Raw genomic sequence first — 56,736 nt, forward strand, 5'->3', positions numbered from 1 at the left:
CGGTGGCGGGCTGCTCAGATGGCGCAGCTGCACGAGATCCCTGTGATTGTGCGCGAATTCGATGATACCGAGGTACTGGAAGTTGCGATCATCGAAAACATCCAGCGCGCTGATCTGAACGCAGTGGAAGAGGCCGCCGGATACAGGCAGTTGATGGATCGCTTTGGCCACACGCAGGAAAAGCTTGCTGAGGCTTTGGGGAAAAGCCGCAGCCATATTGCGAACCTGTTGCGGCTTTTGTCTCTGCCAATTGACGTGCAAACTCTTGTAATTGAAGGGAAATTATCGGCTGGTCATGCGCGGGCGCTGATTACGGCGGAAAATCCCTCGGAATTGGCAAAACTGATCGTCAAGGATGGTCTGTCTGTGCGCGCTACCGAGGCGCTGGTCAAGAAACAGCAGCAGGGCGACACTGCACGACCTGCTCCCAGATCCAGGAATCTGGATGCCGGAAAAGATGCTGATACACGCGCGCTGGAAAAAGACCTGTCTGCGATTCTGGCAATGAAAGTATCAATCAACCACAAGGCGGGAACGGAATCCGGTCAGGTTGTTCTGACATATGAAAACCTGGATCAGCTTGACGATCTTTGTGCAAAGCTCAGCCGTTAGGGCGCGTCCAGATAAATATCAGGACGCTGCCTAGAACAATGACCTGAAGGATCAGCACGAAGGGCGGAACGGATAAGAGCAAAGACACTCCTAAAACGGCGGCGACCGATAAGGTTGCTGCCTTTTTTGCGGCCGGGCGTATTGCGCCCGAACTCTGCCAATCCAGTATCATTGGCCCGAAAATCCGGTGCGACAGAAGCCAGTTGTGCAACCGTGAAGAGGATCGCGCAAAGAAAAACGCTGCCAGCAACAAAAACGGAACCGTTGGAAGAAGAGGCAGAACAACCCCAATCGCGGCCATCGCAACGCAAAGCAATCCCAGCCCCGCCCAAAGATACTGCATATCTAGCCCATCAATTCCCGGATTACAGCATTCAGCACGGCGCGCCCCGCTGGTGTTGCTCTGAGTCTGTTGTTATCACGTTCAATCATATTAATGCCGACCAGATGGTCCACGGTTTCGTCTGGAAGTGGACGACCCGACAGGGCCTCCCACCTATCTACATCTAGTCCTTCTGAAATCCTCATGCCCATCATAAGGTATTCGCTCGCCTGATCTTCAAGCGAAAGGACATAGCGTTTCTTTTCTCCGCAACCCTTCGTGGCGGCGTCAAGCCAACGCTGCGGGTTCAGATAGGTCTCGGTTGCGTGTTTTTGACCATCCACAGTAATCCGCCCATGAGCACCGGGACCAATGCCGACATAATCCCCGTAACGCCAATAGACCAGATTGTGCTGCGACTCTGCGCCGGGGCGGGCGTGGTTGGACACCTCATAGGCGGGCAGGCCGTGTTTCTCGCAAATCTCTTGTGTTGCAAGGTACATGTCGGCCGCACTGTCATCCTCGGGCAAGCCGCGCAGTTTTCCGACAGCATAACGATCGCCAAAAGCGGTGCCATCTTCGATTGTCAGTTGATACAGCGACAGGTGATCCACGGCCATGGACAAAGCGTCGTTCAACTCGGCTCGCCAGGCATCCAGCGTTTGGTGCTGTCTGGCATAGATCAGGTCAAAGCTGACCCGTTCAAAACAATCACGGGCGATGTCAAAGGCAGCGCGGGCCTCGGCCACAGTGTGAATCCGCCCCAAGCGGCGCAGGTCTTCGTCGTTGAGCGCCTGCACGCCCATCGAGATCCGGTTGACGCCTGCGTCACGATAGGCCGCGAACCGTCCGGCCTCGACCGAACCGGGATTGGCCTCGAGAGTGATTTCCATGTCATTGGTGGGCCGCCACAGGGCGCGGGCGGTTTCAATCACGGCAGCAACGGTTTCCGGGTCCATCAGCGACGGGGTTCCACCACCGAAAAAGATCGTGTTCAGCACCCGATCCGGGGTTTCGACGGCCGAGCGCCGCAATTCGCTCAGATAGGCGTCAAGCCATTGTTTTTGATCAATGTTTCTGGAAACATGGCTGTTGAAGTCGCAATAGGGGCATTTGGCCTCGCAAAAGGGCCAATGCACGTACAGGCCAAAGCCCCCGCTGCGCCAATCATCCGCCAAAGCAGCCTTTCACGAACTTCTCAACCGCGCGACCGCGATGGCTGATCTTGTTCTTTTCCCAGCGATCCATCTCGGCAAAGGTAATGTCGTATCCTTCGGGAACAAACATCGGATCGTAACCGAATCCACCTGCGCCGCGGATGGGCCAGACCAGATGACCGGGGGCAACGCCCTCAAACACCTCATCATGCCCATCAGGCCAGGCCAGCACCAGCGTGCTGCGGAATTGCGCTGTGCGGGGATGGGGGGCGTTCTTTGCCTCTAGCTCAGTATGGGCGCGGGTCATCGCCATCAGGAAGTCGCGCCCATTGGCGGTTTCGGCCCAATCCGCGGTATAAACACCCGGCGCGCCGTCCAGCGCGTCGATGGTGATTCCGGAATCGTCTGACAGGGCAGGCAGTCCGGTGGCCTTTGCGGCGGCGTGGGCCTTGATCCGGGCGTTGCCGACAAAGGTGTCCTCGGTCTCTTCCGGTTCGGGCAGGTCCATGTCCGCCGCACCCACAACCGTCACGCCAAAAGGTTCGAGGAGATGCGCCATCTCCTCAAGCTTGCCTTTGTTGTGGGTCGCGACCAGCAGCCTGTCGCTGTCAAACTTACGGGTCATGCGGTGGCGGCTTTCTGGGCTGCGGCCAGCTCGGCAACACCTTTTTCCGCAAGATCCATCAGCTGATCCATCTGGGCACGGCTGAATACAGAACCTTCGGCGCTCATCTGGACCTCGATCAGTTTGCCTGACCCGGTCATGATAAAGTTGCCGTCGACACCGGCCTCGCTGTCTTCGGGATAGTCGAGATCCAGAACAGGCTGGCCCGCATAGATACCGCAGGACACGGCGGCGACCGGATCAACCAGCGGATCTGAAATCACGTCACCTGCCTTCATCAGTTTGTTGACGGCCAATCGCAGAGCAACCCAGCCGCCGGTGATTGAGGCACAGCGGGTGCCGCCATCGGCCTGGATCACATCGCAATCAACGGTGATCTGACGTTCGCCAAGTGCAACCCGGTCGACGCCGGCCCGCAGGGCGCGACCGATCAGGCGCTGAATTTCCACCGTACGGCCACCTTGCTTGCCCGAGGCCGCTTCACGCCGCATCCGGGTGTTGGTGGCGCGGGGCAGCATACCGTATTCGGCGGTGACCCAGCCAAGCCCCGAACCCTTAATGAAAGGGGGTACCCGATCTTCGATCGTGGCGGTGCACAGCACATGGGTATCGCCCATCTTGATCAGGCAGGAACCTTCGGCATGTTTGGTGAACCCCGTTTCGATTGAAACGGTGCGCATTTCACTTAAGTCTCTTCCAGAGGGTCGCATGGGAAATCCTTTGTTTGCTGGGTTGGGGATACCGCCCCGCAGCGTTACGATGCAACCCCGATTGACCTTTCATTTGCCTGCTATTTAATGATGAACCAGCAGGGGAAAACGCATGAGTGAAGCGAGCAAAATTCTGGACGAGATGAACGACCGGTCGCGCGAGGTGTTCCGGCTGATCGTTGAAAGTTATCTGGAAAGCGGAGAGCCGGTCGGAAGCCGAACCCTGACGCGCAGCCTGTCGGAAAAGGTCAGTGCCGCAACCGTGCGCAATGTGATGCAGGACCTGGAGTTTCTGGGTCTTCTGGACAGCCCGCATATCAGCGCGGGTCGGGTACCGACGCAGCAAGGACTGCGTATGTTCGTGGACGGTTTACTTGAGGTTGGCGATCTGGGCGTCGACGACAAGCAAAAACTGGAAGAAACATTAGGCTCTAACGCGGGCGATGTTGGCGGAATGCTGGATCGGGTCGGGTCAGCTTTGTCACACCTGACGCAAGGTGCGTCGCTGGTCCTGACACCAAAGCATGAAGCAGAAATCAAGCATATCGAGTTTGTTTCCTTGGGGCATGACAAGGCTTTGGTGGTTCTGGTCTTTTCGGACGGCCATGTCGAAAATCGTCTGTTCACACCACCACCCGGCCAGACGCCCAGTTCGATGCGCGAGGCCGCGAATTTTCTGAATGCGCTGATCGAGGGGCGCACGCTTAGCGAAGTACGCCGTCAGATGCAGAAACAGATTCAGGCGCGCAAGCAGGAAATCGATGTATTGGCGCGCGAGCTGGTCGAAAGCGGGCTGGCCGCTTGGGACGGAGACGGAGCCGACTCGGCCCGTCTGATCGTGCGGGGACGGGCGAATCTGTTGAACGAACCCGGCCAGGCCGGAGAGCTGGAGCGTATTCGCAGCCTGTTTGATGATCTGGAACGCAAGCGCGACATCGCGGATTTCCTTGAATTGACGGAAAGCGGCGAGGGTGTGCGCATTTTTATTGGGTCTGAGAACAAACTTTTCTCACTTTCGGGTTCCTCTTTGGTGGTGTCTCCATATATGAACGCTGATCGAAAGATAATCGGTGCGGTCGGGGTCATCGGGCCCACGCGTCTGAATTATGGACGGATCGTGCCGATCGTGGATTATACGGCGCAACTGGTCGGCAAGCTGATATCCGACCGGAGCTAGAGGGTAAGAGATGGCAGAGCCCAAGAACGAAGATTTTCTGGACGATATCATGGCGGCAGAAGCGGAAGAGCTGGCCGAGGAGTTTGCTGAGATCAGTGACGAGGCGTTGGAGCTGGACGAGCTGCGCGCTGAGCGGGATGAGTATAAAGACAAATTCATGCGCGCGCTTGCCGATGCCGAGAACGCACGCAAACGTGGCGACAAGGCGCGCCGCGATGCCGAGCAGTATGGCGGTTCCAAGCTGGCCCGTGATATGCTGCCCGTTTACGACAACATGAAGCGCGCACTTGAGGCCGCGACTGACGAGCAGAAAGAGGTCGCCGCCGGGCTGCTGGAGGGCGTCGAACTGACCATGCGTGCCCTGAAGGATGTGTTCCAGAAACACGGGATCGAAGTGATTGCGCCCCAGGTTGGCGACCGGTTTGATCCGAATGTGCACGAAGCAATGTTCGAGGCCCCGGTGCCGGGCACGCGGGCAGGGGACATCATTCAGGTGTCTGCCGAGGGTTTCATGCTGCACGACCGCCTGTTGCGTCCGGCTCAAGTCGGGGTCTCTTCAACGCCAGCAAGCTGATTGGCTTTTCAAAGCCAAGCCTTCGGCGAGAGTATTTTTGAAAAGATGAAGGGCGGTCAGGATCTGGCCGCCTCTTTCAGTTTGTAGATCAGATCCAGCGCTTCGCGCGGGGTCAGTTCGTCGGGCAGGACACCCTCCAATATCTTGGTCACTGGCGAAGTTTTCGGTGCGGGCGGGGGTGGCGGCGCGGCTGCTGAGAACAGCGGCAGGTCGTCAATCAGCGCCTTTTGCTTACCGCCTTCGCGTTCGGTTTTTTCAAGCTGGTCCAGAACCACCCGGGCGCGTTCGACGACAGAAGCGGGTAAACCGGCCAGCTGCGCAACCTGCACCCCATAAGACCGATCAGCCGCGCCCTTGTGAACCTCGTGCAGGAAGATGACTTCGCCATCCCACTCTTTGACCGCTACGGTGGCGTTATCGACACCTTCGAGTTTGCCGGCCAAAGCCGTAAGCTCATGATAATGAGTGGCAAACAATGCGCGACATTTGTTGGCCGCGTGCAGGTGTTCCAATGTGGCCCAGGCGATGGACAGGCCGTCATAGGTGGCGGTGCCACGACCGATTTCGTCCAGGATGACCAGAGCGCGGTCATCGGCCTGATTCAGAATGGAGGCGGTTTCGACCATCTCGACCATGAAGGTCGACCGCCCCCGCGCCAGATCGTCCGAGGCTCCGACGCGGCTGAACAGCTGACTGACGACGCCAATATGCGCCTCTTCGGCCGGAACGTAGCTGCCCATTTGGGCAAGCAGTGCGATCAGGGCGTTCTGGCGCAGAAAGGTCGACTTACCGGCCATGTTCGGACCCGTCAGTAACCATATCGCTGCGCCGTTTTCGACGGTCAGATCGCAATCATTGGAAATGAATGCATCGCCGCTTTGCCGCCGGAGGGCGTGTTCCACAACCGGGTGTCGACCGCCCTGCACATTGAATGCGCGAGAGGCATCAACCCTTGGACGGCACCAGTTTTCACCCCGCGCAAGATCAGCCAAGGCGGTCGTCACGTCCAGTTCGGCAAGCCCGCGGGCGGCTTGATTCAATCGGGAAGCGAGGTCCAAGATAGCGCCAGAAAGCCTTTGATAGAGCCGCTTTTCAATCTCCAGCGCCAGATTTCCGGCGTTCAGGATACGCGTTTCGATCTCGGACAGTTCGACGGTTGTAAACCGCACCTGATTGGCTGTCGTCTGGCGATGGATATAGGTTTCGCTAAAGGGTGTGTTCAGCATCTTTTCGGCATGGGTGGCCGTGGTTTCGATGAAGTAGCCCAGCACGTTGTTGTGCTTGATTTTCAGCGAGGTGATGCCGGTGTGTTCGACGTAATTTCGTTGAAACCCGGCGATGACGGACCGGCCTTCGTCGCGCAAGGTGCGGGCCTCGTCCAGTTCAGCGTCAAAACCTGGCGCGATAAAGCCTCCGTCGCGGGTCAGAAGCGGGGGCTCGGCCACCAACGCCTCGTCCAGCAAGGTCAGCAAGTCATCGAAACCAACAAGGTTCTGAAGCGCGGTTGCCAGCAACACCGGTAAATCCTGACCGGTGCAGATTTCGGCAATCGTGGCCGCCTGGGTCAGGCCATTGCGAATGGCTGTCAGGTCACGAGGCCCGCCGCGTTCCAATGACAAACGCGACAGGGCGCGGTCCAGATCCGGGGTTTTGCGCAAGGCTTCGCGCAGATCAGACGCGATCAGGCTGTCACCAGCGGCGAAACTGACTGCGTCAAGCCGGGCATGGATCACATCCAGATTTCGAGAAGGGCTTGAAAGCCGCTGTTCCAGCAATCGCGCGCCACCGGGGGTAACGGTCCGGTCAACGACAGAAAGAAGCGATCCTGCGCGTCCGCCGGACAGCGAGCGGGTCAGTTCCAGATTGCGGCGCGTTGCAGCGTCGATCTGAACGACCCGATCCTCAGATTCTTTCAGCGGCGTTTGCAGCAGGGGCAGTTTGCCCTTTTGCGTAATCTCCAGATAGTCGATCAGCGCGCCCATCGCGGACACTTCGGCGCGGCCGAAATTGCCGAACGCGTCCAAGGCACCCACGTGAAACAGCCCGCAGATGCGCTTTTCCGCCGCCGTGCTGTCGAAACTGGCGCGCCCGACCGGCGTCAGTGAAATCCCCAGATCAAGCAGCGTTTCGTTCAGCTTTTCCTGCGTTCCATCGGCCACGATCAGTTCGGAGGGCGCAAGCCGGGCAAGCTCGGGGCTGAGCCGGACCGAGGTCAGGGGCATCACGTGAAACGCGCCCGTTGATATATCCGCCCAGGCAAGCGCGGCCTCGTCCCGGACCTCGGCATAGGCAGCCAGAAAGTTGTGTCGGCGCGCCTCAAGCAACGTATCCTCGGTCAGTGTTCCGGGCGTGACGAGTCGCACGACATCACGTTTTACGACCGATTTAGAGCCTCTTTTCTTTGCTTCAGCCGGGCTTTCCAACTGTTCGCAGACCGCAACGCGAAAACCCTTGCGGATCAGGGTCAGAAGGTATCCTTCGGCCGAATGCACCGGCACGCCGCACATCGGGATGTCTTCGTCATTGTGCTTGCCGCGCTTGGTCAGGGCGATGTCCAACGCCTCGGCAGCGTTGACGGCATCCTCGAAGAACATCTCATAGAAATCACCCATGCGATAAAACAGCAGGGCATCCGGGTGGGCCTCTTTGATTTCGAGGTATTGCGCCATCATTGGCGTGACTGTGGACAAAAGCGGCCCCCTTTTGGCGTATTCCGGGCGCGACCTTACAAATCCCGCATCTTCTGTAAAAGCCGAAAACTCATTCTCGTTGAGGCGGGCGTTCTCCTGCGCTATGAGGCGTCAGCCCTGAAGTCATGGAAACGACATTTAAGATGCCCAAAGCGAAGATCACCAAAGAAGAGGCATTGGCCTTTCACCTGGACCCCACCCCCGGCAAGTGGGAGGTGCAGGCCACCGTCCCCATGACAACGCAGCGAGATCTGTCGCTAGCCTACAGCCCGGGTGTGGCCGTTCCCTGCGAGGCTATCGCGGAAAACCCGGAAACGGCCTATGATTATACCAACAAGGGCAACCTGGTGGCCGTAATCTCGAACGGGACGGCGGTGTTGGGCCTTGGTAACCTCGGCGCGCTGGGCTCGAAACCGGTGATGGAAGGCAAATCGGTCCTGTTCAAACGGTTCGCCGATGTGAACTCGATCGATATCGAGCTGGACACCGAAGACCCGGATGAATTCTGCCGTGCAGTGCGTCTGATGGGGCCAACCTTTGGCGGCATCAATCTGGAAGACATCAAGGCGCCCGAGTGTTTCATCATCGAACAGCGACTGAAGGAAGAGATGGACATCCCCGTCTTTCACGATGACCAGCACGGCACGGCCGTGATCTGTGCGGCGGGCCTGCTGAACGCGCTGCATATCTCGGGCAAGAAGATCGAGGACGTGAAAATCGTTCTGAATGGCGCAGGTGCCGCGGGGATTGCCTGTATCGAACTGCTCAAGGCAATGGGCGCGCGGCATGAAAACTGCATTGTCTGCGATACCAAGGGCGTGATCTATCAGGGCCGGACAGAGGGCATGAACCAGTGGAAATCGGCCCACGCGATCACGACCGACTTGCGCACATTGGAAGACGCGATGAAGGGGGCGGATGTGTTCCTGGGTGTTTCGGTGAAAGGCGCGGTCACGCAGGATATGGTTGCCAGCATGGCCGACAATCCTGTCATCTTTGCGATGGCCAACCCCGACCCCGAGATTACTCCGGAAGAAGCGCACGAGGTTCGCGTGGATGCGATCGTTGCCACCGGGCGCAGCGACTATCCAAACCAGGTGAATAACGTTCTGGGCTTCCCCTACCTGTTCCGCGGTGCGTTGGACATTCACGCCCGCGCCATTAATGATGAGATGAAGATCGCCTGTGCCCACGCACTTGCCAATCTGGCGCGCGAGGATGTGCCGGATGAGGTCGCAATGGCCTATGGCAAGTCGCTGACCTTTGGGCGTGATTATATCATCCCCACCCCGTTCGACCCGCGTTTGATCCACCGTATCCCACCGGCTGTTGCCAGGGCGGGGATGGACACCGGTGCCGCGCGCCGTCCGATCATCGACATGGACGCGTATGAGCTGAGTCTGAAATCCCGGATGGACCCGACCGCCAGCATTCTGCGCGGTCTGAACGCCCGAGCGCGTCAGGCGCAAAGCCGCATGATTTTCGCCGAGGGCGACGATCCCCGGGTATTGCGCGCAGCGGTCATGTATCAGCGGTCTGGTTTCGGCAAGGCACTTGTGGTGGGTCGGCCGGACGATGTGAAGACCAAACTGGAAGCAACGGGCCTGGGCGACGCTGTGCGTGAAATCGAGGTCGTGAATGCGGCCAATACCACGCATCTCGAAACCTATTCGAACTTCCTGTATCAGCGCCTGCAGCGTAAGGGGTTTGACCGTAAAGATATTCACCGTCTGGCCGCACGGGACAGGCACGTGTTTTCCTCGCTGATGCTGGCCCATGGGCATGGTGATGGTCTTGTCACTGGCGCAACCCGCAAGTCCGCGCATGTGCTTGACCGGATCAACCATGTGTTTGATGCCGATGCCGCCAACGGTGCCGCCGGTGTGACAGCTTTGCTGCATAAAGGCCGGATTGTTCTGATTGGCGACACGTTGGTACATGAATGGCCCGACGAAAACGATCTGGCGAATATTGCCGAGCGTTCGGCCGCAGTTGCCCGGCATATGGGGCTGGAGCCGCGCGTGGCTTTTGTCAGCTTCTCGACCTTTGGCTATCCGGTGTCAGAACGTGCTGAAAAGATGCACCGTGCCCCGGCTGTTCTGGATCGGCGCGGCGTCGACTTTGAATACGAGGGTGAAATGACGGTGGACGTCGCCCTGAACATCGAACAGCAAGCGGCCTATCCGTTCTCGCGCCTGACCGGTCCGGCGAATATCCTGATCGTTCCGGCCCGGCATTCGGCATCAATCTCGACCAAGCTGATGCAGGAAATGGGTGGTGCGACCGTGATTGGCCCGATCCTGTCAGGCATCGACAAGCCGATCCAGATCTGTTCGACCGTCTCGACCGCGAACGATATACTGAACATGGCCATTCTGGCCTCTTGCGACATCGGATAAATCATGACGATCTGGAATCTCGGCTCGATCAACGCGGATATGGTCTATGACCTGCCGCATCTGCCTGCGCCGGGGGAAACTCTGGCTGCCCGTAGGCTGGATCGGTTCCTGGGCGGCAAGGGGGCCAACATGTCGGTGGCCGCGGCGCGTGCGGGATCACGCGTCAGCCATATAGGTGCCGTGGGGCCCGATGGGCGCTGGGCCAAGGATCGACTGACAGAATATGGTGTGGATACACGCCATATCTCTGAGGTGGATGTTCCCACAGGCCACGCCATCATTGCGGTGGATGCCGAGGGTGAGAACCTGATTATCCTGTATCCCGGGGCCAATCACGCATTGGAACCCGCCCATCTGGGGCAGGCGCTGGCCTCGGCAAACACCGGTGATCTGCTGATCTTGCAGAATGAAACCAATGCCCAGGTCGAAGCGGCGCAGCTGGGGCGCAAGCTTGGCTTGACCGTCTGTTATGCCGCAGCCCCGTTTCAGGCTCAGGCCGTTCAGGGCGTTCTGCCTTATCTGGATTTCCTGATCCTGAATGAGGTGGAGGCTGAACAGCTGCGCCAGGAAACCGGTCTGAGCATCGCCGATCTGCCCGTTCGGCATGTCATTGTTACCCTCGGCTCTAAAGGCGCAAGGTATTTGCAGCAGGGCAACGATCCGGTCGAGTTTCCCGCGCATAAGGTGCGGGCGGTGGATACCACAGGGGCAGGCGACACCTTCACCGGCTACGTGCTGGCAGGCATGGATCGCGGAATGCCAATGGAACAGGCCATATTGCAGGCAAACCGCGCCGCAGCCCTGATGGTCATGCGGCACGGAACGGCGGATGTCATTCCCGATCTGAAAGAAGTACGTGACGCATCCTTTGACTAGGAGCCTGCAAATGGCGCATCCCCACCCCAAAGCTGCTTGACGCGCGCGTCACGACCACAGGCTTTGCGATACGCCTTGTAGGCGTTGTGCTGGCGCTTTGGTCCAAAACGGGTAAGGACCAGTTTGTTGCCTTTGTAATAATCCTGATGATACGCCTCGGCGGGGTAAAAGGGTCCTGCGCTTAGAACCGGGGTGACAATGGTCTGCCCCAGCGCTTGCTGCGCGTCTGCTTTGGCTTGTTCTGCCAACACCTTTTCGCCTTTGTTAGAGACGAATATTGCAGTTCGATAGCTGTCGCCCCGGTCGCAGAACTGGCCACCTGCGTCTGTCGGGTCAACCGAGCGGAAAAACATGTTCAGAAGTGACGCGCGAGAGACGCGCGCCGGATCGAACGTGATCTGAACCGCCTCGTAGTGGCCGGTTCCCCCTTTTGAAACCTGATCATATGTCGGATCCGCGGATGTGCCACCGGTGTACCCTGACACCGCCCCGATTACGCCGGGCACGGATTCAAAATCGGATTCCACGCACCAGAAACACCCGCCAGCCACCGTCAGCGTTTCGGTTCCCGCAGCCGGGGCGGGCAGTGCGCGCAACAGTGCAGCCAATGCAATCAGTGTAAACAGAAGGGTTGGTCTGACGGTTTCAAAATAAGCAGTCCGCATCATGTCAGGTCTCCTTTTTAAGGTGAGATTGACGCGGGTTCGACCCCCTTGCAATTGCCTGTCATGCAATGTCACGCGCTGGTGAGACGAGTTTATCGTCTGCGATCACGCGTAAACGGCCCACTTGAAAGGCGGGCGAAACCACCGTTCATTTGCGACGGATCCTGCGCGACTGGTATCTCGAAGCGGAACCGCAGCACACCGCGGGTGAGACCGCCAGTCTGGCTGGACTTGGACCAAAGGCCAGCATTGCGCCGAAATCAGCCCAGCAATTGCCCCAGCTTCATCGCAACACTCATATTGCCCGAGATCTTGAGCTTGCCCAAAGCAACGCCGGTCATCGGGTTCAGCTTTCCGGTCAACAGCTTGGTCAGGTTCTCCTGCGAGATGCGGATTGTGCAATCCGTGTCCCGGTCCTGCGTCGATGCCTGATTGTCCGCCAGAACAATCACACCGTCCGCGCCACAATCGAACTTCAGTGAACCGTCAAAGCTTTTGCCGCTCAGCCCTTTTTGAATTCCATCGGCGATGTCCTGAAGCATTCGGGGTCCTTTCACGGTTTCCGAATGCGTAATGCGCCAGGTGCCGAACAGGCAAGGCTGACCCAACTGGAACTTCTGATCACGATGCGCCGAGGATCTGAACCGTCCGGTCACAAGGCTTACCGCCATAGAAGGCGCCCAGAACAGCACGAAACTCGGGCGGAGCATCTGCCACAGATGAAAACAATGTCATCGAAGACCGCAGCTTTTTCGCGTCAATTCCGCCCAGAATGTCGCGGGCATCGCGCCCCGTGTGCAGCAGCATCAGCGAGGCCGCCTGCCTAAGCCGGTCGCGCAGTTCCGGGTGGTTGAGATAGCGTGTCGCCTCGTCCAGATCTTCAATGCCGTAAAGCTGCGCCATATGGGACTGGCCCAGCTCGGCCAGTTGCGGAAACACGAACCACATCCAGTGGCTGGTTTTCTGCCCCTGTTCAAGTTCGCGCAGGACATCGGTCCAAACCGTGTCCTGCGCCTCGATGAACATGTCGAGTTCGTCGTCGGTATCGTCTTCGTCGATCACTTGGACAGGCGCTTGTTCCGAGCAGCCAGCAGTTTCAGACGCAGCGCATTCAGCTGGATAAAGCCTGCCGCATCTTTCTGATCGTACGCACCTGCATCCTCTTCGAAGGTCACATGTGCCTCAGAGTACAGCGAATGATCCGACCAGCGGCCCACGGTCGAGGCCAGACCTTTGTACAGTTTCACGCGGACGGTGCCGGTGACATGCTCTTGCGACCTGTCGATGGCGGCTTGCAGCATCTCGCGCTCGGGGCTGTACCAGAAACCGTTATAGATGAGTTCCGCATATTGCGGCATCAGCTGGTCTTTCAGATGCATCGCGCCACGGTCCATGGTGATGGATTCAATGCCACGGTGCGCTTCCAGCAGGATGGTGCCGCCGGGTGTCTCGTAGATACCGCGCGACTTCATGCCCACGAACCGGCCTTCGACCAGGTCCAGACGGCCAATACCGTGCTTGCCGCCATATTCGTTCAGCTTGGTCAGGATCGTGGCCGGGCTCATCGCCTCACCGTTGATGCTGACGGCGTCGCCTTTTTCAAAGCCGATCTCGATAAATTCAGGCTCATTCGGGGCGTCCTCGGGGTGGACGGTGCGCTGGTAGACATAGTCGGGGGCCATATCGGCGGGGTCTTCCAGAACCTTGCCCTCGGATGAGGTATGCAGCAGGTTCGCATCGACCGAGAACGGCGCCTCACCACGCTTGTCCTTGGCAATCGGAATCTGGTTCTGCTCGGCGAATTCCAGCAGCTTGGTGCGGCTGGTCAGATCCCATTCGCGCCACGGTGCAATGACCTTGATGTCTGGGTTGAGCGCGTAAGCCGCCAGTTCGAACCGCACCTGATCGTTGCCCTTGCCGGTTGCGCCGTGGGCAACAGCATCAGCACCAGTGGCCTCGGCAATCTCAACCAGACGTTTCGAGATCAGCGGCCGTGCGATCGAGGTACCCAGCAGGTACAGCCCTTCATATTGCGCATTGGCACGGAACATCGGGAAGACGAAATCGCGGACAAACTCCTCGCGGATATCCTCGATATAGATGTTCTCGGGCTTGATCCCCAGCAATTCGGCCTTTTGGCGTGCGGGCTCCAGTTCCTCGCCCTGACCCAGATCGGCGGTGAAGGTCACGACCTCACAGCCATACTCGGTCTGCAGCCATTTCAGAATGATCGAGGTATCAAGGCCACCGGAATAGGCCAGAACAACTTTCTTGGGCGCGGACATCTGACTTCCCTTTATGCGTAGAACGATTGGCCCCTAGCGGGTTTTGGACGCGGGGGCAAGTTGGTGCGCGTTGACGAAGGCCGGGAAATGAGGTGAAACGGAGGGAAAGAGAACAAGGATTGGTTGAGAGGGCAGTTTTAGGATGCTGGGCTACAAGATTTTTAGGCATGCGGTATTAATGCTTTTGGACAACATATCAGTCGCGTTGAGATTAAGCTTTTTTCCGTTTCTTGTTTTAGGCACCGCATTCTATTTTTTGACTATTTTTCAGACGGAAAGTTTGCCGGAGACCGATAAACTCTCTCCGATGTTGGGCGTGTCTCTAGCTGGCTTTGTACTCGCAGTCCTCTATTTGATCGTACTGGTTTGGGTGGCCGTAGGCTGGCATCGTTACGTACTTCAGAACGTTGAACCACATCTCGCGTGGCCAGTATGGGACGGAGACCGTATGTGGGCCTATGGCGGCGCATTTCTTCGGATTATCCCATTGAGCATTCTACTGAGTCTTGTCGCTGTTTTTATTTTTCTGGTACCTGCAGCCGTTTTTTATGATGGCGGGGTGTCAACTGATGACGGCACCTTTCTTGGTTTTTTGCTTGGTGTCGTCATTTCGTACATTTCGTTTAGGCTTTCGCTCGTGTTACCGGCTGCGGCAGTTGGGGAATTTATGAAAGTTCCAGATTCGTGGCGCAAAACCAAAGAGTTCTCTAAGCCGATTTTTGTTGCCGCACTTTGTGTTGGAGTTCTTACAGCAATACCGAATTTGTTGCTACATACACCTCTGGCCCCAATCATAGGCAGCTTTGTCTATTTCCTAGTTGCGCAATGGTTTCTGCTCATGCTGGGCGTCAGCATCATGACGGCCCTTTACGGTTTTGTCGTCGAGAAGCGCGAACTACGCTGACGCCCGTACACATATGTATTCCTTGCCCTTATCACGCTGATGGGGCAGGGAGGCGGGCATGACCGACTTCATGACCCGCGCCCGCGCCGCCGAAGAGGCGATGCGCTCTGTCTTCCCGGCAACGCCGTTGCAGCGCAATGCCCACCTGTCCGACCGTTATGGGGCGGATATCTGGCTCAAGCGCGAAGACCTGAGCCCGGTGCGCTCCTACAAGATTCGCGGTGCCTTTAACGCCATGCGCAAGCAACAGGGACAGAACCTGTTCGTCTGTGCCAGCGCGGGCAATCACGCGCAGGGCGTGGCCTATATGTGCCAGCATATGGGGGTCCGGGGCGTGATCTTCATGCCGGTCACGACGCCTCAGCAGAAGATCCAGAAAACGCGTATCTTTGGCGGGGACAACGTCGAGATTCATCTGATCGGTGACTATTTCGATGACACGCTTGCTGCCGCTCAGGCATGGTGCACGCAGCAGGGCGGGTATTTCCTGTCGCCTTTTGACGATGCCGATGTGATCGAAGGGCAAGCCTCGCTGGCGGTTGAAATCGAAAGGCAGATGGGTGGTGCGCCCGATCACGTTGTGCTTCCCGTGGGCGGAGGCGGCATGTCCGCCGGCGTGGCCACATGGTTCGGGGACCGCACCCATTGCCTGTTCGTCGAACCGGCCGGAGGGGCCTGTCTGCGCGCAGCCCTGGCCGCGGGGCATCCTGTTTCGCTGGATCATGTGGATACCTTTGTCGATGGCGCGGCGGTCGGGCGGATCGGTGAAAAGCCGTTCGAGTTGTTGAAATCACGTCACCTGTCGGACGTTCTGGTCCTGTCCGAGGACCGTATCTGCACCACCATGATCGAGATGCTGAATGTCGAAGGCATCGTGCTGGAACCTGCGGGGGCGCTGGCGATCGAGGCAGTAGGTGATATCCAAAGCTTTGTGCGCGGAAAGACCGTGGTCTGCCTGACATCCGGCGGCAATTTCGATTTCGAACGCCTGCCCGAGGTCAAGGAACGTGCGCAGCGGTACTCCGGTGTGAAAAAGTACTTCATCCTGCGCCTGCCGCAGCGACCCGGCGCTCTTAAAGAGTTCCTGAATATTCTCGGCCCCGAGGATGATATCGCCCGGTTCGAATACATGAAGAAATCGGCGCGCAATTTCGGTTCGGTTCTGATCGGGATCGAAACCCGCAAGCCGGAAAACTTCATGCGCCTGTTTGCCCATCTGGACGATGCAGGGTTCACCTATACCGACATCACCGAGGACGAGACGCTGGCACAGTTCGTGATCTAGTTCAGGTTCTCATTCAGCTCGGCTTCAAACATGGTTTTCGAGCTGTCGAAAGCGGCCAAAAGCGCTGGCAGATCAACCTCGGCCCCTTGCCCTGCTGCGGCCTGCCGTTCCCCATCCTGGCAGAGTTTCGAGAATTGATCGAACCCCAGGCTCAATGCGCTGCCTTTCAGGAAATGCAGGTTCTGCTCCAACTCGGCCCGGTTGGTGTCGCGGCGCAGGCGGGTGATCACGTCCTGCACTTCTTCCAGAAATATCTCGACCACCTCATCGAATTCCTCGGGGCCGACTTCATCCCGCAATTGTCTGACTCTGGCCCAGTGGATCATGATGTACACCAGCTAATGAATGGTCATGGTTCTGAATAGACGCGCCCGGTAAAAAGCAGGTTAACGGGGCCACTCTTCGGCAATTGCCACTCTTCACCGGATGTTAAATCTGTCGGCGATAGGGTCGTCAAATGTGACGAAACTCATCAGAGAAAAGGGTAAATGGTGCCGGGGGCGAGTCTTGAGGAAACCAGACCTGATCTGGATTTCGGCGCGATCCGCACGGTGCTGGTCGTGGATGACAGCCGCCTGCAACGGCGCATTCTGGTGGCCTCGCTCAGGAAATGGGGGTTCGAGGTGATCGAGGCCGATACAGGCCATGCCGCTTTGGCGCTTTGCGTCGATAATCCGCCCGATCTTGTGCTGAGCGACTGGGTCATGCCGGGGATGAGCGGGCTTGAATTCTGCTGTGCCTTTCGGGCTTTGGAAACGGATCAATACAGCTATTTCATCCTTCTGACATCCAAAAGCGAAAAGCAGGAGGTCGCGCGCGGTCTGGATGCCGGGGCCGACGATTTTCTGATCAAGCCGCTTGAGGCGGACGAATTGCGCGCCCGGATTTCAGCCGGTGCGCGCATTCTGGACATGCAGCGCGAGCTCTCACAGAAGAACCGCCTGATCGAATCCGCGCTCGAGGAACTCAGGCTGGCGCATGACGCGATCGACAAGGACCTGATGCAGGCGCGGAAAATTCAGGAATCGCTGGTTCCCGAACTGACCCGGACATTCGGCAAATCGCGGGTCAGTCTGTTGCTGAAACCCTGTGGTCATATCGGCGGTGATCTGGTGGGGATGTTCTCGCCCGGGGTGAACCGGCTTGGGTTCTACAGCATCGACGTATCCGGGCATGGCATCACCTCGGCCATGATGACGGCGCGATTGGGGGGGTATCTGTCCAGCAAGCATTTCGATCAGAACGTCGCAATGGAGCGGAGGTTCGACAAGTTTTACGCACTTCTGCCACCGAAACATGTGGCTGAAACGCTCAATTCCCGGCTGATGGCCGATGAAGGTATCGAAGAGTATTTTACGATGATCTACGCCATCGTCGACCTGCGCAACGGGCATCTGAAAATGGTGCAGGCCGGGCATCCGCACCCGCTGCTGCTGCGGCAGGGTGGCAGCGCCGAGTTTCTTGGTGACGGAGGCTTGCCCATAGGATTGATCGAAGATGCGCGCTTTCAACAAATCGAGACGCAGATGCAGCACGGCGACAAGCTGCTGCTGTACTCGGACGGGTTTACCGAATGCCAACTGGCTGGCGGCGGTTTGCTGGAAGAAGACGGTTTGCGTCAGATGGCGCAACAGAGCATGTCGGAAAGGGGCGGGTCAGAGTTTCTGGACGATATGTTCTGGCGTTTGACGCAAGTGATGTCACCCAAAGACGGTATCGGAGATGATGTCTCGGCCGTCTTTTTTGAGTATAACGGACCTTAAAGCGAGCCGAGGTGTATTTCGGCAAAGTGCCGGTCACCGCCATTTCCCAGTAAACAGACGGCGTCGGCGGTTTCCATCCACAGCGCTTCGTGAAACGCTTCGGTCGGCGGGCCTATGCGGCGCACGGGGCGGGCGCGATAGATCAGGCAGACCTTCTCGGCCCACAGGTCATATTCCGGCATAAAGGTGAAGCGCCGAAAGGCGCCGATCCGTCGGGGGGCCGCAATAAGCCACCCGGTCTCTTCAAAGACTTCGCGGTGCAGGGCGGTAATTGGTGATTCGCCCGGATCAATACCTCCGCCGGGCAATTGCAGGTCGGGTCCTGGCTCGGTCTGGCAGGTCAGCAAAAGGTGACTTCTGCGGGGCAAAAGTGCGTACACACCGACACGTCGCGTGTATTTCCGCCCCGGCTCTGGGGTTTCACCGAACCGCCTGATCATGTATGGCCCCTTACAACCCAATCTGTTCGACCTATATGGTGCCGGTATGCCAACCTGTGGCGCGTAAGGAAACCCCATGTCTCTTGGAACGAAAATCGCGTGGGACGATACCGTCCTGCCCTTTCAACTCGATGTATCGGATATGCGTGGCCGTGTGGCTCGTCTGGATGGTGTGCTGGATGGCATCCTCAAGCAGCATGACTACCCCGAACAGGTCGAGGCGCTGGTGGCCGAGATGGCCCTGCTGACCGCATTGATCGGGCAGACGGTTGCGCTGCGCTGGAAACTGTCGTTGCAGGTGCAATCCAAGGGGCCTGTGCGCATGATTGCGACCGACTATTACGCACCCAAGGCCGAAGGCCAGCCGGCGCAGATCCGGGCCTATGCCAGCTTTGACCGTGACCGGCTGACAGATGCGACACCCTTCGATCAGGTGGGCGAAGGGTATTTTGCCATCATGATAGATCAGGGCGAAGGCACACAGCCATATCAGGGCATCACTCCACTGACCGGGGCCTCTCTCAGCGCCTGCGCCGAGGCCTATTTTGCACAGTCTGAGCAGCTGCCAACCCGGTTCTCGCTGAGCTTTGGCAAATCGACCGAGCCCGGCGTGGATGAACACTGGCGTGCCGGCGGCATCATGTTGCAGCATATGCCCAAAGCCTCGCCATTTGCCGCCTCGGGGGAAGGCAGTGGCGAGATTCTGACTGCCAGCGATCTGGTCGACGGTGAAGAGGGCGAGAACTGGGGTCGGGTCAATATCCTGCTGGACACGGTCGAGGATCTTGAGCTGATTGGTCCCTCGATTGCGCCGACTGATTTGCTGGTCCGGCTGTTCCACGAAGAACAGCCACGGGTCTATGATGCGCAGTCCGTGCAGTTTGGTTGCACCTGCTCCGAAGACCGGGTGCGGCAGAGCCTGTCGATCTATTCGGCAAAAGACCTCGAAAAGATGACGACGCCTGAAGGTCAGGTCACCGCAGATTGCCAATTCTGCGGCGCACATTATGTGCTCGATCCGTCAACGGTTGGCTTTGAAGCCGAAGACCGCAAGGGTGCTTGACCCGATTGAACAGATCCGGGCGGCGCTGCGCCGTCCCGGTCACGGGTCAAGCGACTTTGACCTGAACCCGGATACCGCCCTGCCGCCCGGGCGTCGCCTGCGCCCGGCGGGGGTTCTTGTCGCAATCTCGCTTGCAGATGACACCCCTCGGGTGATCCTGACGAAACGGTCCTCGGCCCTCAAGCATCATCCGGGTCAGATCGCGTTTCCAGGCGGCAAACAGGATGAAGGGGATGCGGATGTCACGGCAACGGCCCTGCGCGAAGCACAGGAAGAGATCGGCCTGCCCGCGGACCTTCCCGAAATCCTTGGTTACCTGCCAACGCATGAAACAGTCACCTCTTTCACGGTCACACCCGTGGTGGCCGTTCTTCGAAAGGGATTTCAACCTGTTCCGGAACCCGGCGAAGTCGACGAAGTTTTTTCGACCCCCCTTGCGCATCTCTTGAATCCCAAGAATTATCTGGTGGAATCGCGCCGTTGGCGCGGACAAAAACGCAGATATTACACAGTTCCGTACGGCCCTTATTACATATGGGGTGCGACGGCCCGCATATTGCGCGGGCTTGCAGCGCGGGTGAATGAATGATGCAGATTGAGGAGCTTTGGGTCAGCGAACCGGCGACCCAAAAGGTATGCGCCGCCCTGACCTCATCCGGGGCGCAGGCGCTTTTTGTGGGTGGGTGCGTGCGCAATGCGCTGCTGGGCGCGCCGGTGTCGGATATCGACATTGCCACTGATGCCCGGCCTGAACAGGTTGTCGAGATGGCGCAGGCTGCCGGCCTCAAGGCCGTCCCCACCGGTATCGACCATGGCACGATTACAGTGGTCAGCGCCGGTATCCCGCACGAGATCACCACTTTCCGGCGTGACGTCGAAACCGATGGTCGCCGCGCTGTCATCGCCTTTTCCGATCACGTCGAAGAAGATGCTACGCGGCGCGATTTTACCATGAATGCACTTTATGCAAGGCCCGATGGCACTGTGTTAGACCCGCTTGGCGGGCTTCCCGACCTTCGGGCCCGGCGGGTGCGGTTCATCGGTGAAGCAGAGGACCGCATTCGCGAAGACTATCTGCGGTCACTGCGCTATTTCCGGTTTCACGCATGGTATGGCGACCCGGATGCCGGTTTCGACCCGGACGCGCTGGCTGCCATTGGTGCCAATCTTGACGGGCTGACCTCGTTGTCGCGGGAACGCGTCGGGGCGGAACTGCTGAAACTGCTGGGCGCGCCTGATCCGGCCCCGGCCATTGCGACGATGCGCAGCACGGGCGTATTGGCAAAGTTGCTGCCGGGCGCGGATGACCGGTCACTGGCACCTCTGGTCGCTTTGGAACATGCGGCAGGTGCCGAACCGAACCCCGTGCGCCGTCTGGCGGCCATCGCGACACCCGATGACGCCGCAACCCTGCGCCTGAGCCGTTCGCAACTGCAACGCCTTACCGGAATGCGGAGCGAAGCGCAGTCAACCACCAGCGTGGCTGAACTGGGCTATCGGTATGGTGACGAAGGCGGGTTGAACAAAACCCTTTTGCGGTGCGCGTTTTTCGAACAGCCCTGGTCCGAAAGCTTCAGACAGGACCTGCACGCAGGCGCAGCCGCGCGTTTCCCGATACAGGCCAAAGACCTGATCCCCGGGTTTACCGGCCCGGCGCTGGGCCAAAAGCTGGCCGAGCTTGAAAGCCGGTGGATCGCGTCGGGTTTTGCGCTGTCGCGCGAGGACTTGCTTGCAAGTTAATGTTTAGTCTCAAAAGGGGATGACAACTTTGGTCCATTGTGGTTAGGTGCGCCAGTCACATGGATGGAGGAATGCGAATGTATTACGGGATCTGGTTCGGCTAAAGCCGGGACACTTGCCCCGTAAAGGGTGGTGTTCAGGCGCCATCTGTCTTCGCACGTCTTTATCTCTGCTCAATCGGAGCACACTCCATGTTTCGCTATTTCGAAAACCTTGTTGACCCTTTTGTCGCCTATCATGAGGCTGACGCGCCGCCGACCCGGCTGTGGCCGTTTCTGCTGGACTATTCGCGCCCGTTCTATCGGGTGTTTGTCTGGGCTGCGCTGATTTCCATTATCGTCGCCGGTGTCGAGATTGGGTTGATCTATTATATGGGTCGTGTCGTTGACCTGTTGGGCGGCACACCAACCGAGGTGTGGCAGAACCACGGGACCGAGCTGCTGTTGATCGCGGCCTTTGTCCTGTTTCTGCGCCCTTTGTTGCATCTGGTCGACGTACTGATCCTGAACAACACGATTCTGCCGAACTTTGGCACTCTGATCCGCTGGCGCGCCCATAAGCACGTTCTGCGTCAGTCGGTTGGCTGGTTCGAGAATGATTTTGCCGGGCGGATTGCCAACCGGATCATGCAGACACCGCCCGCGGCCGGTGAGGTGATCTTTCAGGTCTTTGACGCGATTTCCTTTTCACTGGCCTACCTGATCGGGGCGGCAATCCTGCTTTATGCGGCGGATGCGCGCCTGCTGATCCCGCTGCTGATCTGGTTTGCGTTCTACGCGATGCTGGTGCGCTGGACTGTTCACCGTGTCGGGCCGGCGTCCAAGGCGGCATCCGATGCGCGGTCAACCGTCACGGGCCGCGTCGTGGACAGCTATACCAACATTCATTCCGTCAAGATGTTCGCCCATGGCCCGCAAGAGCTGGACTATGCCCGTGAAGCGATCGAGGAAACCCGCCGGACATTCCAGATCGAGATGCGGATTTTCACCATCATGGATGCGGTTTTGGTTACCCTGAACGGGGTGCTGATCGTTGGTGTCGTGGGTTGGGCAATTGCCTTGTGGATGCAGGGTTCCGCTTCGGTCGGCGTCGTCGCGGCAGCAACCGCACTGACCCTGCGCCTGAACGCCATGACCGGATGGATCATGTGGGCGCTGACCAGCTTTTTCCGCCAGCTTGGTATCGTGGCTGAGGGGATGGAGACCATTGCCCAGCCCATCGACCTGCTTGACGCACGCGAAGCCAAACCCCTGCGGTTGACCAGGGGTGAGATTCAGATCCGCAATCTCTCGCACCATTACGGGCGCGAGGCCGGTGGGCTTGACCACATCAACCTGACCATTCAGCCCGGCGAAAAGATCGGCCTCATTGGGCGGTCGGGTGCCGGGAAATCGACTCTAGTAAAGCTGCTTTTGCGGTTTTATGACGTCGAACGCGGTGCCATTCTGATTGATGATCAGAACATAGCGGATGTCACACAGGACAGTCTGCGCAGCCATATCGGCATGGTCCAGCAAGATAGTGCGTTGCTGCATCGCTCTGTGCGTGACAACATCCTTTACGGTCGTCCGGACGCGACCGAGGCGCAGATGATTGCCGCAGCCAAACAGGCCGAAGCGCACGCGTTCATCCTTGACCTGCAAGACCCGCAGGGGCGCACCGGGTATGATGCGCATGTGGGTGAGCGGGGCGTAAAGCTGTCTGGTGGTCAGAGGCAGCGGGTAACGCTGGCCCGGGTGATCCTGAAGGACGCACCAATCCTTTTGCTGGACGAGGCGACATCGGCACTGGATTCCGAGGTCGAAGCATCAATTCAGGAAACGCTCTACGGAATGATGCAGGGCAAGACCGTGATTGCCATCGCCCACCGTCTCAGCACCATTGCGCAGATGGATCGCATTCTGGTGATGGACGGGGGCCGCATCGTCGAAGAGGGCGCGCATTCTGATCTATTGGCGCAGGGTGGCCTTTACGCGCAGTTCTGGGCGCGGCAATCTGGCGGCTTCATGAACCCGGAGGCCGCTGAATGAATATTGCCGATCTCATCTATCCGTTCAGGACCACTGAAACGCCCCCGCCGCAGACATTGGGGGCTTTCATTCGCTGGAGCCTTTCCGGTGCTTGGCCCATGCTGTTTGTCGCCGCGTTCTTTTCGGCCCTGGCCGGCGCGATGGAGGCTGGAACAGCGTGGATTCTGGGGCGTGTGATCGATGTGGCAACATCCAGCGGGCCCGAGCATTTCATGACCGCCGGGAATATGTGGATGATCTTTGGGGCGGTGGTTTTCTTCATGCTTCTGCGCCCGATCCTGTTTGGGCTGTCTTCGATTTCGAACAACTATATCGTGATGCCCAACATCACGCCTTTGGTGCTGGCCAAGCTGAACCGCTGGACGCTGGGCCAGTCTGTCACCTATTTCGACGATGATTTCGCCGGGCGCATTGCCCAGAAACAGATGCAGACTTCGAACGCCATGGCCTCGGTCGTGTCCGAAACGATCAGTGCGATTGTGTTTGCGTTGGCGTCGCTAGCGGGCTCTTTGCTTTTGTTAGGGTCTATTCATCCTTTGGTGATGCTGCCCTTTGCAGCCTGGCTGGTGGTCTATTTCCTTCTGGTGCGCTGGTACCTGCCGCGTATTCGCATACGCTCGGCTGCGCGTGCCGGGGCGCGGGCGATGGTTTCGGGGCAGGTGGTCGACACGATCACCAACATCAAAACCGTCAAGCTTTTTGCGCACTCGGATTTCGAAGATCAGGCCGCGCGGCACTCGATGGTCGAGCTGCGGAAAAAATCACTGGCGTTCGGCAAGCTGTCGGCCAGTTTCCGGTTCGTCCTGATGGCGCTTGCCGGCATTCTGCCTGTTCTCCTGCTGGGGGCGACGCTGTGGTTATGGCAGTTCGGATTGGCGACTGCGGGTGACATCGTTGCCGCTGGCGCCGTGTCGGTTCGTATTTCGCAGATGACCGGATGGGTCAGTTTCACGCTGATGGGCCTCTATGCCAATGTGGGTGAGATTGAAAACGGGATGAAGACGCTGGCCAGACGGGACAGGGTCGAGGATGCGCGCAGCGCGAAAGATCTTGATGTAACCGAAGGATCCATCTCGTTCGAAGATGTCAGTTTTGCTTACGGCCGGGACGTCGGCGGTGTTACGGACCTGACGCTCACCGTGCAACCGGGCGAAAAGCTGGGAATTGTCGGTGCCTCAGGGGCGGGCAAATCAACACTCGTTTCGCTTCTTCTTCGGCTCTATGACAGGGAAAACGGCGCTATTTGCATCGATGGGCAGGACGTGTCGCAGGTCACGCAGGACAGTTTGCGCCGCCAGATCGGCATGGTCACGCAGGAAACGGCGATGTTCAACCGGTCCGCCCGCGAAAACATCCTCTATGGTCGCCCGGACGCGTCCGAGGCCGAGTTGATCGAAGCAGCAATCAAGGCCGAAGCGCATGACTTCATCCTGAGCCTCAAGGATGGCCATGGCCGCACCGGCTATGACGCTCATCTGGGCGAGCGTGGCGTAAAGCTCAGCGGTGGCCAAAGGCAACGGATCGCCCTTGCACGCGCCATTCTCAAGGATGCGCCAATTCTGGTTCTGGACGAAGCAACCTCAGCCCTTGATTCCGAGGTCGAGGCGTCGATTCAATCGGCGCTTCATCGGGTGATGCAGGGCAAAACCGTTCTGGCCATCGCCCACAGATTGTCGACGCTCAGCGAGATGGACCGGATCATCGTTCTGGATCAGGGGCAAATCGTGGAAACCGGAACGCACGAGGATCTTTTGGATCAGGGCGGGCTTTATGCCCGGTTCTGGCATCGGCAATCTGGTGGTTTCATTCAGGCGGAAGCTGCCGAATAAGGGTTTTGTTGAACCCAAAGCCCGGCTATCAGGCCCCTCATGACGCAGAAATACACAATCACCCGGCTCGGCCATCAGGGCGACGGCATCGCTGATGGGCCCATTTACGCTCCGCGCACCCTTCCGGGTGAGGTTGTCAGCGGCACCCTTGTTGATCAGGTGCTGACCGATATCCGCGTCGAAGTACCGTCTGATGTCCGGGTGAAAGCCCCGTGCCGCCATTACAAAGCCTGCGGCGGCTGTCAGCTGCAACACGCCTCCGACGCGTTTGTCGCCGACTGGAAGCTGAGCATTGTCCGCAACGCCCTGTTCGCGCAGGGGCTTGAGGCGCCGATGCGTCCGACACACACATCTCCCGAACACTCACGCCGACGCGCCACGATTGCCGTCAGGCGGACCAAGAAAGGTACATTGGCCGGGTTCCATGGACGTGCATCGGATACGATCACCGAAATCCCGGATTGCCTATTGCTTGACCCGGCCCTGATCGCCGCAATTCCCGTGGCCGAGGCGCTGGCGGTTCTGGGCGGCAGCCGCAAGGGCGTCTTGGCCGTCACGCTCACCCTGTCCGAAGGCGGGCTGGATGTGGCCGTCAAGGGCGGCAAGCCCCTGGATGGGCCGCTGGAACTGGCACTCGCGCAGGAAACCGAAAAACATGGTCTGGCGCGGCTCAGCTGGGATGGTGAAGTGATCGCCATGCGCCACGCTCCGGTTCAGCGCTTTGGGGCCGCCGCCGTCACGCCACCACCCGGTGCCTTCCTTCAGGCGACCAAGGACGGAGAACAGGCTCTATTACAGGCCGTTTCCGAGGCAACACGGGGTGCGAAACGAATTGTTGACCTGTTTGCGGGCAGCGGCACATTCTCATTGCCTCTGGCAGAAAAAGCCGAGGTTCACGCGGTCGAAGGTGCCGCGGACATGGTGCAGGCGCTGGATCAGGGCTGGCGCAGGGCGCAAGGTCTGAAACGCGTGACGACCGAGGCCCGCGACCTGTTCCGTCGTCCATTGATGCCGGATGAACTGAAATCGTTTGACGCAGTCGTTCTGGACCCGCCCCGCGCTGGTGCCGAGGCACAGGTGGCCGAGCTGGTACAGGCCAGACGCCCGGTGATTGCCTATGTCTCGTGCAACCCCGTCACCTTCGCGCGCGATGCAAAAATATTGGTTAACGCTGGCTATACCCTTGAATGGGTGCAGGTCGTTGACCAGTTTCGATGGTCGTCACATACGGAACTTGCTGCGCGGTTTACCCTGAACGCCGCATCTTGATCAGACAGGAGAAAGCGACCCATGGGTTTCAGACAGCGTCTGCTGAACATCATCGAAGCGCCTGCATTCGGGCAATTCATAACGGCTGTCATCATCTTTAACGCAGTGCTTTTGGGGATGGAGACGTCGCCGACCCTGATGGAAGCCGCCGGGCCGCTGATCGTGATGCTGGACAAGCTGTGCCTTGCGATCTTTGTGGCGGAAATCGCCATGAAGCTGACCGCGACCGGACGCAGGTTTTTCACAAACGGCTGGAACAATTTCGATTTCCTGATCGTCGGCATTGCGCTTGTTCCCAGCGCCGGAGGTCTTTCCGTTCTGCGAGCCCTGCGAATCCTGCGGGTATTGCGCGTGATTTCCGTTGCGCCAAGACTGCGCCGGGTGGTTGAAGGGTTCATCTCGGCCCTACCGGGAATGGCCAGTGTTTTCCTGCTGATGACAATTCTGTTCTATATCGGTGCCGTGATCTCGACCAAGCTGTTCTCGGCAACCTTCCCGGATTGGTTCGGCGATCTTGGCCTGTCGGCCTATACACTGTTTCAGATCATGACGCTTGAAAGCTGGTCGATGGGGATCGTCCGCCCGGTGATGGAGGTTTATCCCTATGCCTGGCTGTTCTTCGTCCCCTTCATTATGGTCACAACCTTTGCGGTGGTGAACCTATTGGTGGGTCTGATCGTAAATTCCATGCAGGACGCGCACCATGCAGAGGATGAGGTCAGGACTGATGCGTATCGTGATGAGGTTCTGGAACGCTTGGAGAGCATCGAGCGGCATCTGACCGAAAACTTGAACATCAAAAAGTGATTTCAGTTTTCGCGTTTTTTGGCATAATAAGCCCCAAAAAAACAAAGCAGGCAGTGAAACATGGATCGTCGAGCATTCGGATTGGGGGCGGTAGCAACGCTGGGCCTATCGGCTTGTGCATCAGCCCGACCAAATTTTCTGACTTATGATGGGCCCGAGGTCACCTCGCTGGTGGTCAACAAGGGCGCGCGCAAACTTTATTTGTTGCACCACGAAAAAGTCCTCAAGGAATATGATGTGGATCTGGGATTTGCGCCGCAGGGCACAAAAACCAAACGCGGAGACGGCCGCACGCCCGAAGGAAGTTACCTGATCGATCGGCACAACCCCAACAGCCGGTATCACCTGTCTATCGGGATATCGTATCCCAACTCTCAGGACATCGCCAAGGCTAAGGCTGCGGGAGTTGATCCCGGTGGGGACATCTTCATTCACGGGCAGCCAAATCTACGATCCGAGTTCAAACGCGCCAAGAAAACTCCGGATTGGACCGCGGGATGCATCGCGGTCAAGAATGACGAGATCGAAGAAATCTATGCGATGGTCAACCGAGGGACGCTGATCACCCTGCGCCCTTAGGGGGCACAGGCGCCCACGCTGCAATCCCGAATGTTTCATAGTCGTGCTGGTAGACCTCGGATGCCAGCGCTTCAAGCTGTTCGTCATAGATCTGATCCAGCGTAAACGGAACATCTTGCGCGCACGGGCCGGGAACCGGCGGATTGGGGTGGCCTGTTGAGCGGGCCAGATCCGGCAGAGCCGTGGTCAGCTCTTCTTCCCGCAGAATCAGGTCCGGCATCAAAAAGCTGGCAATGCCATCCAGCGTGCGGGACTGGCTGCACCACGTCCCGTCAACGCGGATCGGCGTCTGACCGTTGAGGTTCATGCGCAGGAACCCGAGGAACGCCAGAAACGCATCCCGATGCTGTTCGACCGAGTAATTGGTGTCGCGCACCTGCCCGGGGATCGGCAGGTCAAGGCGGTTGCGCAGGTAATTGCGAACCATCTTGTAACTGCCCGGCCCGGTATCCAGAATGTACTGGCAAAACGCCGAATGCGCCCGTGCCAGTGGGTGGCGCAACACGGTGAACTTTCGGTGTCCGGGGTGGTCTTGCATCCAGGCGCGGATTTCCTTGCGGTTCCGGTTTGTGACCAGATCGTCCGCAGAACAGCCATCCAGCTCGGCCATCCATTGCGCGATAACAGGCTCTATTCCGCCGCGAATGGGCAAATACATCAAATTTGATCTGGCTGCGGCGATATATTGCGGTACCGCCGCCCCTCGGTTTGGCTCGAAACGGGTGGGCTGGTGCAATCCGAACCTGTCCAACCTGGACAGGGCGTCTTGCATCTCATCGGGGTTGGTGACCTTCGATACGGCAGGTGCCGGGTTTTGCGGTTTCAGAGTGTCGTCCAGCTTGCTCAGCCGCGCCTCAACCCCCAGCCATGCGGCCAGACCGTTCAGAACGTCCAACTCGGCCAGGTCGTCATAGGTGATGAAAAAGGCAGTCTGACCGGTTTTCTGTAAATGCCGCTGCAACATGTGTTGGTGGCCGTGGACCTGATCGAGATACTCAGAAAACTCAAGCCCGTCGAACGCAACCTGGGCATCGACGCGGCGCTTCACGTTCTTCAGCAGCCATTGCTGCGTGGCGCGTGCGATTTTCAGGGACAGAAAACTGTCCAGCGGATTGCGTGTGAGAATGATCTTGGCACAGCGTGGATCGTTCAGCACTGGCTTCAGAATGCGTGGGTCATGGTCCTGGAAATACCGAAAACCGTTCAAGTCGCCCGGTGCCGACCTGATTGCCTTCAACAGCCGCATCGGATCTGCGTCGCGGTCTTCCAGCGACAGACCCAGAAGGGTATCGGACTTCAGGTTGCCGGCAAAATGCGGGTTGAAGGCTTCGCCATGGCAGGAAACCCCGTCCAGCGCGTTCAGATTGGCCTCAAGCAGGTTCGACCCTGTGCGCATGGCAGCCAGAACAACGAAGTAGTCAAAATTGGCTGGCATGGGTGATTACTGCACCAGATAGGGTTTGCGATAGGGTTTCGTCTGACGGCCGAACACATCGTCCGAAGGAAAATCGCCCATCAGGTAAGGGTGCATACCCTGGTTCTTGAGGTTTTGCAGGAACTTCCCGAAGCCGGACAGATCGACCATTGTGGGCGCTTCTGTCAGGTGGCTGGACTGATGCGCGCCAATCTCGTCCAGGATTGTCTGCAGGGGCTCCATCGGTGCTTCAAGGAAATCGGCCAGCGACCAGCTGCGCATCCGCGCCTTGGTCCAGACCGAGGTCAAAACCTCAAGCTGTTTGGTTTCGATCTGTTGCAGACGCGCGGCCTCGCTCCGGATGTCCGAGAAGTTCAGGTTCGACCGGAACAGCGGAATTGCCCAGGCCCCGGTGATGACCGAGATTTGCGCATTCTTGTCCCGCGCCAGAAACCAGTTGATGTCCTGTGTGTCGCGGGGGCTGAACTGGAAACACTGGCGTTCGCCGCGTGTGTTCCAGATCAGGTTCGACAGAAAGGCCGTCGGATTGTAATCCCGCAGCAAAGCACAATCGCTGAGCGCACCGTTTGTGATGGTTTCACCCTTTGCAAATTCTGCACGCTCTGGTCCGAACAGGTGCCCGTGCACGCGTGTGCCAGTGGCCGCGGCCAGCCATTCTTCGAAATCTTCAAACAGTTCGGAAAAGCCCTGAAATACGGAATAGGGTGACGAGGTAAGGCCGTTTTCACTGCCGTGCCGGGGAAACCGGCTTTGCATGTAAAGCCCGTCACGCCCCCGTGTCCGCCGCTCGACCGCCTTGGAAAACACGCGGTCAATCTTGCCGGGATTGGGTTCGGCCGGTTTCATCGCACTGGCCTGATCGGTCAGAAACGCCTGATACAGCCGTTCCGCACGAGGCCAGATTTTGCGGGCAACAAAACAGTCTGACCGCCGCAGCAATTGCAGGTGATCGTCGTAGAATATGTGCGGGCGGCCCTGATAGTCGAACTTGGACAAGGTCAGGGATCGGCTCTCGATATGTGTAGAATACAGCCGCGCCAATGTCTGGAAATAGCTTTCATCCGGAATCCAAACATGGCGGAAGTAGCTGTCATATTGTTTGCGCTTGGGATCTTGCAAAATGGCAGACAGTGTTTGACGGGTCAGGCACCACCACTGGCTGCCCATATGCGGGACCAAACCGTCGGGGATTTTCCGACGAAACCCGACCGCGCGCTGAAGCTTTACATATGCGTCGAACAATCCGCGCCGTTTTCGCCAGGAAAACGGAAACCGCAGCGTAAACCGTTCATGATCCAACCCGCCGATTGTCCAGCTGACATCAGACGTTGTCGCGCTTTCGATGAAATCGACACGGGGCCGGTCGGCCAGGTAGTCAATCAACTCCTGAACCGGGCGCAGCGGCAGGCAGGCCCCCGACGACAGGAAGACGTGGCGCGTTTCCGGAAATTGCTCCAGCATCAGTTCGGACGCGGTTTGTGAGGCGGCAACGATGCCCCACCCGCCCCAGTCGCATTGATGCCGGTCGGAAAATGCGATCCGGGGATTGTCTGAACAGGACGCAACACATCGCGCGTATTCTTCACCCGGTACTTTGCGATCCACATGGATCACAACAGGGCATCCCGCAGCGGTCCAATGGCGCGCGACCTGTTCGGCCCGGTCCAGCGAGGTATGAACCAGCATGACGACGCCCAGACCGCTCATGCCCAGTTTCCCTTTGACATCAGGCCCAGAATCTCAAGCTGCCGCCAGTTGATATAGGCCTCGGACCACTCGCACCAGAATACGGGCTTGTCTTCAAGCTGTGCGGCATAGGCCTTGTATTCGCCCGAACCGCCATAGTGCTGGCCGCGTTGCAATTCTTCGCGCGCCTTGTCGCCAAGGGTGTCGATCAGCTTGGCATGAAGCAACGAGCCGCTGGCCTTTTCCCCACCCCATTCGTCGTAAACCTGATTAAGCCCGCGCGGCAAAAGCGAGTGGGTCGAGCTGACATAGACATACCGCCGATCCCATTTGACCAGCGGGATCTTGTTCAGTGCCGGAGCTTTGGATGGCTTGTCGCGAAAGAACACACGCGCCCGCGCGCCCCCCTGAATCCACAGGTTCTTGTAATCCGGGTTCTTGGTGATCGTGTAATTCCCCGGATCGAACCACCGCGCAATCTCAAAGGGATCCTGCCCCTCGCGATAGGTTTCGGCATCCACGGGTCCTTCGGGGTACATGTCGATCAGCATGGTGCCGAAGCTGCGTACGGCACTTCCGTCCAGCCAGTCTGTCAGGGCGCGGATCGGGCGGGTGTCGCAAAAGGGGTAGATAAAAAACTCATCCGGGTCGACGCTCAGAACCCAATGTCCATGCGCGTATTTGCGCAGAATGTAATTTGACCAGTCCAGACCATAGCTGGCACGTTTGTAGCTGGTAGTCGTCCGCCAGACCGATACATCAGCTTGCTCTTTCAGGAACCCGAAACTGCCGTCATTGCTGTCATTGTCGATGAACAGAAAATGGTCGATGCCCAGTTTGCGGTAATATTCCAGAAAATAGGGCAGCCGAATTTTCTCGTTACGCACAACGCTCATCAACAGGATATCGTCACGGCGGATGGCAGACGTGTTGTTGCTGGCGGGCTTAAGTTCGTGCCGACGTCTGAGGCAGCGCAGAATACGGCGCTTGCGCCGCAATCTCATCTTGTATGAATCAAACAGGCTCACGCGACTGCCCAACCTTTATTATGACGCGAGCTTTCCCCGAACCCGCCGCGACCGCTGGTGCGACAGGACATTGTCGGTTTATGCCACTTCTACCTCTTCTGAGGCAACTTTTTTAAACCCCGGAAATGGTAAAGGTGCCGTTGACCCCCCCCGATTTGTTTTCAAGACCAGCCGCCGTCACGCATCAGCCCCATCTCCAGCAACTGCGACCAGCCGGTATAGCGCACCGAGTGCGGGGTCCACATGTCTGGTTGACTGAGTATCTGATCGTAATACGTGCCGAACTGGTTCGGGTCATGAAAATGCTGGCGGCGCAGCTTTTCAGTTTTGGATTTTTCGATAATGTCCGGCAGAAATTTCGTATGCAGCAGCACGCCGGACGGGGTGTCGCCGCTTGGCCCGTCATACTCTGCGTTCAGACGACGGGGCAGGGCGGAATGGCACGAGTTTACGTAGGTATAGCGCCGCGACCAGCGCATCAGCGGGATCTTGTTCAGTGTGGGGGATCGCTGCTGCGTTTGGGCAAAAAACACCCGCTCGCGTGCGCCACCCTGAACCCACAGGTTTCCCATCGGGCTTTGCCGCTGCCCGCGATACGGGCCTGTGTCAAACCAGTTCAGCACCTCGATCGGGTCCGTTTCCGGGTCATAGGTTTGTCCGCCCAACGGCCCCTTTGGATACAGATCCAGCATCAATGCGCCAAACCCGACCCGTCCCTGTCGGTCCAGCCATTCTGTGAGCTCATGCAGAGATTGGCGGTCGTGCCGGGCATAAACCAGCAGCTCATCCGCGTCGACCATCAGGCACCAGTGGCCATGGCCGTAACGCATCTGTAGCCAGCTGAGCCAGTCCAGCCCAAAGCGTGATCCGCGATAGCTGGACCGGGTCTGCCAAAGGGACACATCCGGTTGATCCTGCAGAAATTCAGCCGAGCCGTCATCGCTGCCGTTGTCGACGATCAGAAAATGGCTCACGCCCAGCTGGCGATAGTGACGGAAGAACCAGGGCAGGCGGGTAATCTCATTGCGCAAGGTGGTAAAGGCCAGCACGTCGCCGCCCCGTATCCTGCTTGTATGATCTTTCAGGCAGGTCAGTTGATGTCGGCTGCGCATCGAGCGCCAAAGAAGGCGTCGCCGTTTCCAGCGCAACCGGTATTCCTGTTGCCAACCGATATCAGGAAGTGTCTGAACCGTATTGGACGTCACTGGGGCCTCATTTCTCGTAGTGGCCATTCTGATGCCAGCGCCAGGCATCCGCAATCATCGTCTCTAACGTTGACCTTTTCGGCTTCCACCCCAGTTCGGTTTGGGCGCGGACAGAGCCGGACACCAGCTTGGTGCAATCGCCCGCCCGACGGGCACCGACCGAATACGGTACCGGGCGGTTGGTGACGGATTTGGAATGCTCGATCACCTCAAGCACGGAAAACCCCGAGCCGGTGCCCAGATTGAAAACACGGCTTTCTTTACCCTGTTCCAGCCAGCCCAGCCCCAGAACATGTGCGTCGACCAGATCACAGACATGGACATAATCGCGAATACATGTGCCGTCGGGCGTATCGTAATCGGTGCCAAAAACGGTCAAACCCTCGCGCTTGCCATCAATCGCGTCCAGCATCAGGGGGATCAGATGGGTTTCAGGCCGGTGAAACTCGCCCACTTCGCCCTCGGGATCGGCGCCAGCAACGTTGAAATACCGGAAAATGACATGGCGCAGCCCATGGGCCGCTTCGAAATCCCTCAGGATGTCCTCGATCGCGCGCTTTGATGCACCATAGGCGTTCAGCGGGTGTTGGGCGGTGGTCTCGTCCAGCACCACATTGTCATGCTCGCCGTAAGTGGCGCATGTGGACGAGAACACGAAATCCAGACAGCCCGCCGCAACCGCAGCCTCGATCAGCGTCAACGATCCGGTGACATTGTTCGACCAGTACAAACCGGGCTGCCGCATCGCGTCGCCCACCTGGCTGAGCGCCGCAAAATGCATCACCGCAACCGGCTTATGTTTGGCAAATACCTCGTCCAGGCGTGCCCGGTCCAACAGGTCGCCCTGTTCAAACGGCCCGTATTTCACCGCATCCTGCCAGCCGGTGACCAGATTGTCATAGGCCACGGGAACATAGCCCGCCTGCGCAAGCGCCTTGCAGGCATGCGACCCGATATATCCGGCACCACCGGTCACGAGGATTGGTTTCATGAAGCGTCCTTTGGAACCAGATTGCCTGTCATCGAGATATGGGAACCGCGGGGCGTCATGGGCAAAACCGGCTACTCCAGCCCCATCGCCGCCATCATCTCTTCGATCTTGGGTACGTCCTGCGGGTTGTTCAGCTCCCAGAACTGACGGCCCTTGGCGTCAACCTCGACGCACAGAACCTTGCGGCCATTTTCCATGAACCTAAGCTGTTCAAGACCTTCCAGTTTTTCCAGAGGGCCCGTTGGCCAGCCCGGATAGGCCGCCAACGCATCAGGTCGATAGGCATAGACGCCAACATGGTGAAACACCGGCGTGGGTTCATCCCCGCCATAGGTCTCTGAGGTGAAAGGCACGACCTCTTTCGAGAAATACATCGCGCTGTTGTCGCGCCCGAACACGGCGGTTGTTCCGCCAACGCGGCCATGTTTGCGGTCGTTCAGCAGGCTGTTCAAAGCATCCCCGTCGCAACGCAGGACCGGTGTGGCCACGCCAGCATCGGGTGCCGCGCGCAGCCCTGCGATCAGATCCTCGACAAACCAATGCGGTGTCAGGGGTGCATCGCCCTGAAGGTTGACCACGATGTCATATCCGCTGCCCAGAACCTTGTGCGCCTCAGCGCAGCGTTCGGTGCCGTTCTGGCAGTTTTCCGAGGTCATCACCACCTCGGCACCAAAGCCTTCGGACAGCTCGCGGATGCGGTCGTCATCGGTTGCGACTACAACCCGGTCCACGCCCGCGACAGAAGTGGCTGCTCGCCAGGACCGTTCGATCAGTGTCATCGAAACGCCGGTCGCGCCGGTCAGCGGCACCAATGGCTTGCCCGGATAGCGGGTCGAGGCATAGCGGGCGGGGATGGCGATCAGAACTGACATCAGGCCTCCTTCAGCTTAACACCCGGAGCGTACGCGATAAAAAACGGGTTCGCATAGCCCTCTTTGCCATAGAGAAGCGGCGAGTGATCGTCAAACCGCACAACTTGGCCACCGGCCCCGGCCAGTACCGCGTGCCCTGCCGCCGTGTCCCACTCCATCGTGCGCCCGACCCGCGGATAAAGATCCGCCTCGCCCGTCGCAACCAGACAGAACTTGAGAGACGATCCCGCGCTTTTGCTGTCCCTGACCTGATACTTGTTGATGTAATCCTCGGTGGCCTGATCCCGGTGCGACTTTGAAGCCACGACCAAAAGCGCGGAATTGTCAGGGTTAGAGACGGATATTGGGGTCAGGGTGCCGGGTGCATCCTTGTCAAACGCGCCTGTTTCCTCGACCGCCTGACCATCTGCCTGCGTATAGAACATGCGGCCCCGCGCCGGGGCGTAAACCACACCCCGTGTCGGCGTTCCGTCCTCGACCAGCGCGATGTTGACGGTGAAATCGCCACGGCGGTTGATGAATTCCTTGGTGCCATCCAGCGGATCGACAATCAGAAAGGTATCCCCTTTTTCGGAATGCGAGGCGGCCTGTTCCTCGGTGATCAGCAGGATATCGGGGAACGCCTGACGCAACCCGGCTGAAATCAGCGCATCGGCTGCCTCATCCGCTTCGGTCACAGGGCTGGAGTCTGATTTGACTTTGACGTCGAAATCGTCTGCCTCATAGATTTCCATGATCTTGTCGCCGGCCTCAAGGGCCAGACGCCGGATGACGGGAATAAGCGCGTCGTAGGTCACAAAAATGCTCCGTTCCTGTGGTTTGTTGATCCAAACTCGTGACCGACTTATGATGCGACGGTTACCGAACGGCAAGATATTCATGCCAGGTTAGGGACGACGAGGCAGGAAAGACCCTTTAAGTGTTCTATTACAAGCGCAATCAAACGCTGCTGGGCGGTGCACTGACGACTGCGGAACTGGTGTTCCACGCGGTGGTGCGGAACGTGCGCGCGCAGCATCCGAATGCGGTGATCGCGATCCTGCTTAACGTTGTGCAATTGCTGGTGATGATGGTCACCTTCTATCTGCTCATGTCGCTGATGGGCCGGGGCGGGGTCGCCAGGATCAGGGGCGAATTTCTGCTGTATGTCCTGTCGGGTGTGTTCCCGTTCATGTTGCACATACAATCGATTGGCGCGATTTCCGGGGTTGGATCCTCCAATAACCCAATGATGCTGCATTCGCCGATGAACGTGATGGTCACGATTCTCGCGGCGGCCTTCAGCACTTTCTATAAGTTCCTGTTGGCCATGTTCATCATCCTGTTCGTCTACAGTGTCGCGGTTGCTCCGCTTGAGGTGCAGAACCCCGGCGGCGCCTTCGCAATGCTGGTGCTGGCCTGGTTTACCGGCTGCGCGGTGGGGCTTGTGTTCATGGCGTTGAAACCGTGGGCCCCGACGACCGTTTCGATGCTAACCAATATATATCGCCGTCTGAACATGGTGTTTTCCGGCAAGATGTTCATTGCGAACGCATTGGGTGGCGGGCTGTTGATGATGTTTGCCTGGAACCCGCTGTTTCACATCATCGACCAGACCCGCGGGTTCGTGTTCCGCAACTATTATCCAAGAAACACCAGCTGGGAATACGCGGCCTGGGTTGGAATCGCCCTGTTGATGATCGGTCTTATGGGTGAATTCTTTACCCGTCAGCACGTCTCGAAAAGCTGGAATGCGCGCCGCTAGCGCGCGACCCGCAGCGTAAGGTTTATGCGCCCGCCTTTGGGCAACAGGCGCGAGGATCCGAACCTGATCCGATCCACACCGTGATAGGCAAGCCGCGCCGGACCACCCATGACAACCACATCCCCCGAGCTCAGCCAGATCGACTCGGTCTTGCCGCCGCGCGTCGTGCTGCCAATCCGAAACAAGGCATCGTCGCCCAGCGAAACCGACAGGACGGGCCATGAAAAATCTGCCTCGTCCTTGTCCTGGTGCAGGCCCATTTTTGCGCCTTCCCCGTAGTAGTTGATCAAACAGCAATCGGGCGCTCGCTCGGTGCTGACCAGATCGCGCCAGATATCCAGAATGGCGGCGGGGATTTCCGGCCAGTCACCACCTTTGGGGTGCTGATCGTGATAACGGTACCCCGCCTTGTCGGTCACCCAACCCAGATCGCCTGCCGAGGTCATCCGAACCGACATCTCCTTGCCCGAGGTGGTAACAGGCCGGAACAGGGGCGCGGCTTTCAGAATCGGGCGCAAATCCGCGATCACCCGCGACTGGGCCGCAGGATCAAGATAACCTTTCCTGATATCGAACCCCCGCAAAACCAATCGCGCCATTCCGGAAACCCCAATCCTTTCCAATTCTTTGCCAAAAAAGGCATCAGAATCCCTAAAACCTGCGTTCTACGGTGCTTGCAGGCCTCAGGTCTCGCCCTTATATACGCCGGGACGCGCGATGGTAGTGCTGTCGCGCACATCAGATCGGGGGCGGGATGCCGTAACGGGTCCTGTCGTCGAGACATCGCCTTGAAGAGAAAGGGATTGCAAAAATGGGAAAAGTAATCGGGATTGACCTCGGGACCACAAACTCGTGCGTGGCCATCATGGACGGTTCGCAGCCGAAGGTTATCGAAAACGCCGAAGGGGCGCGGACCACGCCCTCGATCGTCGCCTTCACTGAAGATGAGCGACTGGTCGGTCAGCCTGCAAAGCGTCAGGCGGTCACCAACCCCGACAACACGATCTTTGGCGTCAAGCGCCTGATCGGCCGTCGTGTGGATGATGCCGAAGTCGAAAAAGACAAGAAAATGGTGCCTTATACCATCGTTGATGGTGGCAATGGCGACGCATGGGTTCAGGCCCGCGGTGAAAAATACTCCCCAAGCCAGATCTCGGCCTTCACTCTGGGTAAGATGAAGGAAACCGCGGAAAGCTATCTGGGTGAGGAAGTCACGCAGGCGGTCATCACCGTTCCGGCATACTTCAACGACGCACAGCGTCAGGCCACCAAAGACGCCGGTAAAATCGCCGGTCTGGAAGTGCTGCGGATCATCAACGAACCGACAGCTGCCGCTCTGGCCTATGGTCTGGACAAGCAGGAAACCCAAACCATCGCAGTCTATGACCTTGGTGGCGGTACCTTCGACGTGACCATTCTGGAAATTGACGACGGCCTGTTCGAGGTCAAATCGACCAACGGCGACACCTTCCTGGGTGGTGAAGACTTTGACATGCGCATCGTCAACTACCTGGCGGATGAGTTCAAAAAGGAACACGGTGTCGATCTGTCTGCTGACAAGATGGCCTTGCAGCGTCTGAAAGAAGCCGCCGAAAAAGCCAAGATCGAACTCAGCTCGACCTCGCAGACCGAGATCAACCAGCCGTTCATCTCGATGGGTTCGAACGGTCAGCCGCTGCACATGGTCATGAAACTGACCCGTGCCAAGCTGGAATCCCTGGTCGGTGATCTGATCAAGAAGTCGATGAAGCCGTGCCAGGCTGCTCTGAAAGACGCGGGTCTGTCGGCTGCTGACGTGGACGAGGTTGTTCTGGTCGGTGGCATGACCCGGATGCCGAAAGTGATCGAAGAGGTCACGAAGTTCTTCGGCAAAGAGCCGCATAAAGGCGTGAACCCGGACGAAGTGGTTGCAATGGGTGCCGCCATTCAGGCCGGTGTTCTTCAGGGCGACGTCAAGGACGTGGTTCTGCTGGACGTGACCCCGCTGTCGCTGGGCATTGAGACGCTGGGTGGCGTGTTCACCCGCCTGATCGACCGCAACACCACGATCCCGACGAAAAAGTCTCAGGTCTTCTCGACCGCCGAGGACAACCAGAACGCCGTGACCATCCGCGTGTTCCAGGGCGAGCGTGAAATGGCTGCGGACAACAAGATCCTCGGTCAGTTCAACCTCGAAGACATCCCGCCCGCACCGCGTGGCATGCCCCAGATCGAGGTGACATTCGACATCGACGCCAACGGCATTGTCTCGGTTTCGGCCAAGGACAAAGGCACCGGCAAGGAACAGAAGATCACCATCCAGGCATCGGGCGGTCTGTCCGACGAAGACATCGAAAAGATGGTCAAGGACGCCGAAGAGAACGCCGAGGCGGACAAGGAACGCCGCGAGCTGGTCGACGCCAAGAACCAGGCGGAAAGCCTCATCCACTCGACCGAAAAGTCGATGGAAGAGCATGCCGACAAGGTCGACCCGACCACGATCGAAGCTATCGAACTGGCGATCGCCGCACTCAAGGACGAGCTGGAAACCAACAATGCCGACAAGATCAAGTCTGGCATCCAGAACGTCACCGAAGCAGCGATGAAGCTGGGTGAGGCCATCTACAAGGCGCAGTCCGAAGAGGCCGAGGACGAGCCTGCCGCAGCAGATGCCGCACATGGTGATGACGATATCGTCGATGCCGAGTTCGAAGATCTGGACGACGACAAGCGTAACTAACGGGTAACCGGGCCAATGTAGGCCGGTCCGGATGCCGGGCCGGCCTATTTACGTTGAGGCAGAAGGAAATACTGATGTCAAAACGCGACTATTACGAAGTGCTCGGCGTGTCCAAGGGCGCTTCGGCGGATGAGATCAAGAAAGGCTTTCGCACGAAAGCCAAAGAGCTGCATCCGGACCGCAACAAGGACAACCCGGATGCCGAGGCGCAGTTCAAGGAAGCCAACGAGGCTTATGACGTGCTGCGCGATGCCGACAAAAAGGCGGCCTATGACCGCTTTGGCCATGCCGCATTTGAAAACGGCATGGGCGGCGGTGGTCGGCCTGGCGGCGGCTTTGGGCAGGGCGATTTCTCCAGCGCGTTCTCGGATGTATTCGACGACCTGTTCGGCGATTTCATGGGCGGGCAACGTGGTGGTGGCGGCCGACGCGCCGCGCGCGGCTCGGACCTGCGCTATAACCTGCGTGTATCGCTGGAAGAGGCGTTCTCGGGCCAGCAGAAAACCATCAATGTACCTACAGCCGTGGCTTGTTCCTCCTGCGAAGGAACCGGTGCAGAAGGCGGGGTCGAGCCGACAACCTGCCCCACCTGTTCCGGTATGGGTAAGGTGCGGGCGCAACAGGGCTTCTTTACGGTCGAACGAACTTGCCCCACCTGTTCGGGTCTGGGTCAGATCATCAAGAACCCCTGCAAATCCTGTAAGGGTGCAGGCCGCGTCGAAAAAGATCGCGCTTTGTCGGTCAACATCCCTGCCGGTGTCGAAACCGGCACCCGTATTCGACTGGCGGGTGAAGGCGAGGCCGGAATGCGTGGTGGCCCTCCGGGCGACCTCTACATCTTTGTGGAAGTGTCTGATCACAAGTTGTTCGAACGCGACAGCGTAAACCTTTATTGCCGTGTACCGGTCAGCATGGCCAAGGCCGCGCTGGGCGGATCGATCGAGGTTCCGACAATCGATGGCGGGCGTGGGCGGGTGCAGATCCCGGCTGGCAGCCAGTCGGGTCGGCAAATGCGTCTTCGCGGCAAAGGCATGCCCGCATTGCGCGGCGGCGGTGTTGGCGACATGTTCATCGAACTGGCGGTTGAAACCCCGGTCAACTTGACCACCCGCCAGAAAGAACTTCTGCGCGAGTTTGATGACCTGGGCGAAGACAACCACCCGGAATCAAAAAGCTTTTTCTCATCCGTCAAATCCTTCTGGGACGGTATGAAAAGCTGACAACCAGGGTTACCCGGGGGCTCTGCCCCCGCCGCCCGTTCCGGGCGCCTCCCCCGGGATATTTCCAGCCAGATGAAGCAGGGATCCGTTATTCATCTGGCTCTAAATATCCCGGAGCGCGAGGCAGAGCCTCGCAAAACACTCCCTAAAGACACTCAATTGGCCTTATCAGATGACCAAAAGTGGCAATGCATTTGCCAAATTGGGTCTTGATTCCGACCGTCGACCCTGAAATTGTCCACGACAACCGTTGGGGTGCCCGTATCAGGGCTGAGAGGCGCAGCCGCGCTAACCCATCGAACCTGATCCGGGCAATTCCGGCGTAGGGAACGGTCTTATGAACACAGACGTTTTCCTTACCTCGTTGCCCAAAAAAGATGGAGCGACGAAATGGCGGCAATTGCCCTGACCATTGCTGGGTCTGACAGTGGCGGAGGCGCCGGGATTCAGGCCGATCTGAAAGCGATGTCCGCGTTGGGTGTATTCGGCGCAAGCGTCATTACCGCCATTACAGCGCAGAACACGCAAGCCGTCACTGCGGTGCATGGGGTTCCTCTGGATGTCATTGCTGCTCAAATCGACGCGGTGCTGAGTGATCTGGACGTGAAGGCCATTAAGATCGGTATGCTTGCCACGCCAGAGATCATTCACGCAGTGGCTCGAGGTCTGGAAACGTTCAAGGGCCCCATAATTCTTGATCCCGTCATGATCGCAAAATCCGGAGATGCCTTGCTGGCGCAGGAAGCGGTCCGGACGCTGCGCGAAGTGATGGTGCCAGCAGCGACTGTGCTGACACCCAATCTGCCCGAAGCGGCGTGTTTGCTGGATGCGACACCGGCGCAATCACCGGACGAGATGGCCGCACAAGGCCAGGCCCTGTGTGATCTGGGCGCAGGTGCGGTTTTGATGAAGGGCGGGCATGGGTCCGGCGATGTCTGCCACGATCTGCTGGTCGACCCCTCAGGTATCGTGGCCGCGTTTCAGGCCCCGCGTCAGAACACGAAGAACACCCACGGAACCGGATGCACCCTGTCGTCATCGATCGCCGCCGGACTGGCCAGGGACCTGCCGCTGAGGGATGCGATCGCGCAGGCGCATGATTATCTCCAAGGGGCCATCGCGCGGGCGGATGAGCTGAAGATTGGTGCCGGGCACGGCCCTGTGCACCACTTCCATCGGATCTGGCCCGCGTGACGCTCTGGTCGGTCATAGGTGCAGGCGTTGCGGGTCTGGCCGTGACCAGTGAGCTTGTGTCACGCGGCGCAAGGGTGCAGGTTTTTGATCCGGGCGGCCCGCCCGGACCGCATGGGTGTTCCTGGTGGGCCGGTGGGATGCTGGCGCCTTGGTGTGAATATGAAAATGCGGAAGAACCGGTTCTGCGGCTGGGGCAGGAAGCCATCGAATGGTGGGCGCAGCGAACGCAGGTAAACAGAAGTGGAACCCTTGTTGTTGCCAACGCACGTGACCTGCCCGACCTGCGTCGGTTTGCACGCAGGACCGAAGGGTTCAGCGAGTTTGATCGCGCGAAAATAATCAAATTAGAGCCTGATCTGAGCAAGTTTAGCAAAGCTCTGTATTTTGAAAACGAAGCGCACCTTGATCCTCGCCAGGCATTGCGCGATCTGCATCGTCACCTGCAAGGCGCAGGCGTGGAATTCCACCGAAAGCTGGCTCCGGCGCAACTGGACAACGCCATTGACTGCCGGGGCCTGCACGCGCGCGAATATCTGCATGACCTACGCGGCGTGAAGGGTGAAATGCTGGTTCTCCGCTGCCCCGATGTGAACCTTTCGCGCCCGGTGCGGCTGTTGCATCCGCGGATGCCGCTCTACATCGTTCCGCGCGGGGACGGCGTCTACATGCTGGGTGCAACCATGATCGAATCCGAGGACAGCAGCCGCATCACCGCCCGCTCGATGCTGGAACTGCTCAGCGCGGCCTATGCCGTGAACCCGGCCTTTGGCGAGGCCGAGGTGCTGGAGATCGGTGTCGACCTGCGCCCCGCTTTTCCGGACAACCTGCCGCGTATCCGGCGCTTGGGTCGGACAATCTATGCCAATGGGCTGTATCGCCATGGCTATCTGCTGGCCCCTGCATTGGCGCGGGGTGTCGCTGATCTGGCATTGGACAACACACATTCGGAGATGGTCGATGAAGATCGTGCTTAACGGCGAGACGCGGGACGTGCGCGCTGAAACCCTGTCGGATCTGTTGCTGGAATGCGGCTTCTCGGGCCGTGTGGCCACCGCAGTGAACGAAGATTTCGTGCCGTCAAGCCTGCGCATTGCGCACAAACTGACCGATGGCGACCGGATCGAAGTTGTCGCGCCGATGCAGGGGGGCTGAGGATGAGAACGTTCTACGGCATCGAGTTGCCGAACCCGCTGATGCTGGGCACCGCCCAATATCCCAGCCCTGCAATTCTGGAACAGGCCTTTCGCGAAAGCGGTGCGGCGGTTGCCACGGTATCGCTGCGGCGGGAATCCGGCGCGGGTCAGACATTCTGGCAGATGATCCGCGAGCTGGGTGTTCTGATCCTGCCAAATACGGCTGGCTGTCATACGGTGAAAGAGGCGGTGACCACAGCCCATATGGCGCGCGAAGTGTTTGATACCAAATGGATCAAGCTGGAACTGATTGGCCACACCGACAGTTTGCAGCCGGATGTGTTCCAGCTGGTCGAGGCCGCGCGCATCCTGACCGAAGACGGGTTCAAGGTGTTTCCCTACACAACCGATGATCTGATCGTGGGCGAACGCCTGCTCGAAGCGGGGTGCGAAGTGCTGATGCCGTGGGGGGCGCCCATCGGGTCCGGGCGTGGGCTGAACAACGAATACGCCCTGCGGTCGATGCGGGCCGAGTTCCCTGACACGCCGCTGGTGGTGGATGCCGGGATCGGCCTGCCCAGCCACGCGGCCCACGCGATGGAACTGGGTTATGACGCCGTTCTGCTGAACACCGCTGTGGCCCGTGCCGGTGATCCCGTTCTGATGGCCAAGGCGATGGCGCAGGCAATCCATGCCGGACAACTGGCCCATCAGGCAGACCCGATCGAGGCGCGTGATATGGCCGAACCTTCGACCCCTGTTGTTGGAAAGGCATTCCTGTCATGACGCTGGACCGTTTCTATCCGATCTTCGATCACTCGGACTGGCTGCGGCAGATGCTGCCCCTGGGTGTCAAACTGGTGCAGCTGCGTATCAAGGATCAGCCGGTTGAAGTGGTGCGCGATCAGATTGCCGCCTCGCGTGATCTGTGCCGCGACTACGGGGCGGTTCTGGTGATCAACGATTACTGGCAGCGGGCCATCGATCTGGGTTGTGACTGGGTTCATCTGGGGCAAGAGGATCTGGATGATGCTGACCTGAAAGCCATCCGAAAAGCGGGTCTAAAGCTGGGCGTTTCTACTCATGACGATGATGAGCTTGAACGGGTTCTGGCCATGGATCCCGATTACGTGGCGCTGGGTCCGGTCTATCCGACCATCCTGAAAAAGATGAAGTGGCATCAGCAGGGCCTGCCCCGCGTGACCGAATGGAAGGCGCGGGTTGGCGACATTCCTCTGGTCGGCATTGGCGGCATGAGCGTCGAGCGCGCAGCAGGGGTGCTGGCAGCCGGGGCCGACATCGTCTCGGCCGTCACGGATATCACGCTGAACGCCGACCCCGAAGCGCGGGTGCGTGCTTGGATCGAGGTCACGAGATGAGCCGGTATGCACGCCAGACGCTGCTGCCCGAGGTTGGGGCTGAAGGACAGGCCCGCCTGACTGCGGCCCGTGTTCTGGTGGTCGGCGCAGGTGGTCTGGCCGCGCCGCTGCTGCCGCTATTGGCCGGGGCCGGGGTGGGGCATATCACGATTGTCGATGGTGACATCGTCGATCTGTCGAACCTGCATCGCCAGACATTGTTTTCAGAAGAAGATTGCGGGCTGTCAAAGGCCGAACGCGCCGCTGACCGATGCCGTGCGTTGAATGCCGAAATCGACGTGATTTCCAGGAAACAGGCTCTAACAGGGGAAAATGCGCCCGATCTGGTGTCGCAGGCAGATATCATTCTGGATTGTGCCGACAGCTATGCGGTCAGTTATTTGCTGTCGGATACCTGTCTGGCACAAGGCAAGCCACTGATCAGCGCCTCGGTACTGGGGCTTTCGGGTTATGTGGGCGGCTTCTGTGGCAGCGCGCCTTCTCTGCGTGCCGTTTTCCCCGATGCACCGGAAAGTGGCGCAAGCTGCGCCACGGCGGGTGTTCTGGGTCCCGTTGTCGGTGTGATCGGGTCCATGCAGGCGCAGATGGCGCTGAACCTGATCTTGCGGCTTGACCCATCTCCCCTAGGGCAGATGGTGCAATATGATGCGCGAACCCTGCGCAGCACCGGGTTTCGTTTTGATGACGCGCCGGAACCGTCAAGCTGTTTCCGCTTTCTCTCCGCCAGTCAGTTGAAGGAGACAGACCAGATTATCGAACTGCGTGACCCGAACGAAGCTCCGGTTCCGGCTCACCCGAATGCAACGCGCATTTCACCCGAAGAAATACAAAAAATAGACCCAAACAAGGGGCAACGCCTCGCCCTTTGCTGTGCCACCGGGCTGCGCGCATGGCGCGCTGCCGAGAAAATCCAACCGATTTGGCCGGGCGAGATTGTCCTCGTCGCGGCCTCAGCCTCCTGAGAAAAGGAAACGTGAGATATGAAAAAGCTGATGACAGCCCTTGCCCTTCTGGCCGCCGCGCCGGCCTGGGCCGAAGACAAGATGACCGTCCTGCTGGACTGGTTCATCAACCCCGACCACGGGCCCATCATCGTGGCGCAGGAAAACGGCTATTTCGCCGAGCAGGGATTGCAGGTCGAAGTCGTTGCCCCCGCCGACCCATCCGCACCGCCGCGTCTGGTGGCTGCCGGTCAGGCGGATCTGGCGGTATCCTATCAGCCGCAACTGCATTTGCAGATCCACGAAGGGCTGCCGCTGAAACGGGTCGGCACGCTGGTCGCGACGCCCCTGAACTGCCTGCTGGTTCTGAAAGACGGCCCGATCAAATCGCCCGGTCACCTCAAAGGCAAGAAAATCGGCTTTTCCGTCGCCGGTGTGGAAGAGGCCATTCTCAGCACCGTGCTTGGCAAATACGACGTCGCGCTGGATGATGTTGAGATGATCAACGTGAATTTCTCGCTCTCACCCTCGCTGATGACCGGTCAGGTGGATGCGGTGATCGGCGCCTATCGCAACTTCGAGCTGAACCAGATGGATATCGAAGGTCGCCCCGGCACCTGTTTCTATATCGAGGAAGAAGGCGTGCCGTCTTATGACGAACTGATCTATGTCGCCAACCCCGATACGATGGACAAAGACAAGATCGCCCGTTTCCTGGCCGCGACCGAAAAAGCGACTCAGTACATCGTCAACAACCCGGAAAAAAGCTGGGAGGTCTTCTCGACCACATCACCCGAACTGCAGGACGAGCTGAACGCGCGGGCATGGGTCGACACGCTGCCGCGCTTTGCCCTGCGTCCCGCCGGGTTTGACGCTGGCCGATATGCCCGGTTCGAAGCATTCCTGAACGACAGCGGCATGATCGACACTGTCCTGCCCGTCAGCGACATTGCCATCGACGTCACCGCGCAATGAGCGATTATGGCAAAGCCTTTGCGCTGATGCGCGATGCGGCGCAGGGGCCGTGGCGGGACTACACCCGCCACGCTTTTGTCGAAGCCCTGAAAGACGGCACCCTGCCACGCCCGGCGTTCCTGCACTATCTGCGTCAGGATTACGTGTTCCTGATCCACTTCTCGCGCGCCTGGGCGCTGGCCGTGGTGAAATCGGAAACACATGCTGAAATGCTGGCGGCGTCGCGTACCGTGAACGGCCTGATCAGCGAAGAGATGAAGCTGCATATCGGTATTTGCGAAGCAGAAGGCATTTCGCAGTCCGATCTGTTTGCAACGCCTGAACGGCCCGAGAATCTGGCCTATACCCGCTTTGTTCTCGAGGCGGGCTATAGCGGTGATCTGCCGGATCTTCTGGCTGCACTTGCACCCTGCGTCATGGGATATGGTGAGATTGGCACCCGCCTGTCTGCAGAGGCAACATCCACATCCTATCGTGGCTGGATCGATACCTACGCGGACGAGGGCTATCAGAACGCCTGCACCGCCGTAGGCGAATTGCTGGATTCGGTTCTAACACGAAGGATTGGGGCGGATTTTCAATCGTCACCTCGCTGGGATCGTCTGTGCCGGACGTTCCGTACGGCGACGGAATTGGAGGTCAACTTCTGGCAGATGGGTCTGACCCCATGACCCCGGCGCCCGATCTGACCATCAGCGGTACAGCCACGATCGACGGCGCGACTTTGTTCGCGCCGCTGACCCTGACGCTTGACGCCGGGGCGTGGACCTGTCTGCTGGGTGGATCGGGTGTTGGAAAAACCACGGTCTTGCGGCTGATTGCGGGGCTGGAAACCGGGGCTGAATTCTCGGGCCGGATCACCGCCAGCGATGGCCAGCCGGTTTCGGACCGGGTTGCCTATATGGCGCAGGACGACCTGTTGCTGCCTTGGGCGAGTGTTGCGCAAAACGTCTCGTTGGGCGCGCGGCTGCGGGGCGAGAAAGTTGACGTTGACCGGCGTGACCGCCTGATCGAACGGATGCGGTTGCAGGACCATATGACCAAGAAACCGCCCGAGCTTTCGGGCGGGCAGCGTCAGCGCGTGGCGCTGGCCCGCACCCTGATGGAAGACCGGCCGATTGTGTTGCTGGATGAACCCTTTTCCGCCCTTGATGCCCGAACCCGTGCCGATATGCAGGATCTGGCCGCCGAGGCGCTAAGAGGCCGCACTGTCCTTCTGGTGACCCACGATCCGGGCGAGGCCGCGCGTCTGGGGCAATCCATCGTCGTCATGACACAGCACGGGCTGACGCCCTGCGACCCGCCGGTTGCTCCAGCCCCGCGCAGCGTGGATGATCTGCAGACGCTGGAAACACAAGGCGCGCTTTTGCGGCTGTTGCGGGAGGGCGGGGTATGAAGTCCCTCTCTGTTCTGGCAGCAACCCTGTTTGCCCTTGCCATCTGGCAGGGGATCGTGACCCTGACCGGATTGCCAAAATTCATCCTGCCCGGTCCCGCAGTGGTTGCCGAGACCTGGTGGCAGAACCGCTGGCTGATTGCAGAACACACCTGGATCACAGCCATCGAGGTCATTATCGGCCTTGCCTGCGGCACGCTGCTTGGCGTTGTCACCGCATTGCAGCTGGCCAATTCCCGTGTCGCACGGGTTCTGGTGCAGCCAATGCTGGTGTTCACTCAGGCCCTGCCGGTCTTTGCGCTGGCCCCGTTGCTGACCCTGTGGCTGGGCTATGGCCTGTTGTCCAAGGTCGCGATGGCGGTGCTGATCATCTATTTCCCGATCACGTCGTCCTTTTTTGACGGTTTGATGCGGACACCGCAGGGGTATCTGGACCTTGCGCGCACGATGCAGGCGGGCAAGCGCGCTGTGTTGTGGCACATCCGTATCCCTGCGGCGTTGCCGTCTTTGGCCTCGGGGATGCGGCTTGCGGCGGTGTATGCGCCGATCGGTGCCGTGATCGGCGAATGGGTCGGTTCATCGCAAGGTCTGGGATATCTGATGCTGCTGGCCAATGGCCGCGCCAAGACGGACCTGATGTTTGCGGCGATGCTGACGCTGGGCGTGTTTTCGATCCTTCTGCACATGATTGTCCGCCGCGCCACCGCGCGTATGGCAGGAGAGGCGCGTTAACCTTTCGGAAAGTGATTCTGCGACAGGGTAAACGCATGACACAGGACGCCTTTGCCGAAGCCCCCATGCTGTTTGATACGGACGAAGCGCCAGCGCAGCCGCTGCCGAATGGTCGGTTACCCTCCTACATCAAAGACCATCGCAAGCGGCTGCGTGAACGGTTCATGGCGGGCGGGTCGGCGGCGATCCCGGATTATGAGTTGCTGGAGCTGGTTTTATTCCGGTCCATCCCGCGGCAGGATGTGAAACCACTGGCGCGCGCATTGATGAATGCCTTTGGCGATTTCAACCGCGTGTTGACGGCGCCCGAAGAACGGCTGCGGCAGATCAAGGGCGTTGGTGATACGGTCATCACCGATCTGAAAATCCTCGAAGCCTGCGCGCATCGGATGGCACGGGCGCGGGTGATGCAACGGCACGTGATATCCAGCTGGGACGCGCTGCTGGATTACTGCCATACAACAATGGCGCATCGCGAGACCGAGCAATTTCGCGTATTCTATCTGGATCGCAAGAACGTCCTGATCGCGGATGAGGAACAGGCCAAAGGCACCGTGGATCACGTGCCCGTCTATCCGCGCGAAGTGGCCAAACGGGCGCTGGAGCTGAATGCCTCGGCCTTGATCCTGGTGCACAACCATCCTTCGGGCGACCCAACGCCGTCACAGTCGGACATCGACATGACCAACCGCATACAGGATGCCTGTTCCGCCCTGGGGCTGACGCTGCATGACCACCTGATCATCGGCAAATCGACCGAGCTCAGCTTTCGTTCCGAAGGGTATCTCTAGCGGCTACTGCACCCAAATCTCGACCCGCCGGTTGACCTTGCGGCCCCATTCGGTGTCGTCGCAGGCCATGGGCATCGCCTCGCCAAACCCTTCGGCGGTAACCGCGATACTGTCAGGGACCGGGGCTTCAAGCGCGGCGATAACCGCGTTCCGCACGGTTTGCGCGCGCCTCAGGGCGATGCGGGCATTTGAAACGGCACCCCCGTCCCCATCGCTGAAGCCTGCAAACACCACCTTGCGTGCCTGCAACGTACCCGCGTCCAGCATTTGCGCCAGTTGCTGAATATTGGCGCGTGACTGCGCGTCCGGACGGGACGATCCGGGTTCGAACCGAACCGACAGGGACAGGCGCGACAGGGGGCGCAGGGTCTTGATCATGCGTTGCAATTCCTCAAGCCCAACCTCAGTTCCACCAGTGACGACCGCATTGGCAAGCCGGTCCCCCTGCACGCCAACCGGCAGGGTTTCAGCCGATTGATCCACATATCCTGCGTCACGTATGGCCATCTGCGCCTCGGGGCTTTGGCTATAGGCCAGAAACTGCCGCGCAATCCGGGGCAGGCGTCGTTCCGGCAGATACAGGAACATGGGCATATTCAGCGGGTAATCTTCAGTCTTGATCGACTGGCGGGTCGCGGCCAGCGGATGCCCGCACCCGCCGGTCAACGGCAAAGCGCGGGTGCCATGGGCCGATGCCTTGCTGGCGACCCCGATGGAAAACGGATCCTTTGCCACGGCCGCGGTCAGGTCATGTATGCGATTGTGGCGGATCGCCGTATCGGTCAGGTCCACACCGGCGGTTTTCAGAATCTGATCCTCGACCGCCTGCGCCAGACCCGACCCGGCCTCTGGCACATGCAGTGCAATAGGGGCATCCGGCCCACCCAGCTGTGCCCAGTTGCTGATCTCTCCGGACAGAATACGAGCCATATCTGCCAGAGAAACCTGCCGCATCACGCTGTCGGGGGCCACGACCGGGACCATGGCATCCAGTGCAATGACCCGCGACCGACGGGCGCGCTTCAGATCGCCCAACCCCGCAGCCTCGGCAGCCTCCCGCTCAGCCTCGCGCATCTCGCGCAGGGCCATCACGATATCCGCCCGGTCTGCGATCAGATCACTGAACCCGCGATCCGTGGTGCCCACGTCAAAGAAAAACCGTGCCAGCGGCGCCGCCCGACCTGCCTGATGCAGCTCGTAAACAAAGGTGTCCTCATCCACGCGGGCGGGAGTCGCGGTCAGGTCTTCCTGACGGGCAAAGCCGATGATCAGGGCGGGCAGCACCGTTTCCGCCATCACCGATGATCCGGAAAACTGCACTTCGGCGACGAAATCGATCAGGTTGGGGCAGGCGGGCCCCTCACAAGTGACGCCCGAGCCATCCACGGTCAACGTCCCGAATTGCGTATCGACGCGATAGAACTCACCGTCAAAGCTCAGCAGATTGCCGGTCACTTCGACCTTGCCATCATGCGAGGTCAGTGTGATGTCCTGCCCAAAAGCACCGGTCGCCACCGTCACGGAAAACAGCGCAGCCACCGCCACACGGAAAAATGTCATAAGAGGTTCAAGCCTGCCTGCGGATTACTTTGCCGCGATTGTCAGGTCTGAGAGCAGATTATTCAACACCAGAAACTCGCCTGCGCGCGAACAATCCGGCAGAGTCACGGACATGTCGCGCGACCGCAGGCGGCGGTCCGACAACAACTCCAGCGACTGCACGTTCAGCGTGTGGCCGCAATTTGCATCGGTCACTTCGGCCTCGACAGTCAGGTCAATCGTGCCCGACTGTTCCGATGTACTGGCCGGGAAAGAATACACTTCGATATTCTGAGTGATCCCGGAACCGGACTGGCCCAGACGCACAACCTCTCCGGCGCCTTCGGCAGATGCGTCATCCCAGACATGGCCATCCGCGCCATAGCTGGCACCAAATTCCAGCGCATGAATCTGCAGCTCGGTATCACCCTGCCATTGCAAGACAACACGATCAAAACCGGCTATTTCGGGAACGTGAGTGGTGGCGACAGTGCCTGTTTCATCTTCGAAGGAAAACAGGAAGATCGCGTATTCCGAAAGGGCCGGGATCGCCATGTCCAGCGCGCCGCTGGCATCCGTCATCTGGCTAACAGTCAGGCCGCTATGGTGAATTTCAATCCGCTCGTTCTTGTGGCAGGGCGCTTTCAGCGACAAGTGTGCCAAGGCACCGGGTGCTGCGTTTGCGTGCGCGCTGATCCGGCAGTTCGATGTCTTGGGGGCAGTGGGTACAGCGCGGGGTGCCGGTGTAACAGTGACCGGATCGGCATCTGATACGGTGGCCGAAGTCAGAACGATACTGTCCAGTCCCGACAGAATCGAAGACTGATCGGCAACAGAGGCCACATCGACACCGCCCTGCGCGCGGTTCTGCTGCGCAGCCGGTCCGTTCTGCATCAGATAGCCTATGCCCAGGGCACAAGCGACCGTTCCGCACATGGTTACGTAGTTGCGAACTACAAACAAGACACCCTCCCCAGTTGAAGGAGCAGCTTGCACTCTCGCCACCAATCGCGGCCAATTTGTGGCCGCGAGACGGACTCATTGTGATTAAAGGGTGTTAACGTCAGGTCAATCTGCCGTGGCAGTGTTTGAACTTCTTGCCGGATCCGCAGGGGCACAGGTCGTTTCGCGACGGGTTACCCCAGGTCGACGGATCACTCTCATCAAACCCCGGCAGGGCATCGCCTGACGCCGCCGCTTCGGCCTTGGCCTCGGCCTGACTCGCGGCCTTGTCCACGGCCTGCTGTGCCTGTGCTTGTTGCGCCGCCATCTGCGCCAGCATTTCCTTTTGCTCTTCTTCGGTCAGTGGACGCACGCGCGACAATTGCTGTGTCACGGTTTCCCGCAAACCGTCCAGCATGGATTCGAACAGCTGGAAGCTTTCGTTTTTGTATTCGTTCAGCGGATCGCGCTGGGCATAGCCGCGGAAACCCACGACCGAGCGCAGGTGCTCCAACGTCAGCAGATGCTCGCGCCATTTGCTGTCGATGGTCTGCAACAGAACCTGCTTTTCGATGTTGCGCATGTTTTCGGGACCAAAGGCAACCGCCTTCTGGGCCATCATCTCATCTGCGGCCTTGACCAGGCGCTCGCGCACCTGCTCGTCATCCACACCTTCTTCGGCAGCCCAGTCCTGAACCGGTGCATCGATGGTCAGCTTGTCCTTGATCGCCGCATGCAGACCATCGGTATCCCACTGTTCCGCATAGGATTTCGGCGGCATGTATTCGTCAATCAGATCGTCGATCACCTGCTCGCGCATATCCGAGACGATCTCGGACAGGTCATTGGCCGACATGATCTCGCGACGCTGGCTAAAGATCACCTTGCGCTGATCGTTCATAACGTCGTCGAATTTCAGAACGTTCTTGCGCATGTCAAAGTTGCGGCCCTCGACCTTGGACTGCGCGCGTTCCAGCGACTTGTTCACCCACGGGTGAATGATCGCCTCGCCTTCTTTCATGCCCAGCGTGGTCAGCACCTTGTCCAGCCGTTCCGAGCCAAAGATGCGCATCAGGTCGTCTTCAAGGCTCAGGTAGAACACGGTACGGCCCGGATCGCCCTGACGGCCCGAACGGCCGCGCAGCTGGTTGTCGATGCGGCGGCTTTCATGGCGTTCGGACGCCATCACATAAAGGCCCCCTGCGGCCAGAACCTTTTCTTTTTCTTCCGCGTGGCGCGCCTCTTCTGCGGCGCGCAGCTCCGACGGATCAGCCTCGGGGTTGTCCGCAATCGCTTGCAGCACCTTCATCTCGACATTGCCGCCCAGCTGAATGTCGGTACCGCGACCGGCCATGTTGGTGGCGATGGTTACCGCGCCCAGACGGCCGGCATCGGCGACAATCTGCGCCTCCTGCTCGTGCTGGCGGGCGTTCAGAACGTTATGGGCGATGCCTTCCTTGGTCAGCATCTGGCTCAGCAGTTCCGATTTCTCGATCGAGGTCGTGCCCAGCAGAACCGGCTGGCCCTTTTCCTGCGCCAATTTGGTCTCTTCGATCATCGCGCCATATTTTTCCATGGCGGTGCGATAGACCTGATCATCCTCGTCCACACGGGCAATCGGCTTGTTGGTCGGAACTTCGACTACGCCCAGGCCGTAAATCTCGGCAAATTCCTCGGCCTCGGTCAGGGCGGTCCCGGTCATGCCGCCCAGCTTGTCGTAAAGGCGGAAATAGTTCTGGAAGGTCACGCTGGCCAGCGTCACGTTCTCAGGCTGAATCTGCACGTTTTCCTTGGCTTCGATGGCCTGATGCAGGCCCTCGGACAAGCGGCGGCCCGGCATCATGCGGCCCGTGAATTCGTCGATCAGAACAACATTGCCGTCGCGCACGATGTAATCCTTGTCGCGCTGGAACAGCTTGTGCGCGCGCAGACCCTGATTCACGTGATGCACAACGGTCGTGCTTTCCGGGTCATACAGCGAATGGCCTTCGGGAATCAGGCCGGCAGCCAACAGTTGCTGCTCCAGAAACTCGTTACCCTCATCCGTGAAGGTCACGTTGCGGGCCTTTTCGTCCAGCGTGTAGTGTTCGTCGGTCAGGCTCGGGATCAGCGCATCGATGGCGGTATACAGGTCCGAGCGGTCCTGCGCCGGGCCCGAGATGATCAGCGGCGTCCGCGCCTCGTCGATCAGGATCGAATCGACCTCGTCCACAATCGCGAAATTGTGGTGCTTCTGGTAAACCTGTTCCAGATCGGCCTTCATATTGTCGCGCAGATAGTCAAAACCCAGCTCGTTGTTGGTGGCATAGGTGATGTCGCAGGAATAGGCGGCCAGTTTTTCCGCGTCAGGCTGGCCCGACCAGATCACGCCGGTGGTCATGCCCACGGCAGCAAACACCTTGCCCATCCATTCCGCGTCGCGCTTGGCCAGGTATTCGTTCACCGTGACCACATGCACGCCCTTGCCGGTCAGCGCGTTCAGATACGCCGGTAGGGTCGCGACCAGTGTCTTGCCCTCACCCGTCTTCATTTCCGAGATGTTGCCCTGATGCAGGAAAACACCGCCCATCAGCTGCACGTCAAAGGCGCGCAGCCCCAGCGCGCGGCGGGCACCTTCGCGCACGTTGGCAAAGGCTTCGGGCAGCAGATCGTCAAGACTTTCGCCATCCAGCGCGCGTTTGCGCAGGTCTTCTGTCTTGTCGATCAGGCCCTGATCGGACATTTTCTCGAACTCGGGTTCCAGCGCGTTGATCTTCTCGATCAGGGGGCGGGTCGCCTTGATCTTGCGGTCGTTCGGTGTTCCGAACACCTTTTTGGCGAGCGTTCCGAGTCCCAGCATGTTCACTCCAGCGGATCTGTTCTTGTCTTGGTTTTTGACAGGCTTGCCCACCTTGCGCGCAACCCATAGATACGGGGGGTGAAAGGCGGCCCTGTCCAAGGCTTCAAAGCGATGTAAGCGGCAGGTTCCAGAGTGTCAACGCTGCGCCCTGCCGCGGCAAGGAAATAGGATGATTCAATGCCCAAAGGCCTCACTTTTCTGCCATCGCTGGCTCTGACCGCCATGATGGCCTTGCCGCTGGCCGCTGAAACCCAGCCGGATGCATCCACTGTGGTGGCGCGTGTGAACGGGGATGAGATCACTTTGGGTCACGTGATCGCTACCGTTGCCGCCCTGCCGCCGCAGTACCAGCAGGCCGAAGATGACGTATTGTTCGACTTCGTGCTGGAACAGCTGATCCAGCAGCAATTGCTGGGGCAACAGCAGGACGGGCTGAACAAACTGAACACGCTGCGGCTGAAAAATGAAGAACGCTCACTTCTGGCGGTTCAGACCGTCACAGCCCTGACCGATACGGTTGTCACAGACGAGGCCATTCAGGCAGCCTACGACGCGCAGTACAACGATTTCGCGGGTGAAGACGAATTCGATGCCAGCCACATTCTGGTCGAGACCGAAGAACAGGCCAACGACCTCAAGGCGCAGCTTGATGACGGCGCCGATTTCGCCGAGCTCGCGCGCGCGCACTCCACCGGCCCGTCCGGCCCCAATGGCGGTGCTCTGGGCTGGTTCGGCAAGGGCCAGATGGTACCGGAATTCGAAACAGCCGTGGTCGCGCTCGAAAAAGGGCAGGTGTCCGATCCGGTTCAGACGCAGTTCGGCTGGCATGTGGTCAAGCTGAACGACAAGCGCAAAACCGAAGCGCCCGCGCTGGACGCCGTGCGCGAAGAGCTTGCGCAAACTGTTCAGCAGGACGCCATTCAGGCGCGCATCGATGAACTGACACAGCAGGCCCAGATCGACCGCCCCGCTCTGGAAGGTGCCGGACCCGAAGTCCTGCGCCAGCTGGACCTGATTCAGGAGTAATCCCCGTGGCCAAGATCACCAAGGTTTCGCCGCTGGCGCCAGCGTCCTTCCCTGATTTGCCTGCAATTGACGGTGTGCGGTTCGCCACCGTCGCGGCGGGCGTGCGATATCAGGGCCGCACCGATGTCATGCTGGCCGTGCTGGACCCGGGCACATCTGTGGCCGGGGTCTTTACCCGTTCAGCCACGCGTGCCGCCCCGGTTCTGGATTGTCAGGACAAGATCGGCGGGCCCAGCGATGGCCCGGCGGCGATCCTGGTGAACTCGGGCAATGCCAATGCCTTTACCGGGCATTATGGTCAGACCTCGGTGGCCGAGGTGACGCAGGCCGTCTCGAAGGCGACAGGTGTTCCGGTCGAGCGGGTCTTTACCTCCTCAACCGGCGTGATTGGTGAACCGCTGGCGCATGACCGCATCATTGCCAAGCTTGAAACGCTGAAGGCGGGTCTCAGCCGTCACGCGATCGAAGACGCCGCACGCGCGATCATGACCACGGACACCTTCCCGAAAGGGGCCGTGGCGCAGGTCGAAATTGATGGCAAAACAGTCTCTATTGCGGGGATTTCTAAGGGTTCCGGCATGATTGCGCCCGATATGGCGACCATGCTGGTCTATATCTTTACCGACGCCCGGGTCGAACAATCGGCGTTGCAGGCGATGCTGGGTGCGCAGACAGACCGGACGTTCAACTGCATCACCGTGGACAGCGATACATCCACCTCGGACAGCCTGCTGCTGTGCGCCACCGGCGCTTCGGGTGTGGACGCCACCGGCAATGCGGCCTTCGCCGAGGCGCTGGAAGCTGTGATGCTGGATCTGGCCCAGCAAGTGGTGCGCGATGGCGAAGGTGCCACGAAATTCGTCGAGATCCGCGTGACAGGGGCCGCAACAGACGCTGACGCCAAGATCCATGGCCTTGCCATCGCCAACTCTCCGCTGGTCAAAACCGCCATCGCGGGCGAAGATCCGAACTGGGGCCGTATCGTCATGGCCATCGGTAAATCCGGTGCCGCGGCGGATCGCGACCTGCTGAGCATTTCGTTCGGCGACATCCTTGTGGCCGAAAAAGGCTGGGTCAGCCCCGATTACAGCGAAGACGCAGCCGCCGCTTATATGAAAGGTCAGGATCTGGTCATCGCCGTTGATCTGG

Annotated in this window: 54 protein-coding genes and 1 riboswitch (2 of these 55 only partly in view); of the genes, 32 read left to right on the forward strand and 22 right to left on the reverse strand. The window is 59.1% G+C overall.

Translation table 11 applies throughout. The annotated features are described in order from the left end of the window. Window positions 1-612 carry the 3' portion of a ParB/RepB/Spo0J family partition protein gene (locus tag ACR0DS_RS09815; protein ID WP_480486918.1) on the forward strand. The gene continues 285 nt to the left of window position 1, outside the view, so 612 of the gene's 897 nt are visible here — the last part of the coding sequence; its start codon lies off the left edge, out of view; the stop codon is at window positions 610-612. On the opposite strand, the gene ACR0DS_RS09820 is transcribed toward ACR0DS_RS09815, so the two are convergent. From ACR0DS_RS09820 to rph, 4 genes are read right to left on the reverse strand one after another with little or no spacing between them, the layout of a single operon-like run. Then, window positions 602-955, reverse strand: coding sequence for a YbaN family protein (locus tag ACR0DS_RS09820; RefSeq protein ID WP_480559180.1), 354 nt, complete (start codon window positions 953-955; stop codon window positions 602-604). The genes ACR0DS_RS09815 and ACR0DS_RS09820 overlap by 11 nt on opposite strands. Window positions 956-957: 2 nt before the next feature. After that, window positions 958-2,112 (reverse strand): radical SAM family heme chaperone HemW, encoded by a 1,155-nt coding sequence (gene hemW / locus ACR0DS_RS09825; protein ID WP_480559182.1) that lies wholly within the window; start codon window positions 2,110-2,112, stop codon window positions 958-960. After that, the gene (gene rdgB / locus ACR0DS_RS09830) at window positions 2,102-2,716 is read right to left on the reverse strand and encodes an RdgB/HAM1 family non-canonical purine NTP pyrophosphatase (RefSeq protein ID WP_480559184.1); all 615 of its coding nucleotides are present in this window, start codon (window positions 2,714-2,716) and stop codon (window positions 2,102-2,104) included. Before rdgB ends, hemW begins: the two co-directional genes overlap by 11 nt. Then, window positions 2,713-3,426 (reverse strand): ribonuclease PH, encoded by a 714-nt coding sequence (gene rph / locus ACR0DS_RS09835; protein WP_480559186.1) that lies wholly within the window; start codon window positions 3,424-3,426, stop codon window positions 2,713-2,715. Before rph ends, rdgB begins: the two co-directional genes overlap by 4 nt. 112 nt (window positions 3,427-3,538) lie before the next feature. On the opposite strand from rph, the gene hrcA reads away from it, so the two are divergent. Further along, a complete protein-coding gene (hrcA, locus tag ACR0DS_RS09840) occupies window positions 3,539-4,603 on the forward strand; it encodes a heat-inducible transcriptional repressor HrcA (RefSeq protein WP_480494022.1) in 1,065 nt (354 codons plus the stop codon). 10 nt (window positions 4,604-4,613) lie between these two features. Continuing rightward, window positions 4,614-5,177, forward strand: coding sequence for a nucleotide exchange factor GrpE (locus ACR0DS_RS09845; RefSeq protein ID WP_480559188.1), 564 nt, complete (start codon window positions 4,614-4,616; stop codon window positions 5,175-5,177). Window positions 5,178-5,233: 56 nt separating this feature from the next. On the opposite strand, the gene mutS is transcribed toward ACR0DS_RS09845, so the two are convergent. Continuing rightward, window positions 5,234-7,849, reverse strand: a complete 2,616-nt coding sequence (gene mutS, locus ACR0DS_RS09850) for a DNA mismatch repair protein MutS (RefSeq protein WP_480559320.1) — start codon at window positions 7,847-7,849, stop codon at window positions 5,234-5,236. A gap of 161 nt (window positions 7,850-8,010) precedes the next feature. On the opposite strand from mutS, the gene ACR0DS_RS09855 reads away from it, so the two are divergent. Together ACR0DS_RS09855 and ACR0DS_RS09860 are read left to right on the forward strand one after the other, a co-directional pair. Next, a complete protein-coding gene (locus ACR0DS_RS09855) occupies window positions 8,011-10,266 on the forward strand; it encodes an NADP-dependent malic enzyme (RefSeq protein WP_267363735.1) in 2,256 nt (751 codons plus the stop codon). Window positions 10,267-10,269: 3 nt separating this feature from the next. Beyond that, a complete protein-coding gene (locus tag ACR0DS_RS09860; RefSeq protein WP_209598988.1) occupies window positions 10,270-11,142 on the forward strand; it encodes a ribokinase in 873 nt (290 codons plus the stop codon). Here the strand turns inward: ACR0DS_RS09860 and msrA are convergent. The 4 genes from msrA to ACR0DS_RS09880 form a co-directional block, all read right to left on the reverse strand. After that, on the reverse strand, window positions 11,139-11,810 hold the full coding sequence (gene msrA / locus ACR0DS_RS09865) for a peptide-methionine (S)-S-oxide reductase MsrA (RefSeq protein WP_480559190.1): 672 nt from the start codon (window positions 11,808-11,810) through the stop codon (window positions 11,139-11,141). The genes ACR0DS_RS09860 and msrA overlap by 4 nt on opposite strands. A gap of 257 nt (window positions 11,811-12,067) precedes the next feature. Then, window positions 12,068-12,349, reverse strand: a complete 282-nt coding sequence (locus tag ACR0DS_RS09870; RefSeq protein ID WP_480559322.1) for an SCP2 sterol-binding domain-containing protein — start codon at window positions 12,347-12,349, stop codon at window positions 12,068-12,070. A gap of 79 nt (window positions 12,350-12,428) precedes the next feature. After that, window positions 12,429-12,833 (reverse strand): DUF1810 domain-containing protein, encoded by a 405-nt coding sequence (locus ACR0DS_RS09875; protein ID WP_480559324.1) that lies wholly within the window; start codon window positions 12,831-12,833, stop codon window positions 12,429-12,431. A gap of 32 nt (window positions 12,834-12,865) precedes the next feature. Next, window positions 12,866-14,092, reverse strand: coding sequence for an argininosuccinate synthase (locus tag ACR0DS_RS09880; protein WP_480482512.1), 1,227 nt, complete (start codon window positions 14,090-14,092; stop codon window positions 12,866-12,868). A gap of 142 nt (window positions 14,093-14,234) precedes the next feature. Here ACR0DS_RS09880 and ACR0DS_RS09885 point away from each other — a divergent pair, with 142 nt between their 5' ends. Together ACR0DS_RS09885 and ilvA are read left to right on the forward strand one after the other, a co-directional pair. Continuing rightward, a complete protein-coding gene (locus ACR0DS_RS09885; RefSeq protein ID WP_480482510.1) occupies window positions 14,235-14,996 on the forward strand; it encodes a hypothetical protein in 762 nt (253 codons plus the stop codon). 58 nt (window positions 14,997-15,054) lie between these two features. Further along, window positions 15,055-16,281, forward strand: a complete 1,227-nt coding sequence (gene ilvA / locus ACR0DS_RS09890; RefSeq protein ID WP_480538375.1) for a threonine ammonia-lyase IlvA — start codon at window positions 15,055-15,057, stop codon at window positions 16,279-16,281. Here the strand turns inward: ilvA and ACR0DS_RS09895 are convergent. Next, window positions 16,278-16,607 (reverse strand): Hpt domain-containing protein, encoded by a 330-nt coding sequence (locus ACR0DS_RS09895; protein WP_209506897.1) that lies wholly within the window; start codon window positions 16,605-16,607, stop codon window positions 16,278-16,280. The two genes, ilvA and ACR0DS_RS09895, sit on opposite strands and share 4 nt — an antisense overlap. Before the next feature lie 162 nt (window positions 16,608-16,769). On the opposite strand from ACR0DS_RS09895, the gene ACR0DS_RS09900 reads away from it, so the two are divergent. Further along, on the forward strand, window positions 16,770-18,044 hold the full coding sequence (locus ACR0DS_RS09900; RefSeq protein WP_480559192.1) for a PP2C family protein-serine/threonine phosphatase: 1,275 nt from the start codon (window positions 16,770-16,772) through the stop codon (window positions 18,042-18,044). Here ACR0DS_RS09900 and ACR0DS_RS09905 read toward each other — a convergent pair. Continuing rightward, window positions 18,041-18,484 carry an NUDIX hydrolase gene (locus tag ACR0DS_RS09905; RefSeq protein WP_209506899.1) on the reverse strand — a complete coding sequence of 148 codons (444 nt, stop codon included), beginning with the start codon at window positions 18,482-18,484 and terminating at the stop codon, window positions 18,041-18,043. The genes ACR0DS_RS09900 and ACR0DS_RS09905 overlap by 4 nt on opposite strands. Before the next feature lie 76 nt (window positions 18,485-18,560). On the opposite strand from ACR0DS_RS09905, the gene hslO reads away from it, so the two are divergent. The 8 genes from hslO (at window position 18,561) to ACR0DS_RS09945 (ending at window position 27,801) form a co-directional block, all read left to right on the forward strand. Beyond that, the gene (hslO, locus tag ACR0DS_RS09910) at window positions 18,561-19,547 is read left to right on the forward strand and encodes an Hsp33 family molecular chaperone HslO (protein WP_209598982.1); all 987 of its coding nucleotides are present in this window, start codon (window positions 18,561-18,563) and stop codon (window positions 19,545-19,547) included. Then, the gene (locus ACR0DS_RS09915; protein WP_480559194.1) at window positions 19,540-20,136 is read left to right on the forward strand and encodes a CoA pyrophosphatase; all 597 of its coding nucleotides are present in this window, start codon (window positions 19,540-19,542) and stop codon (window positions 20,134-20,136) included. Before hslO ends, ACR0DS_RS09915 begins: the two co-directional genes overlap by 8 nt. Continuing rightward, the gene (locus ACR0DS_RS09920; RefSeq protein WP_480559196.1) at window positions 20,133-21,287 is read left to right on the forward strand and encodes a CCA tRNA nucleotidyltransferase; all 1,155 of its coding nucleotides are present in this window, start codon (window positions 20,133-20,135) and stop codon (window positions 21,285-21,287) included. Before ACR0DS_RS09915 ends, ACR0DS_RS09920 begins: the two co-directional genes overlap by 4 nt. Before the next feature lie 191 nt (window positions 21,288-21,478). Continuing rightward, window positions 21,479-23,317 carry an ABC transporter ATP-binding protein gene (locus ACR0DS_RS09925; protein ID WP_480538368.1) on the forward strand — a complete coding sequence of 613 codons (1,839 nt, stop codon included), beginning with the start codon at window positions 21,479-21,481 and terminating at the stop codon, window positions 23,315-23,317. Continuing rightward, window positions 23,314-25,146 carry an ABC transporter ATP-binding protein gene (locus ACR0DS_RS09930; protein ID WP_480559198.1) on the forward strand — a complete coding sequence of 611 codons (1,833 nt, stop codon included), beginning with the start codon at window positions 23,314-23,316 and terminating at the stop codon, window positions 25,144-25,146. Before ACR0DS_RS09925 ends, ACR0DS_RS09930 begins: the two co-directional genes overlap by 4 nt. Window positions 25,147-25,185: 39 nt before the next feature. Further along, window positions 25,186-26,415: a class I SAM-dependent RNA methyltransferase gene (locus ACR0DS_RS09935; RefSeq protein WP_480559200.1), complete on the forward strand. Its 1,230-nt coding sequence runs from the start codon at window positions 25,186-25,188 to the stop codon at window positions 26,413-26,415. Between the two features lie 21 nt (window positions 26,416-26,436). After that, window positions 26,437-27,222, forward strand: a complete 786-nt coding sequence (locus ACR0DS_RS09940; protein WP_480559202.1) for an ion transporter — start codon at window positions 26,437-26,439, stop codon at window positions 27,220-27,222. Between the two features lie 60 nt (window positions 27,223-27,282). Then, a complete protein-coding gene (locus tag ACR0DS_RS09945; RefSeq protein ID WP_480486947.1) occupies window positions 27,283-27,801 on the forward strand; it encodes a L,D-transpeptidase family protein in 519 nt (172 codons plus the stop codon). Here the strand turns inward: ACR0DS_RS09945 and ACR0DS_RS09950 are convergent. The 7 genes from ACR0DS_RS09950 to cysQ form a co-directional block, all read right to left on the reverse strand. Beyond that, window positions 27,785-29,236, reverse strand: coding sequence for a nodulation protein NodH (locus tag ACR0DS_RS09950; RefSeq protein ID WP_480559204.1), 1,452 nt, complete (start codon window positions 29,234-29,236; stop codon window positions 27,785-27,787). The two genes, ACR0DS_RS09945 and ACR0DS_RS09950, sit on opposite strands and share 17 nt — an antisense overlap. 6 nt (window positions 29,237-29,242) lie before the next feature. Then, the gene (locus tag ACR0DS_RS09955) at window positions 29,243-30,943 is read right to left on the reverse strand and encodes a DUF5927 domain-containing protein (protein WP_480559206.1); all 1,701 of its coding nucleotides are present in this window, start codon (window positions 30,941-30,943) and stop codon (window positions 29,243-29,245) included. Further along, on the reverse strand, window positions 30,940-31,926 hold the full coding sequence (locus tag ACR0DS_RS09960) for a glycosyltransferase family 2 protein (RefSeq protein WP_480559325.1): 987 nt from the start codon (window positions 31,924-31,926) through the stop codon (window positions 30,940-30,942). The genes ACR0DS_RS09955 and ACR0DS_RS09960 overlap by 4 nt, the downstream gene beginning before the upstream one ends. 185 nt (window positions 31,927-32,111) lie before the next feature. Then, window positions 32,112-33,155: a glycosyltransferase family 2 protein gene (locus ACR0DS_RS09965; RefSeq protein ID WP_480559208.1), complete on the reverse strand. Its 1,044-nt coding sequence runs from the start codon at window positions 33,153-33,155 to the stop codon at window positions 32,112-32,114. Window positions 33,156-33,162: 7 nt separating this feature from the next. Further along, window positions 33,163-34,146, reverse strand: a complete 984-nt coding sequence (gene galE, locus ACR0DS_RS09970; protein WP_480559210.1) for a UDP-glucose 4-epimerase GalE — start codon at window positions 34,144-34,146, stop codon at window positions 33,163-33,165. A gap of 71 nt (window positions 34,147-34,217) precedes the next feature. Further along, window positions 34,218-35,018, reverse strand: coding sequence for a 3-deoxy-manno-octulosonate cytidylyltransferase family protein (locus tag ACR0DS_RS09975; protein WP_480518190.1), 801 nt, complete (start codon window positions 35,016-35,018; stop codon window positions 34,218-34,220). After that, window positions 35,018-35,815 (reverse strand): 3'(2'),5'-bisphosphate nucleotidase CysQ, encoded by a 798-nt coding sequence (gene cysQ / locus ACR0DS_RS09980; protein WP_480559212.1) that lies wholly within the window; start codon window positions 35,813-35,815, stop codon window positions 35,018-35,020. Before cysQ ends, ACR0DS_RS09975 begins: the two co-directional genes overlap by 1 nt. 122 nt (window positions 35,816-35,937) lie before the next feature. Between cysQ and ACR0DS_RS09985 the strand changes: the two genes are divergently transcribed. Further along, window positions 35,938-36,762, forward strand: coding sequence for an ABC transporter permease (locus tag ACR0DS_RS09985; RefSeq protein ID WP_267364436.1), 825 nt, complete (start codon window positions 35,938-35,940; stop codon window positions 36,760-36,762). On the opposite strand, the gene ACR0DS_RS09990 is transcribed toward ACR0DS_RS09985, so the two are convergent. Beyond that, the gene (locus tag ACR0DS_RS09990; RefSeq protein ID WP_480559214.1) at window positions 36,759-37,361 is read right to left on the reverse strand and encodes an alpha-ketoglutarate-dependent dioxygenase AlkB family protein; all 603 of its coding nucleotides are present in this window, start codon (window positions 37,359-37,361) and stop codon (window positions 36,759-36,761) included. The two genes, ACR0DS_RS09985 and ACR0DS_RS09990, sit on opposite strands and share 4 nt — an antisense overlap. 212 nt (window positions 37,362-37,573) lie before the next feature. Between ACR0DS_RS09990 and dnaK the strand changes: the two genes are divergently transcribed. From dnaK to radC, 13 genes are all read left to right on the forward strand, one after another. Next, complete coding sequence (gene dnaK / locus ACR0DS_RS09995) at window positions 37,574-39,481, forward strand: molecular chaperone DnaK (RefSeq protein WP_480506882.1); 1,908 nt, start codon at window positions 37,574-37,576, stop codon at window positions 39,479-39,481. A 74-nt stretch (window positions 39,482-39,555) separates the two neighbouring features. Next, window positions 39,556-40,701, forward strand: a complete 1,146-nt coding sequence (dnaJ, locus tag ACR0DS_RS10000; RefSeq protein WP_480474359.1) for a molecular chaperone DnaJ — start codon at window positions 39,556-39,558, stop codon at window positions 40,699-40,701. A gap of 241 nt (window positions 40,702-40,942) precedes the next feature. Beyond that, window positions 40,943-41,047, forward strand: a riboswitch (TPP riboswitch). Window positions 41,048-41,091: 44 nt separating this feature from the next. Continuing rightward, on the forward strand, window positions 41,092-41,895 hold the full coding sequence (thiD, locus tag ACR0DS_RS10005) for a bifunctional hydroxymethylpyrimidine kinase/phosphomethylpyrimidine kinase (RefSeq protein WP_480559216.1): 804 nt from the start codon (window positions 41,092-41,094) through the stop codon (window positions 41,893-41,895). Then, a complete protein-coding gene (locus ACR0DS_RS10010; protein ID WP_480559218.1) occupies window positions 41,892-42,869 on the forward strand; it encodes an FAD-dependent oxidoreductase in 978 nt (325 codons plus the stop codon). Before thiD ends, ACR0DS_RS10010 begins: the two co-directional genes overlap by 4 nt. Further along, complete coding sequence (gene thiS, locus ACR0DS_RS10015; RefSeq protein WP_480474356.1) at window positions 42,853-43,047, forward strand: sulfur carrier protein ThiS; 195 nt, start codon at window positions 42,853-42,855, stop codon at window positions 43,045-43,047. Before ACR0DS_RS10010 ends, thiS begins: the two co-directional genes overlap by 17 nt. 2 nt (window positions 43,048-43,049) lie before the next feature. Next, window positions 43,050-43,814: a thiazole synthase gene (locus ACR0DS_RS10020; protein WP_480482465.1), complete on the forward strand. Its 765-nt coding sequence runs from the start codon at window positions 43,050-43,052 to the stop codon at window positions 43,812-43,814. After that, window positions 43,811-44,407 (forward strand): thiamine phosphate synthase, encoded by a 597-nt coding sequence (locus ACR0DS_RS10025; protein ID WP_480559220.1) that lies wholly within the window; start codon window positions 43,811-43,813, stop codon window positions 44,405-44,407. The genes ACR0DS_RS10020 and ACR0DS_RS10025 overlap by 4 nt, the downstream gene beginning before the upstream one ends. Further along, window positions 44,404-45,369, forward strand: coding sequence for a ThiF family adenylyltransferase (locus ACR0DS_RS10030; RefSeq protein WP_480559222.1), 966 nt, complete (start codon window positions 44,404-44,406; stop codon window positions 45,367-45,369). Before ACR0DS_RS10025 ends, ACR0DS_RS10030 begins: the two co-directional genes overlap by 4 nt. A gap of 18 nt (window positions 45,370-45,387) precedes the next feature. Further along, on the forward strand, window positions 45,388-46,323 hold the full coding sequence (locus ACR0DS_RS10035; protein WP_480559224.1) for an ABC transporter substrate-binding protein: 936 nt from the start codon (window positions 45,388-45,390) through the stop codon (window positions 46,321-46,323). Continuing rightward, on the forward strand, window positions 46,320-46,994 hold the full coding sequence (gene tenA / locus ACR0DS_RS10040) for a thiaminase II (protein WP_480559226.1): 675 nt from the start codon (window positions 46,320-46,322) through the stop codon (window positions 46,992-46,994). Before ACR0DS_RS10035 ends, tenA begins: the two co-directional genes overlap by 4 nt. Continuing rightward, complete coding sequence (locus ACR0DS_RS10045; RefSeq protein ID WP_480506890.1) at window positions 46,991-47,719, forward strand: ABC transporter ATP-binding protein; 729 nt, start codon at window positions 46,991-46,993, stop codon at window positions 47,717-47,719. The genes tenA and ACR0DS_RS10045 overlap by 4 nt, the downstream gene beginning before the upstream one ends. Further along, window positions 47,716-48,450, forward strand: coding sequence for an ABC transporter permease (locus ACR0DS_RS10050; protein ID WP_480486978.1), 735 nt, complete (start codon window positions 47,716-47,718; stop codon window positions 48,448-48,450). The genes ACR0DS_RS10045 and ACR0DS_RS10050 overlap by 4 nt, the downstream gene beginning before the upstream one ends. Window positions 48,451-48,485: 35 nt before the next feature. Then, complete coding sequence (gene radC / locus ACR0DS_RS10055) at window positions 48,486-49,241, forward strand: RadC family protein (protein WP_209506928.1); 756 nt, start codon at window positions 48,486-48,488, stop codon at window positions 49,239-49,241. Between the two features lie 3 nt (window positions 49,242-49,244). Here radC and ACR0DS_RS10060 read toward each other — a convergent pair whose 3' ends face one another. The 3 genes from ACR0DS_RS10060 to secA form a co-directional block, all read right to left on the reverse strand. After that, window positions 49,245-50,801, reverse strand: coding sequence for a phosphate ABC transporter substrate-binding/OmpA family protein (locus ACR0DS_RS10060; RefSeq protein WP_480559228.1), 1,557 nt, complete (start codon window positions 50,799-50,801; stop codon window positions 49,245-49,247). A gap of 24 nt (window positions 50,802-50,825) precedes the next feature. Further along, window positions 50,826-51,743, reverse strand: coding sequence for a hypothetical protein (locus ACR0DS_RS10065; RefSeq protein ID WP_480559230.1), 918 nt, complete (start codon window positions 51,741-51,743; stop codon window positions 50,826-50,828). A gap of 100 nt (window positions 51,744-51,843) precedes the next feature. After that, complete coding sequence (gene secA / locus ACR0DS_RS10070) at window positions 51,844-54,561, reverse strand: preprotein translocase subunit SecA (protein WP_480559232.1); 2,718 nt, start codon at window positions 54,559-54,561, stop codon at window positions 51,844-51,846. A gap of 177 nt (window positions 54,562-54,738) precedes the next feature. On the opposite strand from secA, the gene ACR0DS_RS10075 reads away from it, so the two are divergent. After that, window positions 54,739-55,587 carry a peptidylprolyl isomerase gene (locus ACR0DS_RS10075; RefSeq protein ID WP_480538338.1) on the forward strand — a complete coding sequence of 283 codons (849 nt, stop codon included), beginning with the start codon at window positions 54,739-54,741 and terminating at the stop codon, window positions 55,585-55,587. 5 nt (window positions 55,588-55,592) lie between these two features. After that, window positions 55,593-56,736: the 5' portion of a bifunctional glutamate N-acetyltransferase/amino-acid acetyltransferase ArgJ gene (argJ, locus tag ACR0DS_RS10080; protein ID WP_267363934.1), read on the forward strand. It continues 83 nt past the right edge of the window; only the first 1,144 of its 1,227 coding nucleotides appear in the window; it begins with the start codon at window positions 55,593-55,595; the stop codon falls past the right edge of the window.

The sequence above is a fragment of the Ruegeria sp. AF5 genome (assembly GCF_056541905.1).

Excerpts from the sequence above, each read along its gene's own strand:
- rdgB (WP_480559184.1), bottom strand. The coding sequence starts at position 2,716 with ATGACCCGTAAGTTTGACAGCGACAGGCTGCTGGTCGCGACCCACAAC.
- ACR0DS_RS09920 (WP_480559196.1), top strand. The coding sequence starts at position 20,133 with ATGATGCAGATTGAGGAGCTTTGGGTCAGCGAACCGGCGACCCAAAAG.
- ACR0DS_RS09935 (WP_480559200.1), top strand. The coding sequence starts at position 25,186 with ATGACGCAGAAATACACAATCACCCGGCTCGGCCATCAGGGCGACGGC.
- ACR0DS_RS09925 (WP_480538368.1), top strand. The coding sequence starts at position 21,479 with ATGTTTCGCTATTTCGAAAACCTTGTTGACCCTTTTGTCGCCTATCAT.
- ACR0DS_RS09820 (WP_480559180.1), bottom strand. The coding sequence starts at position 955 with ATGCAGTATCTTTGGGCGGGGCTGGGATTGCTTTGCGTTGCGATGGCC.
- thiS (WP_480474356.1), top strand. The coding sequence starts at position 42,853 with ATGAAGATCGTGCTTAACGGCGAGACGCGGGACGTGCGCGCTGAAACC.
- ACR0DS_RS09940 (WP_480559202.1), top strand. The coding sequence starts at position 26,437 with ATGGGTTTCAGACAGCGTCTGCTGAACATCATCGAAGCGCCTGCATTC.
- ACR0DS_RS09870 (WP_480559322.1), bottom strand. The coding sequence starts at position 12,349 with ATGCTTCAGGACATCGCCGATGGAATTCAAAAAGGGCTGAGCGGCAAA.
- dnaK (WP_480506882.1), top strand. The coding sequence starts at position 37,574 with ATGGGAAAAGTAATCGGGATTGACCTCGGGACCACAAACTCGTGCGTG.
- mutS (WP_480559320.1), bottom strand. The coding sequence starts at position 7,849 with ATGATGGCGCAATACCTCGAAATCAAAGAGGCCCACCCGGATGCCCTG.
- ACR0DS_RS09845 (WP_480559188.1), top strand. The coding sequence starts at position 4,614 with ATGGCAGAGCCCAAGAACGAAGATTTTCTGGACGATATCATGGCGGCA.
- ACR0DS_RS09860 (WP_209598988.1), top strand. The coding sequence starts at position 10,270 with ATGACGATCTGGAATCTCGGCTCGATCAACGCGGATATGGTCTATGAC.
- ACR0DS_RS09895 (WP_209506897.1), bottom strand. The coding sequence starts at position 16,607 with ATGATCCACTGGGCCAGAGTCAGACAATTGCGGGATGAAGTCGGCCCC.
- dnaJ (WP_480474359.1), top strand. The coding sequence starts at position 39,556 with ATGTCAAAACGCGACTATTACGAAGTGCTCGGCGTGTCCAAGGGCGCT.
- hslO (WP_209598982.1), top strand. The coding sequence starts at position 18,561 with ATGTCTCTTGGAACGAAAATCGCGTGGGACGATACCGTCCTGCCCTTT.
- ACR0DS_RS09930 (WP_480559198.1), top strand. The coding sequence starts at position 23,314 with ATGAATATTGCCGATCTCATCTATCCGTTCAGGACCACTGAAACGCCC.
- rph (WP_480559186.1), bottom strand. The coding sequence starts at position 3,426 with ATGCGACCCTCTGGAAGAGACTTAAGTGAAATGCGCACCGTTTCAATC.
- tenA (WP_480559226.1), top strand. The coding sequence starts at position 46,320 with ATGAGCGATTATGGCAAAGCCTTTGCGCTGATGCGCGATGCGGCGCAG.
- ACR0DS_RS10025 (WP_480559220.1), top strand. The coding sequence starts at position 43,811 with ATGACGCTGGACCGTTTCTATCCGATCTTCGATCACTCGGACTGGCTG.
- ACR0DS_RS09990 (WP_480559214.1), bottom strand. The coding sequence starts at position 37,361 with ATGGCGCGATTGGTTTTGCGGGGGTTCGATATCAGGAAAGGTTATCTT.
- ACR0DS_RS09885 (WP_480482510.1), top strand. The coding sequence starts at position 14,235 with ATGCTGGGCTACAAGATTTTTAGGCATGCGGTATTAATGCTTTTGGAC.
- ACR0DS_RS10035 (WP_480559224.1), top strand. The coding sequence starts at position 45,388 with ATGAAAAAGCTGATGACAGCCCTTGCCCTTCTGGCCGCCGCGCCGGCC.
- ACR0DS_RS09875 (WP_480559324.1), bottom strand. The coding sequence starts at position 12,833 with ATGTTCATCGAGGCGCAGGACACGGTTTGGACCGATGTCCTGCGCGAA.
- ACR0DS_RS09950 (WP_480559204.1), bottom strand. The coding sequence starts at position 29,236 with ATGCCAGCCAATTTTGACTACTTCGTTGTTCTGGCTGCCATGCGCACA.
- ACR0DS_RS09955 (WP_480559206.1), bottom strand. The coding sequence starts at position 30,943 with ATGAGCGGTCTGGGCGTCGTCATGCTGGTTCATACCTCGCTGGACCGG.
- ACR0DS_RS09960 (WP_480559325.1), bottom strand. The coding sequence starts at position 31,926 with ATGAGATTGCGGCGCAAGCGCCGTATTCTGCGCTGCCTCAGACGTCGG.
- ACR0DS_RS10030 (WP_480559222.1), top strand. The coding sequence starts at position 44,404 with ATGAGCCGGTATGCACGCCAGACGCTGCTGCCCGAGGTTGGGGCTGAA.
- galE (WP_480559210.1), bottom strand. The coding sequence starts at position 34,146 with ATGAAACCAATCCTCGTGACCGGTGGTGCCGGATATATCGGGTCGCAT.
- msrA (WP_480559190.1), bottom strand. The coding sequence starts at position 11,810 with ATGATGCGGACTGCTTATTTTGAAACCGTCAGACCAACCCTTCTGTTT.
- ACR0DS_RS10060 (WP_480559228.1), bottom strand. The coding sequence starts at position 50,801 with ATGACATTTTTCCGTGTGGCGGTGGCTGCGCTGTTTTCCGTGACGGTG.
- ACR0DS_RS10075 (WP_480538338.1), top strand. The coding sequence starts at position 54,739 with ATGCCCAAAGGCCTCACTTTTCTGCCATCGCTGGCTCTGACCGCCATG.
- ACR0DS_RS09880 (WP_480482512.1), bottom strand. The coding sequence starts at position 14,092 with ATGTCCGCGCCCAAGAAAGTTGTTCTGGCCTATTCCGGTGGCCTTGAT.
- ACR0DS_RS10020 (WP_480482465.1), top strand. The coding sequence starts at position 43,050 with ATGAGAACGTTCTACGGCATCGAGTTGCCGAACCCGCTGATGCTGGGC.
- ACR0DS_RS09855 (WP_267363735.1), top strand. The coding sequence starts at position 8,011 with ATGCCCAAAGCGAAGATCACCAAAGAAGAGGCATTGGCCTTTCACCTG.
- secA (WP_480559232.1), bottom strand. The coding sequence starts at position 54,561 with ATGCTGGGACTCGGAACGCTCGCCAAAAAGGTGTTCGGAACACCGAAC.
- ACR0DS_RS09905 (WP_209506899.1), bottom strand. The coding sequence starts at position 18,484 with ATGATCAGGCGGTTCGGTGAAACCCCAGAGCCGGGGCGGAAATACACG.
- ACR0DS_RS09975 (WP_480518190.1), bottom strand. The coding sequence starts at position 35,018 with ATGTCAGTTCTGATCGCCATCCCCGCCCGCTATGCCTCGACCCGCTAT.
- radC (WP_209506928.1), top strand. The coding sequence starts at position 48,486 with ATGACACAGGACGCCTTTGCCGAAGCCCCCATGCTGTTTGATACGGAC.
- thiD (WP_480559216.1), top strand. The coding sequence starts at position 41,092 with ATGGCGGCAATTGCCCTGACCATTGCTGGGTCTGACAGTGGCGGAGGC.
- ACR0DS_RS10050 (WP_480486978.1), top strand. The coding sequence starts at position 47,716 with ATGAAGTCCCTCTCTGTTCTGGCAGCAACCCTGTTTGCCCTTGCCATC.
- ilvA (WP_480538375.1), top strand. The coding sequence starts at position 15,055 with ATGACCGACTTCATGACCCGCGCCCGCGCCGCCGAAGAGGCGATGCGC.
- ACR0DS_RS09945 (WP_480486947.1), top strand. The coding sequence starts at position 27,283 with ATGGATCGTCGAGCATTCGGATTGGGGGCGGTAGCAACGCTGGGCCTA.
- ACR0DS_RS10045 (WP_480506890.1), top strand. The coding sequence starts at position 46,991 with ATGACCCCGGCGCCCGATCTGACCATCAGCGGTACAGCCACGATCGAC.
- hrcA (WP_480494022.1), top strand. The coding sequence starts at position 3,539 with ATGAGTGAAGCGAGCAAAATTCTGGACGAGATGAACGACCGGTCGCGC.
- ACR0DS_RS09900 (WP_480559192.1), top strand. The coding sequence starts at position 16,770 with ATGGTGCCGGGGGCGAGTCTTGAGGAAACCAGACCTGATCTGGATTTC.